Here is a 57,671-nt window from a genome sequence, read left to right as displayed (position 1 = left end):
AGCCGCCATCCCACAACAGATAATGCAATCTGGTTGGATTTCGGTGATTTTTTGAATTACGCGATCGCTAGCTAGTTGCACATCTACAGGTAACTGACGTAAAAAAGTCAAATGATGGGGTAGATTGTCAAGTTTAGCGACTTCTAGTAATAGATCGTCGGAAGAATTTGATAGTTGATCGCTTTGCCAAGTGTCAAAAGAAGTTAATAGAAATCTTTTCTTCATAAGAAATATTATTTAAAATAGAATTAGCCTCCATAATAAATTTACAAGGAGCAGGTCAATGCCAGTGATTGCGGTCGTAGATTATGAGATGGGAAATTTGCATTCAGTTTGCAAAGGCTTGGAAAAAGCTGGAGCTACTCCTAAAATCACTCATTCTTTTAAGGAAATAGAACAAGCAGATGCAGTTGTTTTACCAGGAGTAGGCGCTTTTGATCCAGCTGTCCAACACCTGCGATCGCGCGGTTTAGAACAACCTATTAAAGATACGATCGCATCTGGTAAACCATTTTTGGGTATCTGCTTGGGGTTGCAAATTCTCTTTGAATCGAGTGCAGAAGGTACTCAACCAGGACTAGGAATTGTCAAAGGAAAAGTCAAACGGTTTATTCCCGAACCAGATATTACGATTCCTCACATGGGTTGGAATCAACTAGAAATAACTCAGCCAAAAAGTATTATGTGGGAGCATTTACCATCCCAACCTTGGGTGTATTTTGTTCACTCTTACTATGTGGAACCAACCGATCCGCAAATTCGCGCTGCAATAGTTACCCACGGTACTCAAACAGTGACAGCTGCGATCGCTCGTGATAACCTGATGGCAGTGCAATTTCACCCTGAAAAATCATCGAATATCGGATTGCAAATATTGTCTAATTTTGTTGCTCAAGTTCGAGAAGAAGTTGCCGCATAATATAATTTTATTTAGGTGTCAGTTGTCAGTTGTTAGTTGTCAGTTGTCAGTTGATAATTCTTGCTGCTGACTCAATGACTAATGACCAATTAACCAATGACAAATGACTAATGCAAGATGAGTCTGAGAATTTACGGAAATCGTCAGCTAAAAACATTACCTGGTAAAGATACCAGACCCACGAGTGCGCGGGTACGAGAGGCTGTCTTTAATATTTGGCAGGGAGAGATAGCCGGTTGTAGCTGGTTAGATTTGTGTGCGGGTAGTGGTTCAATGGGTGCAGAGGCTTTGTGTAGAGGAGCCAGCTTAGTCATAGGTATTGAACAATCGAGCCGTGCCTGTAATATTATTCAACAAAATTGGCAGCAGGTAGCGCAGGCTAACCAAGAATGGAAAGTATTGCGCGGAGATGTACTCCAGCAGCTAAAGAATTTATCAGGCAAAAAGTTTGACAGAATATATTTCGATCCACCTTATGCTAGTGGATTGTATCAGTCGGTATTAGAAGCGATCGCAGATTATCAACTTTTAAATTCTGACGGCGAACTCGCAGCCGAACACAGTTCCCAAGATTGGGTGATTCCAGTAATTGCCAATTGGGAAATTTGCCGTCAGAAAGTTTATGGCAATACAGGGTTGACATTTTTTAGAACTTTTGAGTGAGGGGCAGAGGAAGCAGAGGAAGCAGAGGAAGCAGAGGAAGCAGAGGAGAAAACATTAATTATCAATGCCCAATGCCCAATGCCCAATGCCCCATGCCCAATGCCCAATGCCCCATACCCTAATCCTAGCCTCCTAGCTCAGTGGGGCGCTTATATTGCTTATAGGCAGCGTAGAACAGGCCAGAAAGGGTAACCACAATTAAACCAAGGACAATACCTGAGAGCAGGGGTTCAACCACTGTAAATCTCCTCTTTGCAATTATTAAACATTCGTTTCCTGTTTTTGATTTTACCAAATCGGGGTGAATCCGGCTGCCAATAGGATTTTAGACAGGGAATGTCCCCAAAAAAATTGTGCTTTGTGCTTGCAGACAGCATCAAGAACTTTTAAGCTATGTGTAGGAAAAGAAAAACTTTTAGCACACCTCGACTTTAACTACAAACCTTTTGGATAACCAGATTACCAAACCTGAAAATCTAATTCAGCAGATGGCTTTGCTGGCTCTGGCCATACTGCTAACAATCTCATTGTGCATTTTTGGTGTTCAAATGGTTCAAGCTGCCGATCCCTATGTCAAGAGTGTTTTCGCCTTAAATGGCGACCCCGTTCAAGGGAATGCTATTTTTCAAATTAATTGTGCCGGTTGTCATGGTTTGCAAGCAGATGGGCGAGTCGGCCCTAGTTTGCAAGGTGTTCCTAAGCGTAAATCTCGGTATGGATTAATTCATCAAGTAATTAGTGGAGAAACGCCACCAATGCCAAAATTCCAACCTAGCGCCCAAGAAATGGCAGACCTGTTGAGCTACTTAGAGTCTTTATAAAGTATTGATAATTTTACATGACGCCACGTTTCTGTATCGTGGCTTTTTTATTTTCTCCGGTTTTATCGGTAGATAAGGGAGACAAGGAGGACAAGGAGGACAAGGAGGACAAGGAAAATAACAAATGACCATTGACTATTGACTATTGACTATTGACCATTGACCATTGACCATTGACTAACCAAAAAATTCACTGAACTTTTTTGGCTAATTTTCGTCCCCATCTTCCAAATGGGTGAAAAATCGCTTTATGACTGCGAAGCCGAAATTCTTTGTCATGTCGCTGTTAATTTTAATACTAGGAGTTACACCTAGTAATGCAGCATCTCAACCTGTTGATCCGAAGATTTTACATTTAATTAACCGCTTGAGTTTTGGGCCTAGCCCTGGAGATGTGCAACGGGTTAAGTCTATTGGTGTAGAGCGCTACATTCAAGAACAACTCTCGCCGCAGACTATCCCAGAATCAGCCAGTCTCGAAAATCAATTGGCGCAGATGGAAACTCTCAACCTGAAGCCGATGGAATTGTTAGCTTATGGGAAAGTTGGCGAGAAACTCAGCCGCGAAGAGAAAAAAGCAGCTGACCAAAAAGCTAAAGCAATTCTGCAACAAGCAATGCAAGCACGTTTGTTAAGGGCGACACAAAGTCCGAGACAACTGCAAGAGGTGATGGTGGACTTTTGGTATAACCATTTTAATGTATATGCCAATAAAGGACGCGATCGCTTCTGGGTGGGAGCCTACGAACAACAAGCAATTAGACCTCATGCTCTGGGGCGGTTTCGCGATTTGTTAGGCGCAACGGCTCACCATCCGGCGATGTTATTTTATTTAGATAATTGGCAAAGTTCAGCGCCTAGTAGTCCGAATGCTCGGCGGAAAACTCAAGGTTTAAATGAAAATTACGCCCGCGAGTTAATGGAATTGCATACTCTTGGGGTAGATGGTGGTTATACTCAGCAAGATGTGATTGCTCTAGCCAAAATTCTTACAGGTTGGGGAATTCCTAGCGCCAATCAGCCCAATATTAATAGTGATGGATTTTACTTTAACCCCAAGCGCCACGATGGCAGTGACAAAGTTTTTCTCGGAAATACAATTAAAGGCGGTGGTGAAGAGGAAGGAGAACAAGCTTTAGATATTTTAGCCAGGAGTCCGGCAACTGCTCGGCATATTAGCTACAAATTAGCACAGTATTTTGTTAGCGATCGCCCGCCTACAGCTTTAGTTAATCGTCTAGCCCAACGCTATCTAGCTACTGATGGAAATATACGCGCTGTTTTGGAAACGCTATTTAAAAGTTCCGAGTTTTGGGACGCAAATAACTTTAACGTTAAATTTAAAACACCTTATCAATATGTAATTTCCACAGTCCGGGCAACGGGAATGGAAGTTAATAATACAAAACCTCTCGTGAGTTTCCTGCAACAGTCGGGAATGCCGATTTATGGTTGTCAAACTCCCGATGGCTACAAAAACACAGAAGAAGCATGGTTAAACTCCTATGCTATGACTCGTCGCTTGAACTTTGCAACAGCGATCGCTAGTGGTAAATTAGCCCTATCCGGTTCACCAGAGCCGAGAAACCAAGCTAATAATATACCCAAAGGCGATGTATTAGCCGTCAAAGTCAAACCAGCCCCCATTGATAGCGGACAACTCAGCAATACATTAGGTAATTTATTATCTAGCAAAACCCAAAGCGCGATCGCTTCTAGTCCACCACAACTCCATGCAGCTTTAATTTTAGGTAGTCCTGAATTTATGCGTCGTTGAGAGGTTAGGAGCTAGGAGTTAGAGAGGAAAAGGGGCAGGGGGCAGGGTGCAGGGGTGCAGAGGAGGCAGAGGAAACTGAGGAGAAAGAATCTGCTGCTATGAAAATGGGATAATTTATTTTCTGGAAGTTCCTAAGAGGTGATTGAGAAGATAAATAACTCGACAATCCGAGTTAAAAACACCAAACTTCGCCTTCCGAACTCGACAATCCGAGTCAAAAACATCAAACTTCGCCTTCACAACTCGACAATCCGCGTAAAAAACATCAACCTTCGCCTTCCGAACTCGACAATCCGAGTTAAAAACATCAACCTTCGCCTTCCGAACTCGACAATCCGAGTTAAAAACACCAACCTTCGCCTTCCGAACTCGACAATCCGAGTCAAAAACCTCAACCTTCCATCTTTACCATCTGCCAGATCACTGAGCCTGTCAAAGTGCTGCCATCTGCCCTCTGCCTTTCTACAAAAAAACTTCAACTTTCCACCGGATAACTAAATTTATATGCAAAGACGCAACTTTCTTCTCCAAGCAGGTATGTTTTCCGCCTCAGCATTAGTCGCCGTCGGAACTAATGCATGGGTAGCTAGATCTGCTAACAACAACAGCAATGCAAAACGCTTGATTGTCATTTTTCTGCGTGGTGGAGTTGATGGTTTAAATGTGGTAGTTCCCTACTCAGAAACAGCTTATTACCAAGTAAGACCGAATATTGCTATTCCCCAACCGGGTAAACAAGGGGGAGTGCTGGATTTAGATGGACGTTTTGGCTTAAATCCCGCTTTAAGTTCCTTAAAACCTTTATGGGAACAAGGTAGTCTGGCGTTTATTCATGCTTGTGGTTCTCCCGATCCCACTCGTTCTCACTTTGATGCCCAATATTACATGGAAAACGGCATTCCTGGGACAAAAAATACTAAAGATGGGTGGATGAATCGTTTATTAGCGAATATCTCCAACAAAGAACCGATTCAAGCAATTAATGTCGGAGAAACTATTCCCAGAATTTTGTACGGTAAGATGTCTGTAGCTAGTTTACCAACGGGGAAAAGAATCAATAATCCCTTGTCGGTGGATCGTCCCCAAGTAGGTGCAGCATTTGACAAACTTTATGATGGTAATGATACCTTAAGTCAAAGTTACCAAGAAGGGCGGATGGCGCGACAAGCGATCGCCAAAGATTTAGCCGATGAAATGAAAATGGCAAATAATGGCGCACCTTTACCTGACGGTTTTGCCAGAGATGCCCAAAGATTAGCGCGATTAATGGTCAAAGACTCTAAAGTAGAATTAGGGTTTATAGCTTTAGGTGGTTGGGATACCCACATCAATCAAGGCGGTAGTCAAGGACAATTAGCCCAACGCCTAAAAAAATTAGGAGATGGTTTAGCTGTGATGGCGCAAACCTTGGGGCCAATTTACCAAAACACAGCAATTGTCGTCATGTCTGAATTTGGGCGCACAGTCAAAGAAAACGGTAACCGTGGTACAGATCACGGACATGGAAATGTCATCTGGGTATTGGGTGGAAAAGTGCGCGGTGGTAAAGTTTATGGAGAATGGCCGGGATTAGCCACAGAACAACTTTACCAAAAGCGAGATTTAGCGATCGCTACCGATTTTCGCGATGTCATTTCTGCATTGTTAAAAGATCACATGCAGCTTCCTTCAAGCACCATCAATCAAGTTTTGCCCAGTTATACCGCTACACAAAAAATAGCTTTAATTAATTCATGATTATCCCCATGCCCCATGCCCTATGCCCTATGCCCTATGCCCTATGCCCCATACCCACTTGAGTTTGTTGTGATGGACACAAATGCCACATCAAGCGATAAAGTTGTAAAGGCTGGTCTTGACCTTTAACTTGTACTAATGGCATTTTTCCTAAAGGGAAATTTCGCGACTGTATGCGCTCAAATGTAGTTTGAGATATAACTATTTCACCAGCTTGGGCAACATTACATATTCTACTAGTGACATTTGTTGTATCGCCAATAGTCGCGTACTGAATTAATTTTTCTGAACCAATATTACCTGCTGCTACTTTACCTGTATTCAAGCCTATATGAATTTGAATCGGTTGTTTTCCTTGCTGAATCCATTTTTGATTTAGTTTTAACACAGCCCATTGCATATCAATTGCGGCTTGTATTGCCAATTCTGGATCGTTTGGTTTGCGATAAGGCGCACCCCAAATTGCAAATAAAGCATCACCAATATATTTCTCTAACGTGCCTTCATAGCGAAAGACAATTTCCTCCACAATTACCTCAAAATATTCATTGAGCATCGTAATTACTTGACGGGGATGCATTGTGGAAGACATTTTTGTGAAATTACTAATATCAGCAAATAAAGCTGTAACTTCTGTATCAACAATACCTAAAGTGCCTTCTTCCCTGAGCTTTTTTCTCACAGCTTCTGGGAAGAAACGCTCTAATTTATTTCGCATGATAGCTTCGGCTTCAATTTGCTGGTAGAGCTTGGCGTTGTCAATTGCGATCGCCGCTTGGTTGGCTAACGCCGTTACAAACTCGACATCTTCATCCGAGTAAACATCACACATGGATAAATTATCTACATATAATACGCCAATTACCTCTTCCCTGGGTTTGAGCGGAATGCAAATTGAAGCCCGAATAGTTTGCACAAAAATCGACTCGGACTCATTAAATCGATTATCTAGGCAAGCATCAGTAGTTAAAATTGCTGTGCCATTGATGTAAACATAATTCGTAATATTTTTACTATAAAAAAATTGACTGTCTTGAGGTATTCCTGGACGTAGTTTGATGGCTTTATGCTCTAGCTGCTTGCTAGTTTCATTCACCATCAAAATAACTGCTCGGTCTACATTCATAATCTCAAACAGTAGATCGAGAATTTTCTCTAATAGGCGATCGGGTTCCTCTGGAGAAGACAGCTGTTTGCTGACTTCTAAAAGAATTTTTAACTTATCTACCGTCCGTTGATTACTCGCTCTTTGTGATATTCTCAGCAGAGAATCGCTTCTGCCTGGATTATCGAGTAAATCCTGAATTTTAATGCTACTGGGCCCGGTAGAAAATTGTTTAATAATCGTTTCTGCAATAGGTGCTTCCTCTTTGACATCCTCTACTGGTGGTTGTGGGGGATGAGGATCATCGGTAGGGTTGGGTGTAGTATTGACTTTTTGAACAAACTTGAACTCTACATTCCCACAATTAATCAAGTCGCCATTTTTCAGTTCACATTGATCGATTTTTACCTTATTCACGAAAGTGTGGTTAAGGCTTTGTAAATCTTTAATAACTAGCCGCTCATTGGTGACTGTAATTTCTGCGTGAGAACGGGATAGGCTCTCATCTGCGAGGGCGATCGTGTTTTCGGTAGAACGACCAATCGTGTTGACTCCAAACATCAACTGATAGGTTTTTTCTTGCGTAGTGTTAGGAGCATAGATTAAATAGAACATATTCCACCCTCACATTTCCACCTAGCTGGAAAATTGCTTTTATGACTGAAAGAATTAACTCTCATGTCATAGATATAACCTTGCCATAGTATGTGCAATCTCCAGTCAGTATAATCACTGATTATTAGCATTTCTACCTGTCTGAATAAACAATAAGTCTTTCAGCAGATATTGTATAATAAATTACTAATAGCCAACGCAAATTGGATTGCTATCATATAAGATTCACAATCCTAACCATAGATTTCGCAATTTTACCAGTCTGGCTAAAAAATTTGATTTGTGGAAATGATGAGAGTGCGATCGCGGAATTTTCACGATATAAGCTATTTTGCTTTTAAGTTGCACAATCCATTGTGAGGGCTGTTGACTGTTGACTGTTGACTGTTGACTGTTAACAACCCTTATTAGTAGTTATGCAATTTAGATGCGCATTAGCTTGTTTAGAATCAGTTTAAACCTGAATCACATAGTAATTATCCGCATCACTAGTACCTGAGCCATTACTGCGAATAAAGTGTTTTTGGACATATTGCTTCCAATTCCAATTTTGATCCCAGACGTAGAAACCAGCTACCCCATACTCAACGCCATAACCGGCAAAGATTGCTGTGTGCTGGCTACTATAATTTGGTGGCGTGTCATAGGTTTGATTGGGGCCGAGAAAAGTAGCGATCGCTGTACCAATAGCGATATTGCCATTCGCCATCACATTCTCGCCGCATTTCCAGTTATAGGTTGATGTGTTATTACCCGTCGCATAAGCCACCAAATCCCAACATTGAGCGCCATAATAGCCATCCATATCAAAAGATAGACCATTCAACTGTCCATCAACTAGTGTCGTTAGTTTCTGGGAACTAGTCATCAAACCTAGAGGGGCTGTCAAATTAACAGGGCTGAGTTGAATTTTCCAGTCAACGGGAGCATTTCCCGCCCTTGTTGGCGCTGTTACTTGAGCATTGCTATTGACTAACCAAGCATCAATACTTGTGCCATTACGTAACACAATATCAGAGATGCGATCGCCGTTGAAATCGCCTGTGCCTTGAATTTGCCAGTCAACAGGAGCATTTCCTACCCTCGTTGTGGTTGTAATTCGACCATTGCTATTGACTAACCAAGCATCAATACTCGTGCTATTACGCAACAAAATATCGGAGATCCCATCCCCATTGAAATCGCCTGTACCTTGGATTTGCCAGTCAATAGGAGCATTTCCCGCCCTCGTTGGTGCAGCTACTTGAGCATTGCTATTGACCAACCAAACATCAAGACTCATGCCATTACGCAACAAAATATCAGAGATGCCATCACCGTTGAAATCACCTGTACCTTGAATTTGCCAGTCAACAGGAGCATTTCCTAGCCTCGTGGGTGCAGCTACTTGACCATTGCTATTGACTAACCAGACATCAATACTCGTGCCATTGCGCAACAAAATATCAGAGATGCCATCGCCGTTGAAATCACCTGTACCTTGAATTTGCCAGTCAACAGGGGCATTTCCCGCCCTCGTAGGTGCTACGACTTGAGCATTACTATTGACTAACCAAGTATCAATACTCGTGCCATTACGCAACAAAATATCAGAGATGCGATCGCCGTTGAAATCACCTGTACCTTGAATTTGCCAGTCAACAGGGGCATTTCCCGCCCTCGTAGGTGCTACGACTTGAGCATTACTATTGACTAACCAAGTATCAATACTCGTGCTGTTACGCAACAAAATATCGGAGATGCCATCGCCGTTGAAATCATCTTTGTTGACTCGTTGTTCAACTTTCAAGAATTGACCGTTTAAAAAAATCGTTGTAGAGTCATCTTCTGCACGTAGCTGGGTTAACTCATCTACAGTTAGTTGCTGACCAGAAATCAAATCTGTGAGAATTTCCCCTTCATCGCCTGGGGAATCAATATAGCTAGCGTAAGCATCGAGGAAATGTCCTGTTTCTTCCACGAGAATTTTAGCGATCGCAATTGGATTATCTGAACTCTGCGTCAGAAAATCTCTATTAATGTAAATGGTATTTGTACTGTTAGCATATGCACCTAAGGCACCATTCATATTTGCATCAGAGAGAAATTGTAAATCTGGCAGTACACCATAATTTCCCCCCAAAATTTCTGTACCTAATGCTTCTGCTTGATTTACATCAAAAGCATCGCCAAAAGCGATTTGGGCATTAGCAGCAAAATCACTTTTAAAAATACTCCCAGCCGCATAAACTAATGCTTGGCTTGGCTCGCCTTGATTCTGCCATGCTTGAATGAGAGTTTCGCCCGCTAAAGTCAAAAGTTGCTGGGAAGTAAATTCTTGCCAGTCTGCTAGCAAAGAATTAAAGGAAGAAGAATTGATAAAATTGGCAGCACAATTTAATTCCCCCAATAGGGAATCGATGCCAGATTCAGGGTTTTCAAACATAGTTAAACTGGCTCCCACTCTGGGAACTCAACAGAAATTTTTAATTAAAAAATCTAGATTGAATAGAATTTGCGGAATGATGAACCCTGAAATGATCTTAAAAAAATCAGCCAATTAAATTGATAATTTTTTGGTTGTAAAAGTCAGTTTTCGGTTGTTTTGATTCATCCACGTTCCTGGGTACATAAATCAGGACATCCAAAAATTAAAATCACCAAATATTTACGTAAATTCAATTACTTATGCAACTAGACAATATCAGTACATGACTGTAATTTCACCCTCCATAATCAACAGTTTCAGATGAATCGAAGTATGATTGGTTAAGTTGAATATGTAATTCAAGTTACTTGAATATTTGTTAACTACATCATGACAAATGAAGTTGAAATGTGACTATCGTGCGATCGCGTAAATTATGCTGATTCTGCGGAATTTAATTTTTGTGTGTTGCTGGCGAAAAAGCTGCAAACCCAAGATGAGACGGACATTAGCCCCACAAAATTGCCGATCCACAACCTTTTATGGCAACTTTATAGAATCATATTTGACCGAGAATATACTTAAAAATCAGTCAACTTAAGGTGGAAATAGGTAATAGATAAATTTGCTACTGTGCTTCAGGAGATGAAAATTGTTACCACCCCTACTAACTATTGACCATTAACCATTGACCATTGACTCTTGAGTCTTGGTATAATCGCCAGTCGAGCCACTATATAGTTGCAAGAGAATAATCATGGCAGATTGGCAGGAGATTACTGGTGGAATCACAGCACCAAGAGGTTATCGGGCCGCAGGAATTACCGCAGGTTTAAAGCCTTCGGGATTACCCGATTTAGCTTTAATAGTATCTGATGTAGAAGCGATCGCAGCTGGTGTGTTTACTACCAGTCAAGTTAAAGCCGCCTGCGTAGATTATTGTCGTCAACGTTTGCAAGCCAAGCATAATGCCCGTGCTATTCTTTGTAATGCCGGACAAGCAAATGCCGCTACAGGTACTCAAGGTTGGTTTGATGCTCTAGAATCAGCTATGGCAGTAGCGCAAGCTTTAAATATTCCCAGCGAATCGGTGTTATTAGCTTCTACTGGGGTAATTGGCCAGCGGATCAAGATGGATGCACTCAAAGCCGGAATTCCCTCATTAGTAGCGGCGCTTTCGGAAACAGGTTCCGATACAGCCGCCGGCGCAATTATTACTACAGATTTAGTCCCAAAATCAATTGCCCTAGAAACCACTATAGGCGATCGCCCGGTGCGCATTGGCGGAATTGCTAAAGGTTCGGGGATGATTCATCCCAATATGGCAACGATGTTAGCATTTGTTACCTGTGATGCGGCAGTATCGCCTGCTTTATGGCAACAAATGTTAAGTCGCGCTGCCGATAGAAGTTTTAATTCGATTACAGTCGATGGCGATACCAGCACCAATGATAGTTTAATCGCCTTAGCCAATGGTCAATCCCGCACCCCAGCGATTATTGAAATGGGTTCAGAAGCGGAAAAACTAGAAGCCATGTTAACAGCAGTATGTCAGCATTTAGCAAAAGCGATCGCCCGTGATGGTGAAGGTGCTACTTGCTTAATCGAAGTTCAAGTTACTGGCGCACAGGATGAAACCTCCGCTCGTCAAATAGCCAAAACTATTGCCGGTTCATCCCTAGTTAAATCAGCAATTTTTGGTCGCGATCCCAACTGGGGACGCATCGCCGCCGCCGCCGGACGCGCAGGTGTACTATTTGAGCAAGAAAATTTGCAAATCAAATTAGGCGATTTCTTATTATTAGAAAATGGTCAACCTTTAACATTCGATCGTCCAGCCGCCAGCGCTTATTTAAAACAAGCCTCAACAGGTGCTTATCTCAAAGAAGATACAGTATTAATTTCTGTTAACGTTGGCAATGGTCACGGTACAGGTAAAGCTTGGGGTTGTGATTTAAGCTATGACTACGTGAAGATTAACGCCGAATATACAACTTAATAATTTGTAATTCGTAATTCGTAATTAAACTCTACTTTTCATGTCGCCAAGAAATACAGCATATTTCAGGTAAATGAGGTACGCGCTTCGGGGCATGGCAGTGCCAGTGCCCCTACAATTAACGATAATCTGTACCTCACCAAATGGCAATCTGCTGTAAATTCTCAGGCGGTATATTGACTCGGTATGAAAAGTATGTACATTACAATTGAACTGAGAAATCAACCATTTAAAATAGGGAGATTTTCAAAATTTGTGAATCTAAATGACAAATGACAAATGACAAATGACAAATTAAATAAATATGGCTGTTGCTTACTTTCACTTTTATGCCGAACTCAATGATTTTCTCCCCCGCCATAAACGCCAGGTGCAAATCATCCATAATTTTTCAGAAAGAGCCTCAATTAAAGACACCATTGAGTCTTTAGGCGTTCCGCATCCAGAAGTTGATTATATAAAAGTCAACGATAGCTATGTAGATTTTTCTTATATTATCCAGGATGAAGATAACATTTATGTCTATCCGATTTCTGTCATTGATATTCATCCGCCAACAATTTTAGTACGTCCGCAACCTTTAAGCGAGATGCGCTTCGTGCTTGATATTCATTTAGGTAAACTAGCGACATCATTAAGGTTATTAGGTTTTGATACTTTATATCGCAATGACTACGCAGATGAAGAGTTAGCAGAAGTTTCTCATACACAATCAAGAATTTTATTAACTCGTGACAAAGGTTTATTAATGCGGAGTTTAGTAAATTATGGCTATTATGTCAGAAGTACTAATCCTCAACAACAAATAATTGAAGTTCTCCGCCGCTTTGATTTATTTAATATAGTATCGCCTTTTCACAGATGTTTGCGTTGCAATGGATTATTACAACCTATAGCCAAAGCATTAGTCATTGACCAATTACCAGAAAGCGTACAATTACAAAACGATGAATTTCATCGCTGTCAAGAATGCCAACAAATTTATTGGAAGGGCACCCATTACGAACGCTTACAACAATTTATTGATGGCGTACTTCAGCAAAAAGCATGAATTAATAATTCTCATCCTTTTCAATGACGAATTACGCATTACGAATTACGAATTAAAAATTCTATGTCATTAATATTAGCCCTGGATTTTGGGGGAACTAAATTAGCAGCAGCAACGGTAAATATCGGTGCTAGAGAATGGTTGAGTTATGAACGCCGCTTATCTCCCGCGAATGCAGATGCTAACACGGATTTAGAAATTATGCGATCGCTCATTCACTCTGTACTGCAAGATAGCAAACCAACGGCGATAGGTGTCAGCTTTGGCGGCCCTGTAGACGCGACTACCGGATGCGTGCTACTTTCCCATCATGTTGCTGGCTGGGAAAATCTTCCCCTAAAACAATTGTTAGAAGCCGAGTTTGGCGTCCCCGCTTATGTAGATAATGATGCTAATGTGGCAGCTTTAGGGGAACATCATTTTGGAGCAGGTCAAGGATACGATAGTTTGTTTTACATCACCATCAGCACTGGTGTAGGTGGTGGTTGGATACTCAATCATCAACCTTGGCGCGGTTCTGGGGGAATGGCTGGAGAAATCGGCCATATAGTTGTAGATCCCAATGGCCCTGTATGTTTGTGTGGAAAGCGGGGATGTGTGGAACGTTTAGCCTCAGGCCCCTATATGGCGCAAAATGCCAGGGAATTATTAGCAAGCGATCGCACTAGGGGTAAAATCTTGCAGAATTTAGTTGAGGATAATTTAGAATTACTCACAGGACAGTTAATCAGTCAAGCCGCCGCCGCAGGTGATGATTTAGCACAGGAAATTATCCAAAAATCTGCTTGGGCTTTAGGTGTAGGCATAGGTAATGTCGCCAATTTAGTCAACCCGCAATTATTTATTTTAGGCGGAAGTGTCACCAAAGCCGGTAATCGCTGGTGGGAAATTGTCCGTCAACTAGCGCGAGAAACAGCATTACCAGAAGTTGAATTTCAAATTCTCCCCGCAGCTTTAGGAGATGACGCGCCATTGTGGGGTGCTGTTGCACTTACTCAGGTCAATGGTCAATAGTCAATAGTCAATAGTCAATAGTTATAACAATTCGGGTTGTGATACGTAATTAAAATTTTCGTAGGGGCGGGGTTTCCCCGCCCTTGTGTGTGTTGTTAATACCTGATACCTAAAATATTAAACCAAATTAATTGCAGTTTATCGTTATCCACAACCCAAAATTATTAGTAAATAATCGATAAATGCTGATTAAAATTGTCATGAATTATGTATATTTACAAATTACAAAGCGCAAAGTCTGAGCAGAGGTTTCCTCCGTTCAGAACTTTGTAAGAATTACAAATCACAAATGACCAATGACCAATGACCAATGACCATTGACCATTGACAAAATTCACCTATCTTACACCGCTCTCAACCTTTAGATAGCAGCAGTTATCCCAAATTATTAGTAAAAGCCAAATATATCCCAGAAAATCACATAATTTGAGGTATATTTTAATTATTAATAAAACGACAGCGATAACTCTATGATCTGCTGCCTCAACCCCGACTGTCCAAATCCTCTAAATGCTGACGGTGCAAACTTTTGTCTCACCTGTGGAACCGGTTTAGTATCGCTGCTGAGAAATCGTTACCGCATTATCCAACCAATCGGTAGAGGTGGGTTTGCGCGTACTTATCTTGCAGAAGATGTAGACAAGCTAAACGAACCATGTGTAGTTAAACAGCTAGTGCGCGGTCAATTTTATAGTGGGGGTGGTAGTGAAGCTCAAAAAAAAGCAACTGAGTTGTTTGAACGAGAAGCAAAACGCTTACAAGAACTAGGAAAATACGATCAAATTCCGACTCTGTATGCTTATTTTAAAGAAAATGATTACTTATATTTAGTCCAAGAATTAATTGTCGGACAAAATTTATTACAGGAGTTAAAGCAGCAGGGAGCATTTAATGAAACAAAAATTCGCCAACTATTAAACGATTTGTTACCTGTGCTGGAATTAATACATCAGCAACAGGTAATTCACCGAGATATTAAGCCAGAAAATGTTATTCGCCGTCAAAGTGATGGAAAGTTGGTGCTGATTGATTTTGGTGTATCGAAACAAAAAACCGATTTGATTAACACTTCGCCTGGTACTATTATTGGTTCTTTAGGATATGCACCAATGGAACAAATCCAGCTTGGTCAAGCTTATCCTGCTAGCGATTTATACAGTTTAGGAATAGCTTGTTTTCACCTGTTAGCTGATTTTCCGCCATCTCAACTATGGTTAAAACAAGGTTTTAGCTGGACTAATAGTTGGCGCAATCAAATTAATCAGCCAATAAGCGATGGATTAGAGCATATTCTCGATAAGTTATTGCAAGAAACCCCCGAACAACGCTATCAATCAGCTAGGGAAGTTTTACAAGACTTAAATAACCAAACAGCTGCGCCTTGGAATGTACCCCACACCATACTTTCGCCGCAGCCATTCTCAACGCCGCAACCTCAGCCGCAGCCATTCTCAACGCCACAACCACAACCGCAACCACAACCGCAATCAAAACAACATACTTATCTGTCCCAATTATCGGTGAGTCAACTACTACCTGGAATTGTCATTACTAGTATAGGGGGTGCAGTTTTAGCTATTATTTTATTGAGCTATTTAGGCAGTAGTATCATGAGTTGGGGATTATGGTTACTCATCTTAGGAGGTGTCATCTTAATTCAATCTCGGTCTTTATTTGAAAAGATTTATTTATTAGCGATCGCGATCGTCACAAATTTCTTCATTTTTTCTGTATTTCACTCTTTGAACCTGAAAAATCTGTGGCAATCAGGAACAAATGGTTTGATTGTTGTATTCTTATTAATCGTACTGGCCGGTTTATTGGCATTTATGCTGATGGTAACATCCCTGCTTGTGGACAAGTTAATTGCTAAATATTTTTGAATTTGTTAATTATTTGTAAATAAATTTAAACTTTTACAAAGCTTTTTCAATAAATTTTATTTAATTAGTAGGGGTAATCATCTATGGCAGCTAAGGACGAAAACGTTCGCTTACTAATCTCTCTAGGAATTGCTGGAGTGATGGTAGCAGGGATTTTATGGTTGGTGAGTAATTTTTCTGCCAAAACAGCTAATCAACCAAAAACACCTTTAAGAATTTCACCGGAATTGAATATTCCATCTTCTCCTGAATGGATGAGTAAAGGTGAAAAAATTTTAGTAACCGCAGATAAAACAGCAGAAAAAGAAGCCGGAATTAACGCTTTTAAATCTAGTGATTATGGGACAGCGATTATTAACTTTCAAGCATCCCTACAAAAGCAGCGCAACGATCCAGAATCATTAATTTATTTGAATAATGCCAAAATAGGCAACTCTAAAGCTTTAAAGGTAGCTGTAATTGCACCGATTGGCACTAGTTTAAATGAAGCGCAAGAGACTTTACGCGGGATAGCGCAAGCTCAAGAAGAAGTTAATATTAGTGGTGGAATTAATGGCGTACCTTTACAAGTTGAAATTGCTAGTTTAAATAATGTTGGACAGATAGAAAAAATAGATACTGAATTAGTCAAAGATAGCAGTCTTTTAGCAGTAGTTGGATTTGGTCGCAACGAAGAGCTTTATAGAAAAAATAGTTTGGTGAGAATTTCCCCAAATAGCGGTAGAAGAAGTCAAGACGGACAAAATCAGACACAGATGTTAGGGGATAGTAAATATGTGTTTAATATCAGCCCTAATCGCAATATATTTACTCAAGCTTTAGCAGAATATATTGTCAAAAAACAACGGCGGACAAATATCGTCATTTGTCGAGATTCTTCATCGAGTAATAATCAACAAACATCTAACACAGAAAGACCAAATCAAGAAGTTGTCAAAGAATATAGCGATTTAATTGCTCAATTTGGAGGTAAAGTTACTAGTACAGAATGCGATTTAGGTGCTGGGAATTTTAGCGCGAGTAATTTTATTTCTAGAGCTACTAGTGATGGTGCAGAAGCTGTACTACTGATTCCCAGATTTACTAATATTAATCCAGTGATTGATATTGCTAAAGAAAATCGCGGCAGATTGGCACTATTTGGTTCGCAACAACTCTACAGTGCTAGGGTGTTAAAATTTGGACAAGGTGATGTCAAAGGAATGGTGGTGGCTGTACCTTGGCATCGGGATGCTAACCGGAATATGAGTCCGGGTAATTCCTTTGCGGAAAAAGCCGCTAAACTCTGGGGTGGTGAAGTAAGTCCGCGCACTGCTACAGCTTATGATGCAATGCAAGTCATTATTGCAGGCTTAAAAGAAGATAGTACCCGCCAAGGTTTACAAAAGGTATTGTCTAATGAGAATTTTTCCGCAATGGGTGCTACAGGTAAGATTCAGTTTACGCGATCGGGCGATCGCGAAGGTGGTGTCTTTTTAGTCAAAATTGAACCTTGCGATCCCGCAAAGCCTTGTCCCTCTGGTACTGGCTACGATTTTGTCTTAGTTCAGTGAATTTTGTTTTTGTCGATGCCAAAAAATACTAACTGGAAAATAGCGTTGACTGTTGACTGTTGACTGTTGACTGTTGACTGTTGACTGTTGACTACTGACTACTGACTACTGACTCTTCAAAGAAATTTTCATGTTTGGTTATGGGTGTCTTGATAGACACCTTTTTTTATCGAAAAAATCTACTTATAGATAATTATATGTCTATTGGAAGATGCAAAAATTTATATATTTGCATAAATACAGCTACTTGCTGCATATATGAGAATTACCAAGTTTAACAATATACATCTGCTCAATTAAGCACTAAGATAGTGAAGTGCCTACAATGATACTTCGTATACAGTGTAGGCTTCCTGTCTCATCTGCCGTTGCTCTGTTGGGGACATTGCTAGACAATGTGCGTTACCAAAAACGCTCCAAGACTTACACAGCATCTCTGGACTTGCGTCCTTTATCTCTTTAAGGAGAGAACCCAGGCAGCCGCCCGCCTCCCGCAGGCAGTAAACTCTTTTATTTAGGAACTTTTGCGTAGAGACTACAGTATTCGCCTCTAGTTCCAGTGTGGTGTCTAGCCTTTTTAGCTCCCCTTTGAGCGGTTCGCCCACCACGGCTACTCCTCTCTCCCAACTAGGGGTTTGGGATGAATTTAGTATATCATAATGGGTACACAATGTATATCCGTTATGAAAGATTCTAGATTAAGCGTCAGGATGTCAACACGTAGATTAAACAAGCTGAGGCAGTATGCAGCAGGCAAGGATAAAACAGTGACACAACTAATAGAGGATTGGATCGATAGGTTGCCAAACCCTAAAACTGGTGATTCCGACGCTCGCGGACTCGCTCTAAGCGAAGCTATGCCGTTGGCGAAGCCTCTCGAAGAGAAGGCTTTACGCTGCGTATCATCGACCCCCTGCCCTGTCAATCCTACGGATTGAATTGGTGAGTCCAGCACTGAAGACGGGTTTCCCGTCGCAGGTGACTGGCGAACCCAAAGGGTTGTGGGTCAATTCGTCATCACCCAAAAATTCATCTCATCACTCGTCCTTCGGACTGAGTGAGAGGCTTCTTTTTGATTCAGCTAAATACACAATCAGTAGCAATTGGGTGCATCAGATATCTCAGGAAAAACAAAAAGTCTCAAGGGTGTAAATTCAGCAAGCTCAGGTTTTGTGAGTAATTTGTTAGCAGATTACAAAAATCTTGTAAGCCTGAGTAATCAGCTAAATAAGCTGAGATACAAAAGTCTAATACGTAATCATCAGGAAAATTTGGACTTTTTGAACTCTACCTTTGACTAAGCCGCAGTCATACTTAAGTGCACTACCCTACCAACTTAGTTGATGAAATGAATGTGGCGAAGAATGTTTTTGATAACAGAAATTCTGTAGCACCATCTGACTATAATTTATGACTCAGTCTTCTCGTGGAAAGCAAGCAGGTAACGATAAAAATCAGTTACAGGGTAGTCAGCCAACTGTGGGGAAATCAACTATAGATCATGCAAAACTGCCGACAATCATTCAAGTTCCTTATCGTCAACTCGGAGTGAGCAATTGGAGTTTGAAGGCTAAAACTACAGTTTGGTCTTGCGCCATTAGTATGCTTCCCTTGTTGGCAATTGGGACTGCAACTTATTACATGGGTAATCAGCTAATTAAAGAGCAAATTCCCGATACCAAACCAGCTGGCAATGAAAATTTAACTCTCAGTAAAGAAGAACTGCAAAAACAGCTAGCAATGTTGTTACTGGGAACAGGGGTAACAACTGTATTAGCAGGTGCGATCGCGGCAATTTTAGCTAATCGTGCCATTCGTCCACTGTTAAATGCAGCTGCGCTGTCTAATAATATTGTGCAAAGGCTAATATCAGAAAATGTAGGGATTCGCAGTGCCGAAACCAGCAAAAATGAACTGCTAACCTTAGAGAAAAATATCAGCTTAATCACAAAACAGCTACCAGATTTACTGTGGAAGCAAGAAGCGGAAGCAGAACAAATCCACATTGTGATGGACATTACTCACCGCATTCAAGAATGCTTGAATGAAGAAGATGTCCTGAAAACTACTGTTGAACAAGTCCGCACAGTTTTAAGTTGCGATCGCGTCACCATTTTCCGCCTCAATCCTCATGGTGAAGGTACTTTTATTGCTGAATCTGTAGCATTTGGTTTGCCAAAAACCTTATGGACTACTGTCAAAGACCCTTGTTTTCAAGGGGATTGTGTGGAAAAATACCGCGATGGCTATATTTTTGCCATAGATGATATCTACCAAGCAGGTTTAACTGATTGTCATATCAACTTGTTAGAAAGATTTGGGGTGAAAGCGAATTTAGTTGCACCCATTATCAAAAAAGGGCAACTATTCGGTCTATTAATTGCTCATCAATGTTCTCAACCCCGCTTTTGGCAGAAGTTTGAGATTGATTTGTTCTCTCAAGTAGCTAGCCAAGTAGGATTTACGCTCAACTACACCCAGCTACTCGCAGAAGTAGATACAAAAGCCAATCAAACTCAGCTATTTGTCGAGATTACCCGCCGCATCCGCGAATCCCTGAATGAAGATGATGTCCTCAAAACTACGGTGGAAGAAGTCCGCAAAACAATTAGTGCAGATCGAGTTATAGTTTATGGCTTCGATCCCGAATGGTATGGTACTGTAATTGCCGAATCAGTTTTACCAGGCTTTCCTAAAGCTTTGTGGGCGAAAATTAAAGATCCTTGTTTTGCGGAAGGCTATGTAGAAAAGTACCAAGCAGGAAGAATTCAAGCTGTTAGTAATATTTATGAAGCTGGTTTGAGTGACTGTCATATTAATCAACTTGCACCCTTTGATGTTAAAGCTAATTTAGTCGCACCAATTCTCAAAGATGACAAGTTATATGGCTTATTAATTGCCCATCAATGTACTAGTTCCCGTGATTGGCGACAAGGTGAGATTGATTTATTCGCCCAAATCGCCATGCAAGTAGGATTTGCGCTGGATCATGCAAGACTGCTGCAACGAATTGACGCTGAAGGCGCGCGCACTCAGTTGTTAGCAGAGTTAACGCGCCGGATTCACGAGTCCCTGAATGAGGATGATGTCCTGAAAACCACGGTGGAAGAAGTTCGTAAAGCCATTAGTGCGGATAGAGTCATGGTTTATGGCTTCGATCCCGATTGGTATGGTACTGTGATTGCCGAATCGGTGCTACCTGGTTTTCCTAAAGCTTTGTGGGCGAGAATTAAAGATCCCTGTTTTACTGAAGGTTATGTAGAAAAGTATCAAGCCGGCAGAGTCCAAGCTATTAGTAATATCCATGAAGCTGGTTTGAGTGAGTGTCATCTTCAGCAGCTTGCACCCTTTGATGTTATAGCTAATTTAGTTGCGCCAATTCTCAACGATGGTCAGTTATATGGCTTATTAATTGCCCATCAATGTTCTAGTTCTCGCGATTGGCAACAACATGAAATTGATTTGTTGGCGCAAGTCGCTATGCAAGTAGGCTTTGCTCTCGATCGTGCCAGATTTCTCAACCAAATAGATCGCGCCTACCAATCTGCCTCGGCAACTTCTGTGCAGGAACGACAAAAACAAGAACAGCTGCAATCGCAAGTTGTCAAACTGCTCAAGAATAGCAATCAAGTGGTGCATAATTTATCTACAGAAATTGTACCGCAGCAGATGCAATCGATTAATTCTATTTGCCATCAAATGCAAATATTAGGGGATTCTGCTACAGAATTAATTGTTTCTGCCCAAAAAATGGAACTTCAAGAACAAAATCTTAATCAATGGGTAGAAGATGAAAATCAATCGATTAACGAATTATTAAATAATATTTGTACTATCCAAAAAACAATTGTAGAAGCTGGCGAAAACGCTAACCGGATAGAACAACCTGCACAAAAACTCGGTGAGACTGTCAATTTGATGAGTAATGTTGTTTCACAAATGAAACTCCAAGCTATGCAGACAGCATTAGAAGCTTCTCGTGCTGGAGAAGTCGGGCAACAATTTGCAGCGATCGCGCAAAAGGTACTGTCTTTAATTCAAGAGTTAGACTCAGATATTGCCGCAGTGCAACCACTGGTGGCGGAAATTCAGACAGAAACTCACCAAATCATTGCGGCGATTGAAACCAAAGCCGAACAAGTCGCCAGCGATACAACATTTATCGAAAAAACTCAACAGCAACTTCATCAGGCGATCGCAATCAGTCAAGAAATGAAAACCCTGGCTGCTGAAATTAATCAAATCGCTACTCTCCAAGCCCAAACTTCATATTCCGCAAATCAACAAGTTTTGGAAGTCGCTAATATTACTAATCAAGCCTCCGAGCAAGCCTTAGAATTAGCAGAGTCTTTAAGCAATATAGACATATTTACACAAGACATATAGAGTATTTTATCTTACTAAATAAATATAGGAGGGCAAGGAAGATAATTGATAAATGACTGTTGACTGTTGACTGTTGACTGTTGACTCTTAAGAGATATTTTCTCGCGATCGCCTGAGTTGCAAAATTTATATCTCCCTTGTCTCCCTTCCCTTGTCCCCCTTCTCTTTCATATATGTGATGAAAATTTTTTCATCGAGATTGCCTGTTAAATAATTTACTAAATTCTGCCATTTTACATAAATACAGGAACATAGCTATGGTTCTTGACTTGGGTATAAAAAGTAATATTAATCCAGAATTTGTGCAAGAAGCTTTAGGGCTGCTACAGCAAATTCACAATGGATTGTTAGAACTACCAAATAACTATTCTCCAGGCAAAATGCGGACTCTGGTACGAGTTGCGCAGCTAATCAAAGATGTCAGCGCTCAAGTTGATTTGGCGGATATCCAAAATTTAGCTTATCGTCTTGAGAAGATTTTTCGGCTTTTATCCTTAGAAAATCAGATAATTGACGCAAATATTACAGCTTTACTCATAGAAGCTAATGAAAATCTCGGTTTATTATTAATTGCCCAAATTCAAGGTAAAACTGATGACGCAGTTAATCTCTTAGCAAAAACAGATTCTGTGTTTGCTAATTTAGAGACGAGAAATTATCAGCAACCAATAGCAGCTAATTCACTTCCTAAATTGAATGTAGAACCAGGGTTATCTCATTTGGTTGATACAGCAGAGGTGACTCAAGCATTAAACAACTTGGAAATGATTCTGGCTCAATCGGAGGCTGATAATTTAGTCGAGAAACTGAAATTAGCCGCCAATGTATTTTTAAGCTTTGGCGATCGCTTAAAGATAACTGAATTTGTGGCGATCGCGCAAGTAGCGATTGCTAGCCTAGAAAATAGCCCTAAAGCTGCACCAACTATCGGACGTATCGCCTTAGCCGGTTGGCGCACAGCCTATGAGGGCATATCAAAACCAGTTATTTCTTCTAATGGTAAGTCAATTAATAGCGCAATTGCTATTGTTAAGCCAAATAGCGATCGCTCTAACCAACCAAAAACCCTAAAAACTTCGCAGTTATTTGTCTGGACTGCGAGTGGTAATATTTTTACCATTAATTCCAACAATGTTAAAGAAATTTTAGTTGCTCAAGCCGATCAACTTATTTATTCTCAACAACAGTGGTTTTTACATTGGCAAGGTAAAATTATCCCTACCTATGGAGTTTCGCAACTGCTGAATGCCGAAAATTTACCACCAGAAAAAACTCAACCAGAACCAATATTTATTATTAGCTTAGGGCAGCAAATTATCGCTTTACAACCACAGATTCAGTCTTTAATTGCTGAATTAGAGTTACCCATTCAACCTGTACCAGCCTCAGTCAAACTGCCTAGTTATGTGTATGGTTTGACGACTTGGAAAGATAAACCACTGCAAGTCATCGATCTAGCTGCATTGTTAAGCGAAACCGTTGCTCAAAATCCCGATATTTCGGCAAATGCTAACTTATTCAATCCAACCGACACTGCCACAGCTAACAGAGAATCTACCGTGCTGATCGTTGATGATTCTAATAGCGTGCGACATTTGATATCGATGACTTTGCAAAAAGTCGGTTATAAAATTTTACATGCCCAAGATGGACAAGAAGCGATCGCTCAATTGCAGCAAAATTCCCAGGTGCAATTAGTGATTTGTGATGTAGAAATGCCAAATATGAATGGCTTTGAGTTTCTTAGCTATCGTCTCAAAGAGCAGTTTTTATCGACAATTCCTGTGGTGATGCTAAGTAGTTGCACCACCAATAATCACCGCTTATTAGCAATGCAATTAGGTGCTACTACTTACTTTACAAAACCCTACATTGAGCAAGAATTCTTAGCAGCAATTAAGTTGATTATCGAACACAAAGGTTAGTGATAGGGCATGGGCATGGGGTATGGGGCATAGTATCAACTTAATGTGAAACCCTTTTGGTGGACAAGGTTTTGTCCTCACTCCTAACCCCTCGCTTACCCGATAAACCGCCGTCACCCTTGAAGGGTGCGGCTAATTGAACAAAGCCCACCTGCGTGGGCTAAATTTTCTTAGCCCACGCAGGTAAGCTCATGTAGCGTGAGCCAGTGCCTTACAGCCTGCGGGCGGTACGTCGGGTAAGCCAGAGAACTTATACCAATTCAAATAATGTTGGCGACACATTTATATATTCTATAGGTCACGGCAGTGCCATGACCCTACAATCTGTCACATTCTTTTTTCAAATTGGTATTAAGTTGACACCAATGCCCAATGCCCAATGCCCAATGCCCAATGCCCCATATCTTAAGTCAAAACTAAGTTATCACGATGAACTACAGTTTCTGCACCGCCATAGCCTAAAATTTGGGGAATTTCGCGGGAATGACAGCCACGAATCTTTTGCAGTTCTTCGCTGTTGTAATTCACTAATCCTCTAGCAATTTCGTTACCTTCACGATCGCATAGTTGCACGGCTTCTTGAGTATCAAATTCACCTTCTACGGCTTTAATACCCGCCGCTAATAATGATTTTCCACTTTGGGAAATCGCCGCGATCGCGCCTGCATCTAAATATAATTTTCCCATTGGTACAAGGCCGTAAGCAATCCAGCGTTTGCGGGCTGAGGTGGGTTCTGGTTGGGGTTCAAAATGCGTACCGATGGCTTCCCCGGCGATGATTTTTTCAATATTGCGGGGATATCGCCCTTGGGTAATGACAGTACGCACACCAGCCGCGATCGCAATTCTGGCGGCGGAAATTTTCGTTACCATCCCCCCAGTACCCCATTGGGAACCTTGCGCACCTGTTTGTATCTGTAATTCGGCTAATTCTTTAATACTGCTTACCAAGGCGATGGGTTGGGCATCGGGTACGGAACGGGGATCGGCGGAGTACAATCGATCCACATCTGTCAGCAAAAATAGCCAGTCTGCTTCCACTAAACTGGCAACTAAGGCTGAAAGGGTGTCATTATCGCCAAATTTTAGCTCATCTACCGCCACCGTATCGTTCTCATTAACTACCGGAATCACTCCCAATCCCAGCAATTCCCGAAAGGTATTGTAGATGTTGAGATAGCGACTGCGCTGTACTAAATCGCTACGGGTTAATAGAACTTGGGCGATAGGTTGTTGCAGGGTAGTAAATAAATCATCATACACCCGCATTAACCGCCCTTGTCCCACAGCTGCTACTGCTTGTTTAAGTGCGATCGCTTTTGGGCGTTCCGTTAAACCCAACCGCGCACAACCCACCCCCACCGCACCAGAAGACACCAAAATCACCTGATGTCCTTGGCGTCTTAAATCAGACAGGGTTTCTGCCAAGGTAGCAATTGTAGACAGTGCTAATTGTCCAGTTTCCGGTTGAGTCAGGCTAGAAGTACCGATTTTAACAACAATAGTTTTAGTCAAGGGTCAATAGTCAATGGTCAATGGTCAATGGTTAATAGTCAATGGTCAAGGGTTAAGGGTCAATACTCATCAGACTTTTGACTGTGGACTCTGGACTTTTGACTATTGACTAAATTGTAAAGCGCCAGGTCTTCTATAAGTGAAGTCTGACGCTTTACGGTTTTAAATTTATTTATTATCGGCTTGGGTCTTTTTTGGCTGACCCGATGTTATTGATACTTATATTCTCAGATTTTTTTCATTGCGAAAGATTCCTTAATTATTTTTTTAGATTTACTTTTCTGTCTTATTATCAATGTTTGCGAATTTTTGTATACTTAGGGCTGATGGAGGCTCCTAAGGCTTCTGATACCCAGACTTCAAAGTTTCTCACGGGGTGAGTACGCAGTAGTTCTACATCTGGATGAATCATCGGTTCGACTAGGATGGTGAACATACCTAAGCGATTACCCGCTAAGACATCGGTAAATAAGCGATCGCCTACCATCCCTACTTGATGTACTGGTAAATTCATCGCTCTGAGTGCGGCTCTAATTTTGCGTCGTGAAGGTTTAACTGCACCCAGGTAGTAAGGTAAGTTTAAAGAACGCGCAATTCCGCCAATCCGCATTTCGCTTAAGTTATTACTCACCAACCATAAGACGGTATGGGCGCGGATTTGTTCTACCCATTCGCGTAATTCTGGCGAAACTGCGCCAACTTTCATCGGTACTAAAGTTTCATCTACATCCAGCACCAATCCCTTCAATCCATATTGCTGGATAATGTCTGGTGTTAAGGTTAAAATTGAACCCGCCAAAATCAAGTCAGGCTGCAAAAGGTTATTCCAAGCCATATTTTCGAGTTAAGGATGTGATAATTTACTAAAGAATAAGTAAATACTGTTTTACTTTGTAAATTTCTACAACAAATAATTTATATTTTGTCATAAATAACAAAGCACACTTGTGCTATGATAACTTTTCACAAAATACAAATACCTAGTTTTTTTAGAATATAGCTTGCCTGGTAACCTTGCCAAGCAGTAATTTATTCTCTGATTTTAAATAAATGCGATCGCTTCAGGAATAAGGTGATGGGAATAAAAAAAGCGATCGCAAATGTTAGGGCTGGGATAATCCCAAACCTATGACTGATGCGATGGTTAAATTTGCCTAACCAGCCAACATATATTCCTTAATTATTGCCAAAAAAGTTTTTTTCGCAATTTATATAGCTGTAGCCAGATAGATTAAGACATCAAGCTAAGATAAAACCTTGACAATAAAAGGCTTTTAAACCAGTCAACAGTCAACAGTCAACAGTCAACAGCTATCATTCAGGAATTTAATTATTTTTTGCTATCTATCATTCAACTTCATTAAACAAATGTTCTTCTAGCAATGGTTGTACCTTGCGGAATTCCTCTGGAGAAAGGAGGTGCGGCTGTCCATTTTTAGCGATTCGGGCAAAAAATAACAGGGGATCGAGGGGGGTGTAAATGGCGTATTCCTGCTCTTCATCGTAGAATCTAGCTAGAAGTTGTAACTGCTCTGGTTCTAAATCTGCTTCATCATCCTCAATTTCTAAAGTGAAGAGTTCAGATTCTTCTACAGGGGGTAAATCACCAGAGACGGTGAGAGCATAAGCAGTATTTTTTAAGATTAAATTCTGCTCGGATAAGACAGCTTGGGCTGTAGGAAAAATCTTATCAATTGTGAGATCGTCTTCTACCAGAACAGCTTCTTCTTCCTCATCTTCACCTTGCCAAGCAAAAATTTCTACAGGTGAATCGACGGGTAGTAGTAAAACATATTCTTGCCCATCTACTTCCAGGGAATGCTCAATATAACAATCGAGATTGCGCCCTTTTTCGTCAGTTAAACTGATGGAGCCAGTGCGATCGTTATCGTTGTCGTCGGAAAATGGAGAAGAAAACATAGCCGAGGTGTGGAAACTTTTTTTATAACTACCAGCAAATGTGAAATTTGCATTTGCTCAACTATTTAATGAAATATATCTCAATAAACAGGTTGAGTTTTATATACAACTGCCGGGTAACAGTTTTCAGAATATCATGTTAAAAGGTATCAATACTCAACAGCTACCGCCGAACTGCGAGATTGAGCGCGGCGAGTATCCAGCCATTGTTGCAAAATTAAGGCGGCGGCTTTTCTGTCAATTAAGGCTTTGTGGCGTGATGGCGAGCGATTTTCCGCTTTGAGCAATTCCTCTGCTTGATATGAGGTTAATCGCTCATCCACATATTCCATCGGTAAATTGAGCGCTTTCGCCAGCCTATTAGCTAACTTTTGCACGTGACGGGCTTGAAAGCCTAAGGAGCCATCCATCGAATAAGGTAACCCAATTACTAGCACCTGCACTTGGCGCTCCTCAACGATTTGTTTGAGTTGCTCCACATCTTGGGCAAAAGATGCGCGTTCAATGGTGGCGATCCCCGTAGCGATTAAGCCGGTACCATCACAACCTGCTACGCCAATGCGCTTGCGCCCTAAATCTAATCCTAATGCTGAAATCAATGGCTATGGTTGCTCCTAAGGTATGACTTACTGCTGTTGCTGTGTATCTGCTGATTCTGGCGGGGAAGATGCTTCGATATTCGCGGGTTTATTACCAAAAGCGGGAGGTTCAGATTTTGTGGGTAATGAGATATCATGCGATCGCTGTTGGAGTTGTTGCGTCCATGACATACCCCCTGGGATCGGTTTACGTGCAGGTTGTAAGCCTTGCAATACTTCCGGCCATTGAATTCCCTCTAAAGAGACAAATTTCGACTCCCTTAGTTTATGCCAAACCGAGCGCGACATGATTAGAGTATGTTCTATTCGTTTAGCACCAATACGTTCTAAATACTCTTCTCGCTCTGGTTGATAATCAGAAGAAGCCAGTTGCAAGCCTTGCTGGGGAAAATCTTGGACAATCCGCGCTAATTGCGACAGCAACTCAGGATATAGCCAAGTATAGGCGGGGTGAACTGTCAGCGTGGCGATGTGGGGGGTAATTCCCTGGCGATCTAGTTGCACCTGAAAATGTCCAATCGCGGCTTTGCGTTGGGGTTCAAATACGTAACCACTGACTACTTCGGTTTTTGTCACCCATTGCTTCACAGCATCGCTTAAGGCTCCAAACAAACTTGTTTTGAAGTCGCGGGTATTGCGATCGAACACCTGACGCACCAAAGGCGGCATAGATGCTGTATCTAGTTGATAGAGCAATTGGGCATCCGCATTACTAATTGGCAGCAAATTCGGTAAATCTGGTTCAGCGTGAGCCAATTCGGTTAATAATTGGGGTTCAATTTCCCAATAAGTCATTTCCGCTAGACGCTGAAATCCATTTTGCCGATATAGTGCTAGCGCCTCTAAATCGTTGACATTAACTTCCAGTACCCAAGTACGCGCCTCAACAATCGACTCAAAGCAATGGCGTAAAAGCTGGGAACCAGTTACTTGCTTGTCAGTAGCTCGGTCAAGGATTACCTTATCAACCCGCCAAGTACTGCGCGTGCGGTTAAACGGCGATACTTGAATCATCCCTAAGAGCGATCGCCCTTGCTCTGCCACATAGGAACAAAACAGGTATTGTAACGGGTTAGGGAACCAACTTAAAAATTTCAAAAAGCCATACCAGCGTCGCAGCCATTGCATTTGGCGCGTGGCAGAACCTGCTCCTTTAGGGGTTTGGGCTGCGAATGACTCTTGAGTTAGGCGTTCGATCCCGTCCAGATCCCGGTATTGGACTGGTCGAATGATAACGCTGAGATTTCGAGGAAGTAATGAAGTCATTTTAGTTTCGAGCCGCCATTAAGCCTTAATTAACTGCTCTTGCTGAGTAAGTGCTGTAATAATAATATTAGCGGCTTTCCGCCATTTGCTAGCTATCCAAAAGAGCGATCTTCTTAAAGAAATACGTAAATTAAATAAAAAAAGCAGATTTGATGATAACACTCATAGCATTAATCAACAATATCTGCTTTAATTCTACGTAAATTTTAATTTAAGATTTAGATAATTTACAAACCTTGGCGAGAAGCCAACTTTTCAAAGTGTGCTTGGGTTTGATGCAGTAATTGATCTCGGCTATCTTCAAGATTTTGCTTCAGGGGTGGAACCAGATTGCGAGCTTGTAAAGTCATGTGTAGCTGGAGGTGGGCTACATACTCGCTAAAATCTTCATTGACTACACTTGTGTCTGTTAAGAGATTTGATTCCATTGCCACTGGTATTCTCCTTTAATTAGTCGGGTGCAGTGTTTTCCATAAAACAAAACCTATCACGTTGTTTTGCCCTACTTTTTATTTTGCAATGAAGTGTAATGGTTCTTTGGAATAGGGGCTAGGGGTTAGGGGCTAGGGGCTAGGGAGAGCAGAGGGGCAGGGGGCAGGGAGCAGGGGGGAGCAATAGCAAATGACAATTGACAATTGACTCTTGACTCTTGACTCTTGACTCTTGACTCTTGACTCTTGCCCAATGCCCAATGCCCTATTTATTATGCCTCGTCTAAAGCAGCGATACCGGGTAGTACTTTGCCTTCGAGTAACTCCAAGCTAGCGCCGCCGCCGGTGGAGATGTGGCTCATTTGCTCGGCTAAACCGACTTTTTCTACAGCCGCTACAGAGTCGCCGCCGCCGATGATGGTGGTAGCGCCTGTTTTGCCAATTTCTGCTAAAGTATGAGCGATCGCTTCTGTACCCTTAGCAAATTGATCAAACTCAAATACACCCATAGGGCCGTTCCAAACCACTGATTTGCAATCTGCAAGAGCTTCTTGGAACACTTTAACTGAGTCTGGGCCAATATCTAAACCCATACCACCATCGGGGATATTTTCGATGCTGACGGTTTCCGCATTAGCATCAGGCGCAAACTTATCGGCTACGACTACATCTGTAGGTAACAGGAAAGTAACACCGCGTTCTTTGGCTTTAGCTTCTAAAGATTTTGCTAGTTCTAGCTTGTCTTCTTCAACCAGAGACTTACCAACACTCAAACCACGGGCTTTGTAGAATGTGAAAATCATCCCACCGCCGATGATGAGCTTGTCGCATTTCTCTAGCAGGGTTTCAATAACGCCAATTTTGCTAGAAACTTTAGAACCACCGATAATTGCTGCCAAAGGACGTTGGGGACTTTCAATCGCGCTTTGCAGATATTGCAATTCCTTTTCCACCAAATATCCAGCCACAGAAGGGCTGAGGAATTTAGTTACACCTTCAGTAGAAGCGTGGGCGCGGTGTGCAGTACCAAACGCATCATTGACATAAAAATCGGCATTAGCTGCCAGTTTTTGCGCAAATTCTGGGTCGTTCTTTTCTTCTTCCTTGTAGAAGCGGACGTTTTCTAACAACAGCACTTGGCCATTTTCTAAAGCCGCAACTTTAGCAGCTACTTCATCACCGATAGAATCATCAGTTTTTACCACTTCTTGTCCCAGTAATTCCGACAGACGTTTAGCTACTGGAGTCAAACGCAATTTGTCATCCACACCTTTAGGACGACCAAAATGGCTTGCTAGAATTACCTTAGCGCCCTTCTGCGTTAAATCTTGGATGGTTGGCAAAGCTGCCCGAATCCGAGTGTCGTCTGTGATGTTACCGTTATCATCAACAGGCACGTTAAAGTCCACCCGTACTAAGGCACGTTTACCAGATATCTCAGCCGCAGATAAATTTGCTAAAGTTTTTTTGGACACAGCCAGACCCTCCCGATCGCCTTTTTGTTATTGTTTTGAAAGTATAACCATCCAGATTTTACCGGAGACTGGGGTACGCAGGTGAGAGATATGTTCAAGACAGTTTTATTTCCCATCGATCAAAGTCGCGAAGCCAGGGAAGCAGCTGATGTGGTTACCAACGTTGTCCAAAAATATGGTAGTCGTTTGGTAATACTATCCGTGGTGGAAGAACCAACTGCAGAAGCGCCCAGCGCCGATCCTATGGTGTCACCGGAGGTAGTTGCAAAATTACTCGAAAGTGCCCGCGCCTTATTTGAGCAACAAGGAATTCCCGCCGAAGTTCTGGAGAAGCAAGGAAAACCAGCTTTTACCATTTGTGATGTGGCTGACGAAATTGGGGCAGATTTAATTATTATGGGTTGTCGCGGTTTAGGTTTAACTGAAGAAGGTGCAACAGATAGTGTCACTACCCGCGTGATTAATCTTTCACCTTGTCCAGTTTTGATTGTGCCGTAATGGGGCATTGGGCATTGGGCATGGGGCATTGGGCATTGGGCATGGGGCATTGGGCAAGAGTCAATTGTCAATTGTCATTTGCTATTGCTCCCCCTGCTTCCTGCCCCTCTGCTCCCTGCTCCCTGCTCCCTGCCCCCCTGCTCCCTGCTTATCTGGATGATTAATCATGTGTCAAACCGGGCGCATCCTGTTAATTGTTGATGATTCCCCAGAAGACCGGGAACTTTATCGGCGCTATTTACGGCGCGATCGCGAATATGCTTACAATATTTTCGAGGCGGAACTGGGGCGACAAGGGTTAGAGCTATGGCAGCAGCACCAAATCGATGTGGTGTTACTTGACTATCGATTACCCGATTTAGATGGGCTGGAATTTCTCAATCGCTTACAATCTTTGACACAAAAGCCTTGCTTACCAGTAATTATGGTAACTGGGCAGGGTAATGAGGCGATCGCAGTCCAGGCGATGAAAGCCGGCGCACAAGATTATCTGGTGAAGGAGCAAATTACCCCAGAAGGGTTACAACTGGCGGTAAATGGCGCAATTGAAGCTGTGCAGTTACGCACGCAATTGCAACAGCGTATTGAACGAGAGCGTTTAGTCTGGCAAATTACTCAAAAACTCCATCAATCCCTCGATTTAGCAGAAATTTGGCAAACAACTGTGTCCCAGGTGCGGCAGTTTCTCCAGACTGACCGGGTTTTGATTTTCCGCTTGCAGTCCGATGGCTGGGGTACAGTAGTGACGGAATCTGTTGGTGCAGGTTGGATTTCCCTGCTTTCTACTTCACTACATGATCCTTGTCTCAATGAAGACTATGTGGAATATTTCCGTCAGGGACAAGTGACACAGAAAGCAGATATTTACGATGGTAGTATTGATATCTGTCACGTTGAACTGTTAAAAAAGTTACAAGTTAGGGCGAACCTAGTAGTCCCAATTTTACAAAATGGTAAATTGTGGGGGATGTTAATCGCCCATCATTGCCAAGCTCCCCGACAATGGCAAGCCTTAGAAGTTGAGTTACTCACAGAATTAGCTACTCAAGTAGGTATTGCTATCCAACAAGCGGAACTTTATCAACAGGCGCAGAATGAACTAGCGGAACGCAGACGAACTGAAGTAGCTTTGCGCCAAAGTGAAGAACGCTTCCGCCAGCTAGCAGAAAATATTCAGGCGGTATTTTGGGTAACTGAACTCCCAGACCGCCGAATTAGCTACGTTAGCCCAGCTTATAACCGCCTTTGGGGATTGGACGCCCAAGAGTTATATGATAATCAACAAAACTGGGTGAATTTCTTACATCCAGAAGACCGTGAAGCCACAGAGAGAGCATTTGAAGCGAAAGCGGCTGCGGGGCGATTTGACGAAGAGTATCGGATTGTTTTACCTAATGGTAGGGTGTGCTGGGTACGCGATCGCTGTTTTCCCATTCGCGATGATTCAGGTAAAGTATATCGGCTTACAGGTATTGCTGAGGATATTACTGAACGCAAACGCCAAGAACTTAACGAGCGATTTATCAATGAGCTAGAAGGGCGGCTGCGACAACTCACAGATGCTCAAGCAATGGTGTGGGAAACTCTCAGCAGTCTCGGTACATATTTCCAAGTGAATCGCTGTACCTGGATCGAGATTGATTGGCAACAGGGTCTAATTAATATCGAGGGAGATTGGTGCCCAAATGGCCCTAGTATGGCTGGTGCTTATTCCTTGTCGGATTATATCACCCCAGAATTTCAAGCCACCTTTGCTGCTGGTAAGTTTGCCGCGATTGAAGACATAACTCAAGACCCCCGCACCGCCGCTTTTGCTAGCAATTATGAGCCATATCACGTGAGAGCCTTTGCCAGCGTTCCTGGTATTTATCAGGGGCAGTGGGTAGCAAGTTTGACGCTTTATTCGGAAATACCACGAGTGTGGCGCGATGATGAAATAGCACTGTTGCAAGCAACTTGGGCGCGCGTCTGGGCGTTAATTGAACAAACCCGCGCGGTTCAAGCATTACGCGCCAGTGAAACCCGCTTTCGCACCTCGGTGGAAACGATGTTAGACTGCTTTGGGATTTACCAGGCTGTACGCAACAACCAAGGCGAAATTGTTGATTTTCGGGTAGATTATGTCAATAATGCCGCCTGCATCCACAATGAGATGACTTGCGAGGAGTTATTGCCCGGATATAATGACCGCAGCTTATTTCATGAATATTGTCAGGTAGTAGAGACTGGGCGATCGCTCATTAAAGATGATTTGGTTTATGCAGAAGAATCCGGACAAAAGCGCTTAATCAGAGCATTTGATATCCGCGTTGCAAAATTTGCTGATGGTTTTATTGCTACTTGGCGCAATATTAGCGATCGCAAACTCTCAGAGCAAGCCCTAGAAGAAAGCCGAGAACGTTTTCGCTTGGTAACTAACGCTGTCAATGGTTTGGTATTTGACTGGAACTTAAAAACCAACGAAGTCTATCGTTCCGAAAAACTCTTCGATTTGGTGGGTTTTCACCCGGAAGATGTCCCCGCTAGCGCTAGTTGGTGGCAAGAATTAGTCGATCCCGCAGATGTTGCCCGTTTACAACCACTAGTACCCAAATTATTTGGCAGTTCCCAACATCTTTATGAAGGTGAATATCGCGTGCGCCACAAAAATGGGCATTGGGTAAATGTGTGGGAACGGGGTTGTTTAATTCGCGACGAGCAAGGACAGGTAATTCGGGTAGTCGGCTCTACGGTGGATATTAGCGATCGCAAACAAGCAGAAGCAGCATTACGCCAAAGCGAAGAACGCTATCGTTGTTTAGCAGAACTAATTCCCCAATTAGTTTGGACAGCTAACGCTCAAGGAGCCTTACTTGATGTCAATAAACGTTGGTTGGAGTTTACAGGATTAACCATAGAACAAGCCCGCACCGTTGGCTGGAAAGAAGTTGTGCATCCCGAAGATGTACCTGTGATGGCGCAAAAGTGGTTAGAGTCTGTAAAAAAGAATACTCCCTATCAAGCCCAAGGTCGGATGCGGCGAGCAGATGGGGTATATCGCTGGCACTTACACCAAGCAGTTGGGCAAAAGAATGAGCAAGGTGAAATTATCAAATGGTTTGGGACGGCAACAGATATTGAAGCTCAAAAACAACTAGAAATTGAACGCGATCGCTTATTACAATTAGAGCAAACAGCTAGAGTAGAAGCCGAACGCGCCAACCGCATTAAAGATGAATTTTTAGCAATTTTATCTCACGAATTGCGATCGCCCCTGAACCCAATTTTAGGTTGGGCAACGCTCTTACAAACACGCAAATTAGACGAAACCAAAACCCAACAAGCCCTAGCCAGTATTGAACGCAACGCCAAGCTGCAAACCCAACTAATTGATGATTTGCTAGATATAGCCAAAATTTTGCGCGGTAAACTCAGTATGAATGCCACTCCCGTCAATCTCGCATTTGTAATTGAAGCCGCGATTGACACCATGCGCACCGCAGCCGTTGCCAAATCCATTTTGTTATATCCCGTATTATCACCAGTAGGGAGAGTATCGGGTGATGCTGCTAGAATTCAGCAAATTGTATGGAATCTGTTATCTAACGCCATCAAATTTACCCCCAACAACGGACGGGTAGACATTCGCCTAGAAAAAGTTGACAACTTTGCCCAAATTACAGTCAGCGATACAGGTAAAGGCATCAACCCCGAATTTCTCCCCCATATCTTTGAGTCTTTCCGTCAAGAAGATGCTTCCACTACGCGCCAGTATGGAGGATTGGGTTTAGGATTAGCGATCGTTCGTTCTCTAGTAGAAGCGCATGGGGGAACGATTTGGGCAGAAAGCCAAGGTGAGGGAAAGGGCGCAAAATTTACAGTCCAATTACCCTTACTAGATATTGATCTGCAAAAAAGCCAGCCTTGTCAATCAACCAAGCAACCAGCAGATATTACCGGGGTTCGCATCTTATTGGTTGATGACGAACCAGATACCCGTGAATTATGCAGCACCCTGCTGACTCAATACGGTGCCGAAGTTCTCACCGTCACCTCTGCTACCGAAGTTTTAGCCGCCCTGGAATCCTTTCAACCAAATGTGTTAGTCAGCGATATTGGTATGCCTGAAGTTGATGGTTATACCCTCATCCAAAAGATTCGTTCTTTACCAAATGAAAAAGGCGGGCAAATTCCCGCGATCGCGCTCACAGCCTACGCCAGAATAGAAGATCGGCAACGTTCTCTACTCGCCGGCTTTCAACAGCATATTTCTAAACCCATTGATGTTGAAGAATTGTTACAAGTCATATTTGACATTATGTGTAATGGGGTTGACTGTTGACGGTTGACTGTTAACTGTTGACTGTTGACTGTTGACTGTTGACCATTGACTATTGACATTACCCAAAACCTTCTTTCCTAAAGCTAAACAAATCGCATCGTTTTGTGGGGTATGAATGCGGCTGCAAAGTACATCACGGTAATGTCTTTCTAAGGGGTTATGGCGCGATAAACCAGGATTGCCGATTAATGATAATCCTGTTTCTACAGCCCGAATCGCATTAGATGTAGTGATATATTTAACAGTCTGCGCCTGTAAACCTACGCTGCTGTCATAATTTCCGCCATCCATATCATTGGCTAAACCGTAAATTAGGCGATCGCTTGCATACAATAACGCTTCAATTTCCCCCATCGCTGTTTGAAAGCGGGGTAAAGTGGCTAAACTCGTGCCTAAATTACTAGGCGATCGCTCGTTTAAATAACCTACTAGCCAATCTCGCGCTGCTTTGGCTACGCCTTGATATAATGCACTCAACCATAGACTATTAAGCGCTAATTGCAAGGGATCGGCAGATGACCAAGCCGATAATGGACGCACATCCAAAGCATAATCTCTAGGAATTAAGACATTTTCTAAAATTAGGTCGTGGCTACCAGTCGCCCGCATTCCCAAATGATCCCAAGTGTCTTGAATGCAGACACCAGCAAGATTACGGGGTACGAGAAAATTACCTACACGGGGTTCTGCTTCTGTAGTGCGTGCCCAAACTACAAAGTAACTTAAAATTGGGCTACCTGTAGTGTATATTTTATGACCATTTAATAGCCAACCATCAGCAGTATATTCCGCAGTCGTTGCTGGTAATCCGCCCCTTGCTGGCGTACCTAATTCCGGTTCCACACGCGCCGCATTTAATAAAGCGATACCTGCTACCGATTCCGCACACAACCGTTGATAAATCGCTTCCGGCCAGCGTCGATTACGTCCAGCATTAGCATGTTGTAAATAATGCATCGTTAATACTAATGCCGTAGCTGCATCCCCAGATGCGATCGCTTCAATTACCCGACAAACAGTAGCAAATCCCACACCTTGTCCGCCAAACTCTTGGGGAATCGTCAAATTCAAGAGTTGTGCTTGCTGAAGGGCGGCGAAATTTTCAAAAGGAAAAGAACCTTCGCGATCGTGAATTGCGACGCGAGTCGCAAAATCAGCAGCCAAAGCAGCGACACGCAAAAATAAATCACTGCTAGATATGACTGGAGATGTATTAACTGTGACCATATTTACTTCTGTTGTGTCAGCAAAGGATGGTTGAGCAGATATCTTTATGTAATATATCTGTTATTGTTTCGTTAGATTTAGGACTTATGCAATAACTCTCTTAAACTCTTATTCTCTTGAAATTGTACAGACGCGATTCATCGCGTCTCTAACAAATGACAAATAACAATTGTACAGAAGCGATTCATGGCGTCTCTAATAATTATGAAAAAACTAATTAACAACCCAGAAGACTTTGTCCGAGAAAGCTTACAAGGTATGGCTGCGGCTCATAGCGATTTAATTCAAGTGAGTTACGATCCTACTTTTGTTTATCGAGCCGATGCACCAGTACAGGGAAAAGTAGCCATTATTTCTGGTGGTGGTAGCGGACACGAGCCGATGCACGGGGGTTTTGTGGGACGGGGAATGTTAGATGCAGCTTGTCCGGGAGAGGTTTTCACTTCACCCACGCCCGATCAAATGTTAGCAGCAGCCCAGCAAGTAAATGGCGGGGCTGGTATCCTTTATATCGTCAAAAATTATAGCGGCGATGTGATGAACTTTGAAATGGCGACGGAATTAGCCCGCAGTGAGGGTATCCGGGTGCTGAATATTTTGATTGATGATGATGTGGCGGTGAAGGATAGCCTTTATACTCAGGGCAGGCGGGGTGTAGGCACAACAGTATTAGCAGAAAAAATTTGCGGTGCAGCAGCAGAACAGGGTTACGATTTGCCGCAAATTGCCGATTTATGCCGTCGGGTAAACTTGCATGGACGGAGTATGGGAATTGCCTTGAGTTCTTGTACAGTACCCGCTAAAGGTTCACCAACATTTACATTAAGCGATCGCGAATTAGAAATTGGTATCGGCATACATGGCGAACCCGGTAGAGAACGCATTCTCTTACAATCCGCAGATGAGATTACCGAAATTTTGACGCGATCGCTCATTGAAGATACAGGCTATCACCGTACAGTCAGGGAATGGGATGAAAATCAAGGCGAATGGGTAGATGTAGAATTAACAGATCCACCATTGCAAACAGGCGATCGCATTTTAGCATTCGTCAATGGTATGGGTGGTACTCCCCTTTCTGAACTATATCTGGTCTATCGCCAACTAGCACAAATCTGCGCCCAGCAGGGATTGCAAATCGTCCGCAATCTTATCGGCTCTTATATGACATCTTTAGAAATGCAAGGATGCTCAATTACCCTATTAAAATTAGATGATGAAATGCTCCGGCTATGGGATGCACCAGTTAAAACACCAAGCTTACGCTGGGGAATTTAGGGGACAGCGATCGCGCTAACGATTTTTTGATAAAGTGATGCTTTGTCAACGCTCTTCACCTCTATGTCGTCCCAGGTATCGCTCCCCCAATCGCTTCAGAAAGACCTACCGCTCACCGCTCTTGCGCCTATGCAGGATGTGACAAATCTCTGGTTTATGAAGGTGATTGCCCACTATGGTAGTCCTGACTACTTCTTTACTGAGTATTTCCGCGTCAATGATACCTCACGGCTCAATCGTCACATTTTGGCAGCAATCACCGAAAACGACACCGATCGCCCGGTTTTTGCGCAAATGATTGGCGAAAGCATTCCCGACTTAGTCAGAACAGCAAAGGAACTCTGCGGCTATAATATCGCGGGAGTTGACTTGAATATGGGCTGTCCAGCACCGCGAATCTATCGCAAAAATGTTGGGGGTGGATTGCTGCGAGAACCAGAAAAAGTGGAGCGGATTTTGGGAGAACTGCGACAAGCAGTCAACGATCGCCCTTTAACTGTCAAAATGCGCGTAGGCTTTGAAAATACAGATAACTTTGACAAAATCCTAGATATCATCAATCGCCACAGCATTGATTTGCTCTCTTTGCATGGTCGCACGGTGAAAGATATGTACCACGGGGTAGTGAAATATGATTTGATTGCCGAAGCGGTGAGAAGAGTTGATTGTCCAGTGCTGGCTAATGGCAATATTAACTCGGCGACAACAGCTATGGAAGTGCTGTCTCAAACAGGGGCTGCGGGTGTAATGGTGGGACGCTGGGCCATCGGGAATCCTTGGATTTTTCATCAAATTCGCCAGGTTTTGCGAGGAGAAGCGATCGCGCCCGTTCCTTTAGTAGAGGTACGCAACTATATTGATCGTTTATGGCAAACGCCCACAGCGTCAACTATGCCAATGCGATCGCGCGTAGGCTACTTGAAAATGTTCCTTAACTATATTGCCCTGAGTGTTGACGCTGAAGGTCATTTCCTGCGGCTGATGCGACAAACCCAAACCGAGGTAGAACTGTTTAACCTGTGCGATCGCTTTCTCCTGACTGATATTACGAAAACTTTAGCTTTAGCACCCTACGCAGGCGTTCCCTAAAAGCAAAACTAGGTGGAACAGTGTACTAGGGTCGCTTATCGAAGCCGCTATACAGCACCAAAGCACGCCCGTTTGCAGTCATTCTGCTAGGAATATCGTTTCTTTTGAGGATTTTGGTATTACTACCCCTTGTTTCTTCAACCCAAATTTCATAAGTGTCTTTATCAAAATATGCTTCGCCTACTCCAGCAAAACTAGCACTAGCATTATTGATTCTGAACAGGGGAACTTTTGGATCTTCTTTAGAAGTGGCATAAATCAATGCACCTAAAAGTTCAGTCAAGCCGCCATTGGCAGTTTCAATTTTTGTTTGAGCTTTCTCGGTTTTCATGCCCAAAATCCACAGTTTAGCGCCATTATTCACCACATTAGTTGCTGAACCACCTTCAGGATTAATCTGGCGTGCCCAAATGCTTTGCTTGGGGTTGAGAAATCTCAGTTGTCCCATACTTGCATCATCAATGAACAGATCCCCAGTACCTTGACTTTCTAAATCAAGGTGCATCATACTGCGGAAAACTACAGTGCGATTAGCAATACTTTTCCACTTGAGCTTGGATTTATATCCTACAAAAAAGTTTTCGACAATCAACGTTGGTTGGTTACCATTATCTGCAACTATCTCCCCATCACCCTCAATGATTCCGCCAGTACTGAGAAATCTTTGTACTTTTCCTCTGAGTTTTAGGGAACCGTCGATTGTAAACCTACCCTTATTTGGCACAAAGACAGTAGTTGCACCAGAATCGATGGCGGCTTGAAAAGCTGCTGTATCATCCTTTTTATCTTTGGGATTTGCGCCAAATTTCTCCACACTTGCCCAATTTTTGCGATCGTCCCATTCCAGCTTAGGAAATTGCTTAATTGGTAGTTGTAAAGAACGCTCTGGTGAAGGAAAGTTAGAGAGGATAGGACGGGAAGTAAATTCATCTACAGCCGCATTTTTGAGATTTTTTTCGGCTTTACGGGCATTGCTGGTGAAAATGTTTCTATAGCCTGAAGATGTTACATTTCTGGCATAGACAAACCCCGCCGAAGAAATTGCCACAGTCTTGTTTGCTTTACCACGACCAATGAGTTTGGCATTCACCAGAGTTAATATACTACCTGGCTCGTTACCTTTATGAGGATTTTTGCCATTAATAATTGCAGGTACAGAATTAAAACTACTGAAACCCTCAAGACTCATTACCTGTCCGCCATTGTAAATACCTGCGCGTTTTTGGTCGCGGACTGTAATATTTTGCAATGTCACGCTATTAATCCCGTTATTTGTCAGGATTCCGTTGTCAAATCCAACAATTTCCACATCTTCTATTAACAGCGGCCCAATTTCGCCATGAGTTAATGCTAAACCTGTTGTTCCCTGTCCGTCAGGAGAGATAATTTTTACACTGCGAACTGCGCCTTGATTATTAGCAGCAAAATTGAGTCCTTCTGCTCCCGGATTTTTATTCCCGATATTAATAGTCAGATTTCTGACTGAATTACTAAAGCGTTGCGCTATCTTACTGGCTCGGAAATCTTCAGATTTAGGATTTTCATCGGGATCAAAACCTGTAGATACTACTGGCCTTGGTTTTTGGGGATTTTGAAAATTAGGAGAGTTATCTTGGAGTTGAATAATTACCCCTTCTGTGCTTTGTCCTTGGAGTATAGTTCGCTTGTAATCAGAGCGGAAACGCTTACCTTTAGGCCAGTAGAGGGAATTTGAGATGTTATAAACCCCATTGGGTAAATAAATTACTCTGCTACCAGCAGGATACCGACTCAGCGCTTTTTGAATAGCTGCGGTATCATCTTGACTATCGTTGGGTATGGCTCCATATTCTGGTGCAGTTACATCAACGACAGTTGCATTTTCTGGATAAACAATATTTTCTTTAACTGATGTGACTGCTGCACCTAAAGCAACAATCTTACTTTCACTAGTTTGGCTGGACTGAGCGCAAGTAGTAGTTAAAAAAGCGATTAAAAATAATAAAGGGAGTAGTTTTAAGAATAATGCCCGAGGACGAATCATAAAATGCATACTCTCTTGGCTAATTGCTACTTCCTACTCTTACACGAACTTCATCAACATAGCCGTACAAATTCGGATATATTGCGGCGTTACCTTATTTAATATTACCAAACTCAACAGAGGCGATAAATGGTCAGTCAAGAGCAGATTTTGCAATGGTTACAGCTATTTGCTAGGGAAATAGAGCAAAATAAAGCATATCTAACCGAATTAGACGCGGCGATTGGGGATGCTGACCATGGTATTAATATGGATCGTGGGTTTAAAAAAGCGATCGCTCAATTACCAACCGTTGCTGACAAAGACATCGGTAGCATTTTCAAAGCCGTGAGCATGACCTTAATTTCTACTATTGGCGGTGCTAGCGGCCCCCTTTATGGTACTTGGTTTCTCCGTGCAAGTACAGAGGTTGCAGGTAAGCAAGAACTAAACGAGCAAGATTTACTGCAATTACTGCAATCTGGTTTAAATGGCGTACTTAGCCGTGGTAAAGCTCAATTAGGAGACAAGACCATGATAGATGTCTTATCTCCTGCCGTAGTAGCTTTTGCACAAGTTGTCAATGCAGGTGGAGATACAGTCACAGCTTTGCAACAAGCAGTAACCGCCGCCGAACAGGGAATGAAAAATACTACACCGATGTTAGCCAAAAAAGGACGCGCCAGTTACTTAGGAGAACGCAGTATTGGACACCAAGATCCCGGCGCTACTTCTGCTTATTTGCTGTTGAAATGTTTGTTAGTGGTGGTCAATGGTCAATAGAGACGCGATTCATCGCGTCTGTACAATTTTCTGCCTTGTCCTCCTTGTCCCCCTTGTCCCCTGTTATTCAACTAAAATATCCGGTGTTGCAACGAAGGCATTTGCCGACGGACTTGTTCTAGACGAGTGGGTTTGATTTCCGCGATCGCAATTCCTGGTTGTTCGCCAGCATCAGCTAAAATTACCCCCCAAGGATCGATAATCGTGGCATGTCCGTGGGTTTGGCGTCTGGCGTAATGGGTACCAGTTTGCGCGGGAGCAATCACGTAACAGGTGTTTTCAATTGCTCTGGCTTGGAGTAATGTTTGCCAATGATCTTTCCCCGTGAAGGCAGTAAAAGCCGCAGGTACAAAAATTACATCTGCGCCTTTATCTGCGAGATGGCGATACAATTCAGGAAAGCGAACATCGTAACAAATAGACAATCCTAAATTACCTAACTTTTCGGAAAAATATACAGGTGGCAGTTGCTTCCCAGACATGACTGTACTAGATTCTTGATAGGTATTACCATCAGGTACATTGACATCAAATAAATGTACTTTATGATATCTAGCAACTTCTTGTCCGTTAGGGTCAACGAGTATAGTGGTGTTGTAAAATTTGCCTGTATTTTCTACAAGCACGGGAAAGCTACCGCCCAGAATAGTCACTTGAAAACGCTGGGCCATTTTTTTGAGAAATATTTCGCTTTCACGGGCGATCGCCTCTGCTTGGGCAAGTTTGTCTTTTTCCTCTCCCATAAAAGAAAAGTTTTCCGGCAAACCTACTAATTCAGCACCTCGACGCACGGCAAGATCAATTAATTCTTCTGCTTGTGCCAAATTTTTTTGTAAATTGGGCACGCTAGTTAACTGGATAGCAGCTGCTAAATAAGGCTTCATAGCTTCGACAACAAACAATGAATTGTGCGAGGTAGATTCCAACTATATCGTTACTTAAAGAACTGGGGAACTCCGTTAGACCAACAATAGGGTTGTTTTTCTTTAAGCAGCTGATGATACTTATCGCCTCAGATCAATCTTGCTATGGGATCTGGGAATTTGAACAGGTTTCAAGCTAGGTTGTTATCAAATGTTGATAAATGCGATCTCCTGTGGATACCTCTGCTCTCGTTCATACTTTTATTGCTGTATTTGTCTTAGCGGATGCGATCGGTAATATACCGATAGTGCTGATTTTAACTAAAGGGATGACACCGGAGGAAAGAAACAAAGTCATAGATAAAGCGATGGTGGTAGCGATCGCAGTTTTATTACTGTTTGCTTTTGCTGGGCAACTAATTTTGGATTATTTAGAAATCAGCATGGCATCTTTGCGCGTAGCTGGAGGACTATTATTACTGTTAATTTCTTTGCAAATGTTACGCGGCGAATTAGATACACCGATTACCGAAGAAGGACGGGATGTAGCAATTACTCCCCTAGCTTTGCCCTTATTAGCCGGGCCTGGTACCTTAACAACAGTCATGTTATTTATGTCAAAATCTCCCAGTTCGCCTATCAGTGTATTGTTAGGTATGGTTGCCGCAATGTTCATTAGTTGGGTAATTTTGCGTCTAGGAACCTACATTGACAAATGGATTGGTGCTGAAGGTGCAGTAATAGTGACTCAGCTTTTCGGATTTCTCTTAGCCGCGCTGGCGATAGAAATTGGTAGTACGGGAATTCGCGAGTTGTTCTTTCCGTAATCAACTCAGCGAACTGCAAACAATAAATTATTTTGCTGCATCTTCATTGTTACTTCTCAAGCAACAATGATTTTGCAATGACGCCCTCAATCCTTTTCCCTAGACCCTATTTTGTCCAATTGCGTAAAATCATCCGGTAACTATGGCAATATTACTGCAATTCGTCAGAGTGAGGAGGAAAATTCTAGGATGAATCCAGCGCTAGTAGGTTGGGTTGAACGAAGTGAAACCCAACAAATCGCCGAAAATGTTGGGTTTCGTTCCTCAACCCAACCTACACGGTTTAAGGTTTTTGATGCTAACTGAACGGTATTGCCTAATAAATTATTTTGCTGCATCTTCATTGTTACTTCTCAAGCAACAATGATTTTGCAATGACGCCCTCAATCCTTTTCCCTAGAACCTATTTTGTCCAATTGCGTAAAATTATCCGGTAACTATGGCAATATTACTGCAATTCGTCAGAGTGAGGAGGAAAATTACAGGATGAATCCAGTGCGATCGCTACTACAAGTATTTGGTAGCCGTAAAATGGCGGCTTTATTATTTCTCGGCTTTGCATCGGGGTTACCGTTACTTTTAATCGGTAACACTTTAAAGGCATGGATGACTGTAGAACAGGTAGATTTGGCGGCTATTGGCTGGTTTAGCCTCGCTAGTTTACCTTATTCATTAAAGTTTCTTTGGTCACCATTTCTTGACAGATTTACTGTCCCCTGGTTAGGGCGGCGACGGGGTTGGTTAATTTTGACTCAGTTGGCGTTAATAGTTGCGATCGCAATTATGGCTTTCCAGCAACCGAAACAAGCTTTACAGCTGCTAGCTATTAACGCCATAGTAATTGCTTTTTTAAGTGCAACTCAAGATATTGCCGCAGATGCTTACCGCACCGACGTTTTAGAAAAATTAGAAATGGGTGCAGGTGCAGCAGTATTTATTTTGGGTTATCGCATCGCCTTGTTAGTCGCAGGTGCTTTAGCCTTAATCCTTGCCGATCGCATTCCCTGGTCATCGGTTTATTTATTGATGGCAGGTACAATGGCATTGGGGATTTTAGCCACCTTGTTTGCACCAGAACCGACAGAAACTAGCCCTCCCGCTTCATTATCAGAAGCCGTAATTTTACCTTTTGGTGAATTTTTCCAACGCCAGGGAGTCCTTCAAGGGTTTTTGATGCTGGTATTTATTACCCTGTACAAATTGGGTGATGCTTTACTGAGTAACATGACCACGCCGTTTTTGCTACAAGTTGGTTTTACTAAAACCGACATCGGCGCGATTCAAGTAGGTATGGGATTAATTGCTACCATAGTTGGGGCGTTGGCTGGGGGAGCAATTTTAAGTAGAATCGGTATCAATCGGTCGCTCTGGGTGTTTGGAATTCTACAGGCTGTAAGTAATTTCGCTTACTTAGCTGTAGCTTATACAGGTAAAAGTTATCAAGCTATGGTGCTGGCTATTAATATAGAACAGTTCTGTGGGGGTTTAGGCACAGCAGCTTTTGTGGCATTCTTAATGAGTCTGTGTAACCAGAAATTTTCTGCCACCCAATATGCTTTACTTTCTAGTTTAATGGCTGTTAGTCGTGATATTCTGGCTTCTCCCGGTGGAGCGATCGCCCAAAACACAGGTTGGCCATTATTTTTTATCATTACCATTGTGGCAGCTGTTCCCGGACTGTTGCTATTACCAATATTTGCCCCCTGGAACCCAAAACCAGCAACAATGACAAGACCAGGACTTGAGGAAGAAGAGGATTTATGGGAAACCAAGTAGTAATTATTGTCGGCACGTTTATCCTCTTACTGACTGGCCTATTACTAGGCTACGTTCTCTCCCAATTAGTATTAGGATTTTTAGGCTTTAACCTCCTAACTTTTTTGGGCACACTCAGTCTGATTCTGATTTTTGGCACCCTGTATTACGTTCTATTTTGGCAGCTGCGCCGAGAACAAATGCAATCACAAGCATTCAATCCCGCACTATCCAACCAAACCGAGGCATTTTCCTACGAAAACGACCTCAAAAATAGATTAATTGCTCGCTTAGATGGTGACATCAACACTGCTGAACAGTTAATAGAGCAAGCTAGGCAAAATAATCCAGGGATGTCTGAAGATTGGTATATCCAGAAAGCAATTGATGATTTTGATAGCGATCGCGAATAACTTCTGTTGGTAAATCCCAGAACATCGCTAAAATAAATCAAGCAAACGTTACAAATCTACAACTATTAAATTGTTCGCTGTTGATGGTTCACAGTCAACAGTCAACAGTCAACAGTCAACCGTCAACATCCCTAGCTCCTTCTCACCCCAATTATGGCTATTTTTCGTCAATACATTGCCCCTTTGCTGGTAGTGCTAGTATTTATCCTGGCTTTAGTAGCCGTTAGCGCCCGCATCTTTTTACCTTCAGATATGGCAGCGCCAGCACCCATTGAAGAAGTTGGAGTAATTTTTACCCAACATCACTCATTCAGCTAAATATAAAGTCAGTCAATCAAGTCTTGCCCAATGCCCAATGCCCAATGCCCAATGCCCCAAAATGCCTGAACAACTGCTACCAGGGTATAGTATTCGCCTTGGCTCCGTCTTAAATCGGGCGTTACTAGTCAAATTCATGCAACGGAGCTACCAAGATATCTTTCCCTCTGAAGATTTTTCTCACCTAGCGCAAACCGTCGAGCAATATTTCTCTAGTAAAACCCCCTTGTGGTGGGTAGATGAAGAAAAAGGAGCAGAGGTGGACTTCGACTCCGCTCAGTCCCCAGGGAGCAGAGGAGAATTTTCTCCCTTGTCTCCCTTGTCCCCCTTGTCTCCCTTGTCTTCCCCCTCCCCCGTCGCTTGTCTTTGGGTAGGAAACGCCATCGATCAAATTAGTGGTAGCCGCCATGCGCATATTTTTCTGTTGTACGTTGTTCCCGAACATCGGCGACGGGGTATTGGTACAGCTTTGATGAAATATTTAGAAAACTGGGCAACTCAAAGAGGCGATCGCCAAATTGGGTTACAAGTATTTCAATCTAACCAAGCCGCTTTGAATCTTTACGATCAACTTGGCTATCATACCCAATCCCTGTGGATGGTAAAATCACTCAATATAGAAAAATAAACTAGTGCAGCATGGCATGAATACTTAGGCAGTTAAAATGTGACTAAAAAGTAGCTTTTATAGACATACAGTCTTCTGCTTGCTGCCTCACTTCGACTTGCTACCCTGCGGTTTCTCCAAAAGAGTACGGTTGCTCTCAACAACTCATACTCAGTTGTCACCCAGGGTATTCGAGGTATTACCATCTGCCTACTGCCTTCTTGCACTATTATGTATGACGAAGAAGACCTAAGCCTACTCGATCTCGATGTCGAGCTAGAAAGTCCCCTAGATCGCATGGAGCCACTAACTGCTGAAGCAGAAGTGGTAAAACCCGATCCAGAGGTGATGCTAGCTCTGTTAGAAAATCCCCAACCGCAGCAACGAATGCTAGCGGCGCGTGCTTTTTGTGACCTAGAAGACAAACGCGCTATTCCCCATCTCATCGGGCTGTTAACCGATACATGTCCTTTAGTGCGGGTAAGTGCAGCCTACGCCATAGGACGCAACCCCAGTCAGGATGCGGTAGAGCCGTTAATTACTCAACTCAACCGCGACTGGAACGGCTATGTGCGTAAAGGTATAGTATGGGCTTTAGGAAATTGCCGCGATCGCCGTTCATTAGCACCCCTAGCTGACGCTTTAAGAACCGATATTTCCGCCGTGCGATTATGGGCTGCTAGTGCTTTAGCACAAATGGCAGAAGTCAATTATGAATCAGTTGTAGGAGCCATACCACCACTAATTGAAGCTTTAGTCAAAGATCCTATAGCTGCTGTACGTAGTAACAGCGCTTGGGCTATTGGGCAATTATGCCGCGAACTACCATCTAATGTAATTTATGCCTCAGCAATTGATGCTTTAATTGAAGCCTTTGCTGAAGATCAAGACTTAGGTGTCAGAGAAGACGCTAAAGCCTCCTTATTAGGTGTAGGCGATCCTCGCGGTTTGCAGTTGATCGAAACCTTAGAACAAGAAGGATTATTCTAGTTATCAGAAAAATGGGTCTAAAACCCCGTCCTTGTAGGACGGCTTTGTGAGATAATTTTAATAGGTTGTTGACCGTGAGAACGATGAGGAAACAGGTTAAACGTCCTACTCCGTGATCTCAAAATTCCTAGCAGTCAATGGTATTCAAGTAAATCCAAACTGTAAGGACGAAAAAAAGAAATAAACTACCGTAGGGCATACGGAAAGTTACGCTTGTGGGATTGACTCGTTAAGAGGCTTGCCCCTAAAGGGTGTAGTCGAGTCAGACATGATCGTGTAAGACCAAGATCAACATTGTTGGTGGAGGCAGTGATCAGCCCAAGAATCACCGCCCTAAAAGTGCGGTGAGTTGTCAATGCTTGGACTAATTTTAATCAGCACGTACTCAGTACGGAAGTGTTGCCAAATTTAAGATAAACTCTTGAACCACATCTTAGCCTTGCACTATCTCGGTGCAAGGCTATTAGTTTATCGGCAAAAATGAGTATTTATTCATAGAATAGTTAATTATTAAAAAATAATTAAAAAAACTGCATATTGCTTCTTTTAAGTGCTGATAGATAAATGCTTCAGTAAAAGCATTGGCACAGTCATCAACTGACTACTCAGCTACAACAGGATTACAGTATGCTTCAATACACAGAAAAGCCCTGCTTTGTTTGCAAGAAGATGATTCGTTACCGCATGGAAGTAGAGATAACAGCAAATGGTACCAGTAAAATTTATTGGCAACCAATTGATGTCACCCCAGATCAACCAGATATCAATAAATGTCCCATATGTCGTCGCCAAGTTTCTAGAATCTTCGGTTATTCGATCAAAGCTTGTTTAGGGCTGAGTTAAATGCGCAAATAACAATTTTATCGTAAATAAAAGGGTTTAAGACCCCTGCGTCTATACGTAGTATCATTTTCAGTCGGGGTTTAAATCCCCGACTGAAAATGTCTTTAATTTTGAATTTTGAATTGTTAATCAGTGGGTACTGTCAACAAAGGCTGATACAGTAGACCTTTGCGGTATAAGGCAATACCCACTTTTAGACAAAACTCGATCCTTTGTGGATAAAGTTTTGTCTGAAAGTTCTTAACCTTCCTTAACTTGCAAGCCCGCCTGAACTAAGTCAAAATTGTCGGGAAAATGGGTATTGCGATCGCAATCTGCTTTGTCAAACTTTGCTCCTGTTATATCCGCAGAGCGCAGATTCGCCGAAAATAATAACGCTCCTCGTAAATCAGTATCTTGGAGATTCGCCTGACTCAAATCGGCAAAGCTCAAGTCAGAACCTCTCAGGTTCGCACCACTCAAGTTAGCTTGGCTCAAGTCAGCATAGCTTAAGTCAGAACCTTTGAGGTCAGCACCTTGTAAATTAGCATCACTCAATTCTGCCCTACTAAAGCTACGGTGTCCTAATGCGTAGCCTTCTAAGATACCAGCTACAGTATTAATGGGTTGTTGCGTATTTTTTTCAGTCATTTCCTCACGAGTTCCTCAAATTTATTTCCTAGTTTTAAAAATATAGCGAGCGGTACAGTTGCATAAAAAATTTTTAGGAGGGTTAACTCATACTACGAAGATGATATCCCATAGCACATAAAATTATGCATAGAAAATATTTCTATAACTTATACACGCTCAACAAATTCTTGGCGTCCTTGGCATCCTGGTGCTTAGATAAATTAAGCTTTTTGCTAATTTATGCTTAAGTTATAATTTTATGCTTATACCCAACTGTCACATTTTTTCTAATTTTGATTAACTTCTAGCTTCATTCAGTTACGCAGAGGTTAACCCTAATAAAAAATACCCCAGTAAGAAATATTTGATGGCTCTGATAGCTAACAAGAAAGAGCCATAACTTCCCATTAGCTTTTATAGCAGATTAAAACTTTGTAGGTTTGGTATTACCCATCGAAATAATTAATATTTATTAAATAAGTAAATCGGTGTGAATAAACCAAACTATATAGATTTTCGTACCTAAACCCCAACCCGATCAATCTATCTATCAAATTTTCTGCCTAAAGAACAACCCCACAGTTATGTGAGGTTGCTGGATACATTCAAGTTCAGTTTTTGTAAGTAAAGGCCGGAGCTAGGACTTTTTCTAACCTTCTTGTATCTTATAGTACCGTAATAGTTATTACCTTAGACCTTGCAATCAGCCAGTTTGTAATGTGTCCAATAGGGTGAGTGTATTTGCTGAACTAGGAAGAAGCAGTTGAGCTTTTAATGGCGTAATTTTCTACAGGGACTGTGGCAATTTCCGGTTCAACGACTGTTAAATGTTGCTCTAAAATTTCTAAATTACGAATATTAGATTTATAGAAAGCGTCAAACAAATCACCTACCAAAGGCACAGTACCAACAACCGCCTCTAAACCTACATTAAATATCATTTTCGCTAAATCTCGGTGTGGTAGACCAAAGCGTGTGGCTAAAAATATGATGTAAGCTGAAAACCCTGTACTAATTAAATCACCTGCACCAGGAATCAACCCAATAATCGGGTCTATTCCTATACGAAAACCTATACCAGGAATGCGTATAGATGTATCCATCAGGCGACTGAGTTTGCGGATGCGGTTGAGAGTAGCAAGGCGTTTAGCTGCGTCCATAATTTACGATATTTCTACTACTCTTAGATTGCCCTAATTGAGTCTGACTTGTCCTGTATCACGAGAAATAACTGTTGACTGATGAATGTTGACTGATGACAACTGTACGGGCGGGTTCACAAATATCCTCACTGAGCAACGATTATTCTCAATAAACCCGCCCCTACTGACTGTTGACTGTTGACTGTTGACTATTTCAATTGCCAATTCTATGTTGTTGGCTATTTGTTACTACCTGTGATTTCGTCGTACTTGGCACGTACAGCTTGTATATCTTGCCACATGAGCCATTTTGGACTATTTACTTCTCTGGAAGGGTTACGCAGTAGATAGGAAGGGTGGAAAATTGGCATACACAAACGCCCTTGCCACTCGATCCACTGCCCGCGAATTTTCGTAATCCCGCGTTTATCACCAGTTAAACCTTTAACAGCAGTGGCACCAGTTAACAGAATAATTTTTGGATCTACCAGGCGAATTTGTTCTAATAAATAAGGCAAACAAGCTGTCATTTCTTCAGTAGTCGGAACCCGATTCTCTGGTGGGCGGCATTTGTTGATGTTACAAATGTATACATCATGCTCTGTACTGAGATGAACAGATGCTAAAATTTTCTCTAATAACTGCCCAGATTTGCCGACAAAGGGTAAACCTGTTTCGTCTTCATTTTGACCTGGTGCTTCCCCAACAACCATAATCTGTGCTTTGAGGTTTCCACGCCCTACGACTGCATGAGTACGGTTGTCTCCTAATCCACAACGGCGGCACTGATTGCAGTGTTGTGCCAACTCAGTCATGTCGGAATATGTATTAGAAGGTATGGGAATTTTGGCGTCTGTAGGAATTAGGTTTTTTTGGTTAAAGCTGGATTCGTCAAATAGACTGAGTTGGGTTTCGTTGCTCATGACAATCTGAACTTGGGGGTAAGTCGCGCCTGTGAAATTTGCGGGCAATATTTACCAAACCTTTATTGTATCAGTTGTCTGTGTTGAAAATAGGGGCTAGGGGCTAGGGGAGAGAGATGTGAGATTGTTTGGAGAGCCAGAATTATTCTGGTTCCATTGTTTGATATTGCATGGCTTTGGCATAATCGCCTAAGGCGTAACAAGCAAGTTTGAGACTAGCGAGTGCTTGTTCTTGACTGCGAATGTCTTTTAGGGCTTTGGCTAAATATAAACGTTGTTCGTGATAGGCGATCGCTTTGTTATAATCGCCTAAAGCCTCACAAGCTACTCCTAAACTTCCTAAAGACTGTTCTTCACTGCGCTTGTCTTGAAGTTCTCTGGCTACTTGCAATCGTTCTTCGTAATAAATCATGGCTTTGGCATAATCGCTTAAAGCATAGCAAGCATTACCTAGATTTTTCAGGACATGTACAGCACTACGCAGATTTTTCAAAGAACGGCATAAGACTACACACTTTTCATAATATGCGATCGCTTTTGTGTAATCATCTAATGCATACCATGCATTACCTAAATTTTTGAGTACTTGTTCCTCACCCCAACGATCTTGCAGTTCTTGAACAATTGTTAAACTCTGTTCTTGATAATTAATCGCCTGTTCCAAGTTACCTAAGGCTTTATACAATAAACCCAGATTATTTAAAGCTGCGACTTGACTACGCTTGTCTGACTGTTGCTGAGTAATTTGCAAACTTTCTTCTAAAAACTTAATAGCTTGTTCATAATTGTTGATGTGACGGTAAGAATTTCCTAAATGGGAAAGCACTTGTATCCGCAAGGATATATCTGATTCTTCTCCCATCAAGGATAAACATTGTTGACAATAGGAAATAGTTTTTTGGTAGTCTCCTACTGTATAAGCTATTAATGCTAATAAAGATAATACCTGTTCTTGTCTAGGAGAATGGCCTGCGGCTTGAAATAGCACAAAAGATGCTTCTAAAGTCTTAATTGCTGCGGTTAAATCACCAGCTTTTTGCTGTTTTACTCCTTGTCGCAGTAGTTGAGATGCTTCTGATAACTGATGGTTACTTTCTTCGTAAAGAGTAATATCTTCTGGCGAAGCTTGGTCAAAATCATGGGTAATGGTGTTTTGCTGCTTTAATTTCCCGGATTTTTTGGGAATATTTAAAGGATCTTTTTTCTGAAAGTCAGGATTCCATCCGCCTGTAGACATCGACCAAGTCCTATTAAGTTCGCTGATATGTCTAGTATGCCCAAAATAGTCAGTAAATCTTCACTCAGTCTAATTTTCTACGAATTCGTCCGTAAAATTACATTTTCACCCCTAAATTGTTGTAACTAAACGAAGTTTTTCTCTCACCTCCATTAAAATTATTCCCAACATATTTTTACCACTACCATCAGCACCACAACCCCAGTAAAAATCTATCGGGGAGTTTTCAATAATTTCTTCATTACCTGTAGAAAGTAAAATTTCTCTAATATCTGTATGGGTAGTAAATTTTTGCAGTACAGCTTTTCTCATCACATCATCTTTAACTTGTTCCCAATCCTTTCTGAGAGGACGACTGCGTTCGCGACCCATTTTTGCTGCTTCTTTAGGGCTTTTAACTAACCGGATTTGTTCTACATGGTCAGTACCAATAAATTTTTGTGCTTGAAAATAATGCTCGCTAGTAAACCAATACAAGCCATCTAATTCAAAACCGTGGCGTGAAAAGTTGGAAAAACAACCATATTCTTCGCCAACAGTATAAAAATAAATTGTCATATTTTTTAATAGTAGTAATAAACTGAAAGGACAGTATTATATTTATATTTGAGCCAATGTTATTGATCGCCTATTAGAGACTTCCAAATAAAAAAATATTCTAATCATTAACTTACCACATCCGCAACTCGTAGGGGCGGGGTTACCCCGCCCCTACAATTTGGCATAATTTATTTTTTGGAGTTCCCTTAATTGTTGATAAAAAAATATTAATAACTGCTAATATTTGGTTATTTAATAACAAAAATTGACGAAATTTAGAGTCAGTTTGACACATTTTTGGGAGAGTGCATAGCCTGAAATCAATAGGGTAAAGCTGATTTTTACGTTCTCTGTTCGCTCCCAGCTAATTCTTTTGGTTCGTAGTGACGACATCCCTGACAAGGCCCATCGGGGTTGACAGCGCAACGGATATAGCCGGATCTAGCATTGAATTTGCAGCTGATGTCACCAACTAAGTAACCAACCCCTTCTAAATAATAGCGTTCCCCAGAGAGGCTGCCGCCAGTATCGCCTTCAATAGACCTGATATTTTGTCTAACCCGCATCCCTGAGACATTCATGGCTGCTTGTCTCATTCTTAAACGTGTCCGCAAATGAGTTTTGCGGATTACCCACAGGGAGAACAGGGAAGGTAAGAAACCAATGGCGATTACCAAAAGAGTCCTTAACATTTTTTCCTTGACTGTTTGATTTGCTGATTTATTACCCCTGATATTGCACTAGGATTGTTTTTCTAAGTGCAGCTATTAGGTAGTTTCGCCTTTGTGCTTTGACAGTAAATTTGCCAACTACAAAGGCTCGTGGTGCTAGAGACTTTAAACAAGAATTATCTATTACCACTGTAAAACAGCATAACTTTTACAGTTTATCGGTTGGGCGATAGTTATGATTTCGGATCTTTAAGATTTGTCAATGGTCAATGGTCAGTGGTAATGTTAGTGCGATCGCTCTTCTTTAATTTTGCTATGCTGACGTAGTTGCTGTGCTAGCTGTGCTGCTTGTCTTTCGGCTTTAAAGATATCTACTTTTTGCATTGTAAAGATAAATGACCGATCTTGCTTCTGGATTACCCAAGGAACGCTAATTGGTAAATACTCGCAAATGCTTTTGTATGGCTTACCTTTTTCTTGGAGTTTGCTAGCGGTTGTCTTGAACTCTAAAATCATTGCTTCTAACTGTGCAGCCATTTGATTGATGCGTTGTGCTTGCACTAGTAAAGCATCGGTCTCATTATCTTGATTATCCTCTGGCAGTTGCAATGGCGCGATCGCTCTTGTGGCTAACGCAGTTGATATAGTTTTTGTCTGTAATAGCGCAATTTCGTGCAAATCAGCTTTGGTGTTGTTGTCTGCGTAAGGTTTCATGGTGTTGCTGATGATGGGTAACTGGCGTTGAAGGTATTTTAGCAGCATTTAGTACATTTGTACTAAATGCGTGCGGATTCGTGATGGCTTTTGAGAAAACCGAGGGGAAATCTAATTTCCTAGATAAAAAAATGTAATAAATTTTACATAAGTATATTTATTGAAAAACTAAGTTTAGGAGCAGGTAATACCAATTCAAAATTCAAAATTCAAAATTCAAAATTCAAAATTAAGAAAGCCATATGTAGCAAGGGTTTTTGAGATTGGATCTGTTGCTGCATTTTGGAGAATTGGTATAAGGTATGAGGAATTACTAATTACAGGTAGTTTTAGGAGAAATTGCTCTAGGTAAAAAATTTAGTTAAATTTCTATATTGAGATTAATAAAAATATTAACGAATGATTCGCAGCTAGTTGTACCAGAAATAGCAATTAATTTTGAATAATTAATCGCGAATTATTTGATAATTTCTGCGCCATTTCTCTAAATTTTCAATAGTGACTGATTTAGTGACTACGTTGACGCCATTACCCCGCCAATCTACTTCTGGATCTGTGGTAAATACGCCACATTCTAATTGCTCATTTCTAATATGCCAATATTCACTAAATCGGCTTTTTAAAGTAATAACTTGTTCAAAAACTTTATTTCTATGCTTGTTCCTGCGTTTTCTTTCTGTTGCTCCTGTTGCTTCTGTGTCTATAAATTTAGTTTCAATCAAAAGTATATTACCCCGATTTGTTAGGTAAACGAAATCACATTTACCCAAATCTGTATAATCTGCAATTGGCGATTTTTCAAATAGCAGTAATTCAGTACATGAAGGAAATAAGGTTTTGATATTTAAAAATAAATAGGCTTGCAATAGCAGTTCCTTGTCATAGGGAAAGACAATCACTCCTTCAAAAAATTTTTTGATATCCTCATACGTTTGGGGTTGAACTCTTTTACAATATGAGACAAATTTATGTAGATCATTGACGATCATCAAATCCTAGCTCCTTCCCCTGACTATTGCCTAAATGGCATAGCATCAAAAGATACCACTTAATTAGGGAAGTATCATCCGCATAAGTAAGGAAAAAACCAACTACAGGGGCTTTTGTCTCCGGCTATATACTGTTGACGTTGTAGTAAATGTTATGTCAAGCTCGTTCAGCAAATATAAGTAATGACAAGTCAACGGTCAACGGTCAACAGTCAACAGTCAACAGTCAACAGTCAACAGTCCTGACAATGGATTGTGTAATTTAAAAGGAGAATAGCTGACTTTAACTACCTGTTAGCGGTTTAATATGTGCTGGGAATCTAGCATTTTGCAGAGCGATCACGGTACTGAGAGAATCTTGTACCCAAAATTGACGACCAAATCGGACAAGTTGTCGAGAATTTCCATCTTTAACTACGCCAATTACAGGGATTTTCGCTTTATCTTTGTCTCCTGATTGTTCTTTTAAAACGCTTCTTAAACGATCGCGTTCTTCAATATTGACTGCTTGAGAAGGAGTGAGTTCTACCATCACCATTTTGACAGTATCAACTACTTCCGCATCTTCCACAATCAATTGTGTTTGGTCTTCGCGGCGATCTACTTTTCCCCAAATAATTAATCTCGCATCAACTACGAGTAGAGAACTAATCCGTTCGTAGGTTTTGGGAAAAACTACTGCTTCTGATTGAGTAGTTAAATCTTCGATTTGTAAAATAGCCATTGGATCGCCTTTTTTGGTCATCACTTTTTTCACATTATTGAGCATGACAACCGCACAAAGCAGTGTATCTTCCCTTTGTTCGCCAAGCTGAGAAAGATTAATTGGCGCGAGTACTGAAGATGGTTGTTTAAGAGCTTTCAGGGGATGATCTGACACATAAAACCCCAAAAGTTCTTTTTCCATTTGTAATTTTTTCTGTGGTGGAAAATCTTCCACAGCTTGAGCTTTCGGTGCAATTTCAAAAGCATTATTCGCTTTTTTCTCACTACCAGCAGAAAACCCGCCTAACAAGTCAAAAATACTACCTTGACCGCTAGATCTGTCTTTAGCGCGAGATTGTGCCCAATCATACACTAGTGGTAAGTCTTGAGTTAGCTGGTGACGGTTAGATTGGATTTTGTCGAAAGCACCGCAAGATATCAGGGATTCCAAAGTCCGCTTGTTAACAGCACGTAAATCAATGCGATCGCAAAAATCACCTAAAGATTTAAACTCACCACCTTCCTCTCTGGCTTCTAAAATAGAAGCGATCGCATTTTGTCCCACATTGCGCACCGCCGAAAAACCGAATAATATTTTGTTGCCTGCTGGTGTAAAATCTACCCCAGAGCGATTAATATCTGGCGGCTCAATTTGAATGTTCATACTGATACAAGTAGCGATATATTTTTGCACCTTGTCAGTATCGCCACTATTAGCCGTCAACAAAGCGGCCATATATTCTAAAGGATAATTAGCTTTTAAATATGCTGTTTGATAAGTTACATAACCGTAAGCAGTAGAGTGAGATTTATTAAAACAATTAGAAGCAATAAAACCATTTTCAATCGCAAAATTATGGTCTTGCTCTACGCCAATATCGTAAACATTTTGTACGCCTAAAGATTTACGTGTAACTATTTTGACCATAAAATTAATATCTTCAGTAAATTTATGAGATGGAGTAAACAGCGATCGCGCTTATTAGCTAGGTAATGACAATAATATAAAATCTATTGCACAGTTTAGGGGCTAGGAGCTAGATAGAGCAGGGGGGCAGGGAGCAGGGAGCAGGGGAGACAAGGGAAGGGGGACAAGGAGGACAAATGACTGTTGACTATTGACTATTGACTATTGACTATTGACCAATGTCCAATGCCCCATGCCCAATGCCCCATGCCCAATGCCCAATTCCCAATCATAATGTACTAAAATCAATGACTTGAGACACAAAGGAAGCAATCATGGCATTCATCCGCGAGTTG

The 57,671-nt window shown here is 41.8% G+C and carries 48 protein-coding genes (2 of these 48 running past the window's edge); 25 read left to right on the top strand and 23 right to left on the bottom strand.

Features of this window, described 5'->3' with window-relative positions:
- Positions 1–225: the 5' end (the start) of a pyroglutamyl-peptidase I family protein gene (locus tag H6G08_RS05845; RefSeq protein ID WP_190539557.1), read on the bottom strand. It extends 288 nt beyond the left edge of the window; 225 of the gene's 513 nt are visible here — the first part of the coding sequence; the start codon lies at positions 223–225; the stop codon falls past the left edge of the window.
- Between the two features lie 58 nt (positions 226–283).
- Here H6G08_RS05845 and hisH point away from each other — a divergent pair, with 58 nt between their 5' ends.
- Together hisH and rsmD are read left to right on the top strand one after the other, a co-directional pair.
- Entirely contained in the window at positions 284–919 is a 636-nt protein-coding gene (hisH, locus tag H6G08_RS05840) for an imidazole glycerol phosphate synthase subunit HisH (RefSeq protein WP_190539554.1), read from the top strand.
- A 117-nt stretch (positions 920–1,036) separates the two neighbouring features.
- Positions 1,037–1,582: a 16S rRNA (guanine(966)-N(2))-methyltransferase RsmD gene (gene rsmD, locus H6G08_RS05835; protein WP_190539552.1), complete on the top strand. Its 546-nt coding sequence runs from the start codon at positions 1,037–1,039 to the stop codon at positions 1,580–1,582.
- 124 nt (positions 1,583–1,706) lie between these two features.
- Here the strand turns inward: rsmD and petG are convergent, their stop codons facing one another.
- Positions 1,707–1,820 (bottom strand): cytochrome b6-f complex subunit V, encoded by a 114-nt coding sequence (petG, locus tag H6G08_RS37370; RefSeq protein ID WP_071989488.1) that lies wholly within the window; start codon positions 1,818–1,820, stop codon positions 1,707–1,709.
- 208 nt (positions 1,821–2,028) lie between these two features.
- Between petG and H6G08_RS05825 the strand changes: the two genes are divergently transcribed.
- The 3 genes from H6G08_RS05825 (at position 2,029) to H6G08_RS05815 (ending at position 5,917) form a co-directional block, all read left to right on the top strand.
- Positions 2,029–2,403: a c-type cytochrome gene (locus tag H6G08_RS05825; protein WP_190539550.1), complete on the top strand. Its 375-nt coding sequence runs from the start codon at positions 2,029–2,031 to the stop codon at positions 2,401–2,403.
- 250 nt (positions 2,404–2,653) lie between these two features.
- The gene (locus tag H6G08_RS05820; protein WP_190539547.1) at positions 2,654–4,180 is read left to right on the top strand and encodes a DUF1800 domain-containing protein; all 1,527 of its coding nucleotides are present in this window, start codon (positions 2,654–2,656) and stop codon (positions 4,178–4,180) included.
- A gap of 504 nt (positions 4,181–4,684) precedes the next feature.
- Positions 4,685–5,917 (top strand): DUF1501 domain-containing protein, encoded by a 1,233-nt coding sequence (locus tag H6G08_RS05815; RefSeq protein WP_190539545.1) that lies wholly within the window; start codon positions 4,685–4,687, stop codon positions 5,915–5,917.
- Between the two features lie 34 nt (positions 5,918–5,951).
- On the opposite strand, the gene H6G08_RS05810 is transcribed toward H6G08_RS05815, so the two are convergent.
- On the bottom strand, positions 5,952–7,637 hold the full coding sequence (locus H6G08_RS05810; protein WP_199322383.1) for an adenylate/guanylate cyclase domain-containing protein: 1,686 nt from the start codon (positions 7,635–7,637) through the stop codon (positions 5,952–5,954).
- A 454-nt stretch (positions 7,638–8,091) separates the two neighbouring features.
- Complete coding sequence (locus tag H6G08_RS05805) at positions 8,092–10,062, bottom strand: BPSL0067 family protein (RefSeq protein WP_190539543.1); 1,971 nt, start codon at positions 10,060–10,062, stop codon at positions 8,092–8,094.
- Between the two features lie 739 nt (positions 10,063–10,801).
- On the opposite strand from H6G08_RS05805, the gene argJ reads away from it, so the two are divergent.
- The 7 genes from argJ to H6G08_RS05770 all read left to right on the top strand — a co-directional run bounded on the left by argJ (position 10,802) and on the right by H6G08_RS05770 (position 23,855).
- Entirely contained in the window at positions 10,802–12,043 is a 1,242-nt protein-coding gene (gene argJ, locus H6G08_RS05800) for a bifunctional ornithine acetyltransferase/N-acetylglutamate synthase (protein WP_190539542.1), read from the top strand.
- Positions 12,044–12,347: 304 nt separating this feature from the next.
- Positions 12,348–13,094, top strand: coding sequence for a Mut7-C RNAse domain-containing protein (locus tag H6G08_RS05795; protein ID WP_190539541.1), 747 nt, complete (start codon positions 12,348–12,350; stop codon positions 13,092–13,094).
- A 63-nt stretch (positions 13,095–13,157) separates the two neighbouring features.
- The gene (locus tag H6G08_RS05790; protein ID WP_190539539.1) at positions 13,158–14,108 is read left to right on the top strand and encodes an ROK family protein; all 951 of its coding nucleotides are present in this window, start codon (positions 13,158–13,160) and stop codon (positions 14,106–14,108) included.
- A gap of 470 nt (positions 14,109–14,578) precedes the next feature.
- Positions 14,579–15,991, top strand: a complete 1,413-nt coding sequence (locus H6G08_RS05785; RefSeq protein WP_190539537.1) for a serine/threonine-protein kinase — start codon at positions 14,579–14,581, stop codon at positions 15,989–15,991.
- Positions 15,992–16,074: 83 nt separating this feature from the next.
- Positions 16,075–17,544, top strand: a complete 1,470-nt coding sequence (locus H6G08_RS05780; RefSeq protein WP_190539535.1) for an ABC transporter substrate-binding protein — start codon at positions 16,075–16,077, stop codon at positions 17,542–17,544.
- A 1,410-nt stretch (positions 17,545–18,954) separates the two neighbouring features.
- Positions 18,955–21,930: a GAF domain-containing protein gene (locus H6G08_RS05775; RefSeq protein WP_190539533.1), complete on the top strand. Its 2,976-nt coding sequence runs from the start codon at positions 18,955–18,957 to the stop codon at positions 21,928–21,930.
- A gap of 257 nt (positions 21,931–22,187) precedes the next feature.
- On the top strand, positions 22,188–23,855 hold the full coding sequence (locus tag H6G08_RS05770; protein ID WP_190539531.1) for a response regulator: 1,668 nt from the start codon (positions 22,188–22,190) through the stop codon (positions 23,853–23,855).
- A gap of 405 nt (positions 23,856–24,260) precedes the next feature.
- Here H6G08_RS05770 and proB read toward each other — a convergent pair whose 3' ends face one another.
- From proB to H6G08_RS05735, 7 genes are all read right to left on the bottom strand, one after another.
- Complete coding sequence (gene proB / locus H6G08_RS05765; RefSeq protein ID WP_190539529.1) at positions 24,261–25,370, bottom strand: glutamate 5-kinase; 1,110 nt, start codon at positions 25,368–25,370, stop codon at positions 24,261–24,263.
- 292 nt (positions 25,371–25,662) lie between these two features.
- Positions 25,663–26,205 (bottom strand): YqeG family HAD IIIA-type phosphatase, encoded by a 543-nt coding sequence (locus tag H6G08_RS05760; protein WP_190539527.1) that lies wholly within the window; start codon positions 26,203–26,205, stop codon positions 25,663–25,665.
- A gap of 512 nt (positions 26,206–26,717) precedes the next feature.
- Complete coding sequence (locus H6G08_RS05755) at positions 26,718–27,290, bottom strand: DUF3727 domain-containing protein (RefSeq protein ID WP_190539525.1); 573 nt, start codon at positions 27,288–27,290, stop codon at positions 26,718–26,720.
- Positions 27,291–27,439: 149 nt separating this feature from the next.
- Positions 27,440–27,889, bottom strand: a complete 450-nt coding sequence (gene ruvX / locus H6G08_RS05750) for a Holliday junction resolvase RuvX (RefSeq protein WP_190539523.1) — start codon at positions 27,887–27,889, stop codon at positions 27,440–27,442.
- A 27-nt stretch (positions 27,890–27,916) separates the two neighbouring features.
- Entirely contained in the window at positions 27,917–29,155 is a 1,239-nt protein-coding gene (locus H6G08_RS05745) for a GNAT family N-acetyltransferase (protein ID WP_190539521.1), read from the bottom strand.
- 227 nt (positions 29,156–29,382) lie between these two features.
- Positions 29,383–29,583, bottom strand: coding sequence for a hypothetical protein (locus tag H6G08_RS05740; protein WP_190539582.1), 201 nt, complete (start codon positions 29,581–29,583; stop codon positions 29,383–29,385).
- 275 nt (positions 29,584–29,858) lie between these two features.
- Positions 29,859–31,061 carry a phosphoglycerate kinase gene (locus H6G08_RS05735; protein WP_190539520.1) on the bottom strand — a complete coding sequence of 401 codons (1,203 nt, stop codon included), beginning with the start codon at positions 31,059–31,061 and terminating at the stop codon, positions 29,859–29,861.
- A 90-nt stretch (positions 31,062–31,151) separates the two neighbouring features.
- On the opposite strand from H6G08_RS05735, the gene H6G08_RS05730 reads away from it, so the two are divergent.
- Together H6G08_RS05730 and H6G08_RS37365 are read left to right on the top strand one after the other, a co-directional pair.
- Complete coding sequence (locus tag H6G08_RS05730; protein ID WP_190539518.1) at positions 31,152–31,559, top strand: universal stress protein; 408 nt, start codon at positions 31,152–31,154, stop codon at positions 31,557–31,559.
- Positions 31,560–31,725: 166 nt separating this feature from the next.
- Complete coding sequence (locus tag H6G08_RS37365; RefSeq protein WP_242046080.1) at positions 31,726–35,880, top strand: PAS domain-containing protein; 4,155 nt, start codon at positions 31,726–31,728, stop codon at positions 35,878–35,880.
- Here the strand turns inward: H6G08_RS37365 and H6G08_RS05710 are convergent.
- Positions 35,836–37,107 carry an acyl-CoA dehydrogenase family protein gene (locus H6G08_RS05710; RefSeq protein WP_190539516.1) on the bottom strand — a complete coding sequence of 424 codons (1,272 nt, stop codon included), beginning with the start codon at positions 37,105–37,107 and terminating at the stop codon, positions 35,836–35,838. The two genes, H6G08_RS37365 and H6G08_RS05710, sit on opposite strands and share 45 nt — an antisense overlap.
- Before the next feature lie 204 nt (positions 37,108–37,311).
- Here H6G08_RS05710 and dhaK point away from each other — a divergent pair, with 204 nt between their 5' ends.
- A complete protein-coding gene (gene dhaK / locus H6G08_RS05705; RefSeq protein WP_190539514.1) occupies positions 37,312–38,385 on the top strand; it encodes a dihydroxyacetone kinase subunit DhaK in 1,074 nt (357 codons plus the stop codon).
- 63 nt (positions 38,386–38,448) lie between these two features.
- On the top strand, positions 38,449–39,474 hold the full coding sequence (locus H6G08_RS05700) for a tRNA-dihydrouridine synthase family protein (protein ID WP_190539512.1): 1,026 nt from the start codon (positions 38,449–38,451) through the stop codon (positions 39,472–39,474).
- A gap of 25 nt (positions 39,475–39,499) precedes the next feature.
- Here H6G08_RS05700 and H6G08_RS05695 read toward each other — a convergent pair whose 3' ends face one another.
- A complete protein-coding gene (locus H6G08_RS05695) occupies positions 39,500–41,497 on the bottom strand; it encodes a glycosyl hydrolase family 28-related protein (RefSeq protein ID WP_190539509.1) in 1,998 nt (665 codons plus the stop codon).
- Positions 41,498–41,626: 129 nt separating this feature from the next.
- On the opposite strand from H6G08_RS05695, the gene dhaL reads away from it, so the two are divergent.
- Entirely contained in the window at positions 41,627–42,259 is a 633-nt protein-coding gene (dhaL, locus tag H6G08_RS05690; protein WP_190539507.1) for a dihydroxyacetone kinase subunit DhaL, read from the top strand.
- A gap of 71 nt (positions 42,260–42,330) precedes the next feature.
- On the opposite strand, the gene H6G08_RS05685 is transcribed toward dhaL, so the two are convergent.
- Positions 42,331–43,143 carry a carbon-nitrogen hydrolase family protein gene (locus tag H6G08_RS05685; protein ID WP_190539505.1) on the bottom strand — a complete coding sequence of 271 codons (813 nt, stop codon included), beginning with the start codon at positions 43,141–43,143 and terminating at the stop codon, positions 42,331–42,333.
- A gap of 212 nt (positions 43,144–43,355) precedes the next feature.
- Between H6G08_RS05685 and H6G08_RS05680 the strand changes: the two genes are divergently transcribed.
- The 7 genes from H6G08_RS05680 (at position 43,356) to H6G08_RS05645 (ending at position 48,875) form a co-directional block, all read left to right on the top strand.
- Entirely contained in the window at positions 43,356–43,949 is a 594-nt protein-coding gene (locus tag H6G08_RS05680) for a MarC family protein (protein ID WP_190539578.1), read from the top strand.
- A gap of 486 nt (positions 43,950–44,435) precedes the next feature.
- The gene (locus H6G08_RS05670; protein ID WP_190539576.1) at positions 44,436–45,725 is read left to right on the top strand and encodes an AmpG family muropeptide MFS transporter; all 1,290 of its coding nucleotides are present in this window, start codon (positions 44,436–44,438) and stop codon (positions 45,723–45,725) included.
- The gene (locus H6G08_RS05665; protein ID WP_190539501.1) at positions 45,710–46,117 is read left to right on the top strand and encodes an ABC transporter permease; all 408 of its coding nucleotides are present in this window, start codon (positions 45,710–45,712) and stop codon (positions 46,115–46,117) included. The genes H6G08_RS05670 and H6G08_RS05665 overlap by 16 nt, the downstream gene beginning before the upstream one ends.
- Positions 46,118–46,270: 153 nt before the next feature.
- Entirely contained in the window at positions 46,271–46,435 is a 165-nt protein-coding gene (locus H6G08_RS05660) for a DUF8624 family small hydrophobic protein (protein WP_190539499.1), read from the top strand.
- Positions 46,436–46,472: 37 nt separating this feature from the next.
- The gene (locus tag H6G08_RS05655; RefSeq protein ID WP_242046079.1) at positions 46,473–47,063 is read left to right on the top strand and encodes a GNAT family N-acetyltransferase; all 591 of its coding nucleotides are present in this window, start codon (positions 46,473–46,475) and stop codon (positions 47,061–47,063) included.
- 210 nt (positions 47,064–47,273) lie between these two features.
- The gene (locus H6G08_RS05650) at positions 47,274–48,032 is read left to right on the top strand and encodes a HEAT repeat domain-containing protein (RefSeq protein WP_190539497.1); all 759 of its coding nucleotides are present in this window, start codon (positions 47,274–47,276) and stop codon (positions 48,030–48,032) included.
- Positions 48,033–48,659: 627 nt separating this feature from the next.
- On the top strand, positions 48,660–48,875 hold the full coding sequence (locus H6G08_RS05645; RefSeq protein ID WP_190539496.1) for a hypothetical protein: 216 nt from the start codon (positions 48,660–48,662) through the stop codon (positions 48,873–48,875).
- 240 nt (positions 48,876–49,115) lie between these two features.
- On the opposite strand, the gene H6G08_RS05640 is transcribed toward H6G08_RS05645, so the two are convergent.
- The 9 genes from H6G08_RS05640 to H6G08_RS05600 all read right to left on the bottom strand — a co-directional run bounded on the left by H6G08_RS05640 (position 49,116) and on the right by H6G08_RS05600 (position 57,336).
- The gene (locus H6G08_RS05640; RefSeq protein ID WP_190539494.1) at positions 49,116–49,505 is read right to left on the bottom strand and encodes an Alr5209 family pentapeptide repeat protein; all 390 of its coding nucleotides are present in this window, start codon (positions 49,503–49,505) and stop codon (positions 49,116–49,118) included.
- A 731-nt stretch (positions 49,506–50,236) separates the two neighbouring features.
- Positions 50,237–50,647, bottom strand: a complete 411-nt coding sequence (locus H6G08_RS05635) for a DUF4112 domain-containing protein (protein WP_190539492.1) — start codon at positions 50,645–50,647, stop codon at positions 50,237–50,239.
- Positions 50,648–50,868: 221 nt separating this feature from the next.
- The gene (locus H6G08_RS05630; protein ID WP_190539490.1) at positions 50,869–51,552 is read right to left on the bottom strand and encodes a uracil-DNA glycosylase; all 684 of its coding nucleotides are present in this window, start codon (positions 51,550–51,552) and stop codon (positions 50,869–50,871) included.
- Between the two features lie 142 nt (positions 51,553–51,694).
- The gene (locus H6G08_RS05625) at positions 51,695–52,789 is read right to left on the bottom strand and encodes a tetratricopeptide repeat protein (RefSeq protein ID WP_190539489.1); all 1,095 of its coding nucleotides are present in this window, start codon (positions 52,787–52,789) and stop codon (positions 51,695–51,697) included.
- Between the two features lie 111 nt (positions 52,790–52,900).
- Positions 52,901–53,347, bottom strand: coding sequence for a riboflavin biosynthesis intermediates N-glycosidase (gene ybiA, locus H6G08_RS05620; protein ID WP_190539487.1), 447 nt, complete (start codon positions 53,345–53,347; stop codon positions 52,901–52,903).
- A gap of 323 nt (positions 53,348–53,670) precedes the next feature.
- Entirely contained in the window at positions 53,671–54,021 is a 351-nt protein-coding gene (locus tag H6G08_RS05615; protein WP_190539485.1) for a DUF6464 family protein, read from the bottom strand.
- A gap of 264 nt (positions 54,022–54,285) precedes the next feature.
- Entirely contained in the window at positions 54,286–54,714 is a 429-nt protein-coding gene (locus H6G08_RS05610) for a hypothetical protein (protein WP_190539483.1), read from the bottom strand.
- Positions 54,715–55,160: 446 nt separating this feature from the next.
- The gene (locus tag H6G08_RS05605) at positions 55,161–55,703 is read right to left on the bottom strand and encodes a hypothetical protein (protein WP_190539572.1); all 543 of its coding nucleotides are present in this window, start codon (positions 55,701–55,703) and stop codon (positions 55,161–55,163) included.
- A 283-nt stretch (positions 55,704–55,986) separates the two neighbouring features.
- A complete protein-coding gene (locus H6G08_RS05600) occupies positions 55,987–57,336 on the bottom strand; it encodes a helix-hairpin-helix domain-containing protein (protein ID WP_190539480.1) in 1,350 nt (449 codons plus the stop codon).
- 314 nt (positions 57,337–57,650) lie between these two features.
- Between H6G08_RS05600 and gatA the strand changes: the two genes are divergently transcribed.
- Positions 57,651–57,671 carry the beginning of an Asp-tRNA(Asn)/Glu-tRNA(Gln) amidotransferase subunit GatA gene (gene gatA / locus H6G08_RS05595; RefSeq protein WP_190539478.1) on the top strand. 1,440 nt of this gene lie beyond the right edge of the window, so only the first 21 of its 1,461 coding nucleotides appear in the window; it begins with the start codon at positions 57,651–57,653; its stop codon lies beyond the right edge, outside the window.

This window comes from Calothrix anomala FACHB-343 (assembly GCF_014696435.1).
Lineage (GTDB): Bacteria > Cyanobacteriota > Cyanobacteriia > Cyanobacteriales > Nostocaceae > Aulosira > Aulosira anomala_A.
The sequence above is the reverse complement of the archived record's forward strand: the minus strand, read 5'-3'. Positions and strand labels throughout refer to the sequence as shown.

What these genes read in the sequence shown, in the direction of transcription:
- H6G08_RS37365 (WP_242046080.1), top strand. Translation starts at nt 31,726, where the DNA reads ATGTGTCAAACCGGGCGCATCCTGTTAATTGTTGATGATTCCCCAGAA.
- H6G08_RS05795 (WP_190539541.1), top strand. Translation starts at nt 12,348, where the DNA reads ATGGCTGTTGCTTACTTTCACTTTTATGCCGAACTCAATGATTTTCTC.
- H6G08_RS05700 (WP_190539512.1), top strand. Translation starts at nt 38,449, where the DNA reads ATGTCGTCCCAGGTATCGCTCCCCCAATCGCTTCAGAAAGACCTACCG.
- H6G08_RS05610 (WP_190539483.1), bottom strand. Translation starts at nt 54,714, where the DNA reads ATGAAACCTTACGCAGACAACAACACCAAAGCTGATTTGCACGAAATT.
- H6G08_RS05730 (WP_190539518.1), top strand. Translation starts at nt 31,152, where the DNA reads ATGTTCAAGACAGTTTTATTTCCCATCGATCAAAGTCGCGAAGCCAGG.
- H6G08_RS05630 (WP_190539490.1), bottom strand. Translation starts at nt 51,552, where the DNA reads ATGAGCAACGAAACCCAACTCAGTCTATTTGACGAATCCAGCTTTAAC.
- H6G08_RS05805 (WP_190539543.1), bottom strand. Translation starts at nt 10,062, where the DNA reads ATGTTTGAAAACCCTGAATCTGGCATCGATTCCCTATTGGGGGAATTA.
- H6G08_RS05740 (WP_190539582.1), bottom strand. Translation starts at nt 29,583, where the DNA reads ATGGAATCAAATCTCTTAACAGACACAAGTGTAGTCAATGAAGATTTT.
- H6G08_RS05645 (WP_190539496.1), top strand. Translation starts at nt 48,660, where the DNA reads ATGCTTCAATACACAGAAAAGCCCTGCTTTGTTTGCAAGAAGATGATT.
- H6G08_RS05640 (WP_190539494.1), bottom strand. Translation starts at nt 49,505, where the DNA reads ATGACTGAAAAAAATACGCAACAACCCATTAATACTGTAGCTGGTATC.
- ybiA (WP_190539487.1), bottom strand. Translation starts at nt 53,347, where the DNA reads ATGACAATTTATTTTTATACTGTTGGCGAAGAATATGGTTGTTTTTCC.
- H6G08_RS05695 (WP_190539509.1), bottom strand. Translation starts at nt 41,497, where the DNA reads ATGATTCGTCCTCGGGCATTATTCTTAAAACTACTCCCTTTATTATTT.
- H6G08_RS05625 (WP_190539489.1), bottom strand. Translation starts at nt 52,789, where the DNA reads ATGTCTACAGGCGGATGGAATCCTGACTTTCAGAAAAAAGATCCTTTA.
- argJ (WP_190539542.1), top strand. Translation starts at nt 10,802, where the DNA reads ATGGCAGATTGGCAGGAGATTACTGGTGGAATCACAGCACCAAGAGGT.
- H6G08_RS05770 (WP_190539531.1), top strand. Translation starts at nt 22,188, where the DNA reads ATGGTTCTTGACTTGGGTATAAAAAGTAATATTAATCCAGAATTTGTG.
- hisH (WP_190539554.1), top strand. Translation starts at nt 284, where the DNA reads ATGCCAGTGATTGCGGTCGTAGATTATGAGATGGGAAATTTGCATTCA.
- H6G08_RS05650 (WP_190539497.1), top strand. Translation starts at nt 47,274, where the DNA reads ATGTATGACGAAGAAGACCTAAGCCTACTCGATCTCGATGTCGAGCTA.
- H6G08_RS05775 (WP_190539533.1), top strand. Translation starts at nt 18,955, where the DNA reads ATGACTCAGTCTTCTCGTGGAAAGCAAGCAGGTAACGATAAAAATCAG.
- H6G08_RS05755 (WP_190539525.1), bottom strand. Translation starts at nt 27,290, where the DNA reads ATGTTTTCTTCTCCATTTTCCGACGACAACGATAACGATCGCACTGGC.
- rsmD (WP_190539552.1), top strand. Translation starts at nt 1,037, where the DNA reads ATGAGTCTGAGAATTTACGGAAATCGTCAGCTAAAAACATTACCTGGT.
- H6G08_RS05790 (WP_190539539.1), top strand. Translation starts at nt 13,158, where the DNA reads ATGTCATTAATATTAGCCCTGGATTTTGGGGGAACTAAATTAGCAGCA.
- H6G08_RS05710 (WP_190539516.1), bottom strand. Translation starts at nt 37,107, where the DNA reads ATGGTCACAGTTAATACATCTCCAGTCATATCTAGCAGTGATTTATTT.
- dhaL (WP_190539507.1), top strand. Translation starts at nt 41,627, where the DNA reads ATGGTCAGTCAAGAGCAGATTTTGCAATGGTTACAGCTATTTGCTAGG.
- H6G08_RS05665 (WP_190539501.1), top strand. Translation starts at nt 45,710, where the DNA reads ATGGGAAACCAAGTAGTAATTATTGTCGGCACGTTTATCCTCTTACTG.
- dhaK (WP_190539514.1), top strand. Translation starts at nt 37,312, where the DNA reads ATGAAAAAACTAATTAACAACCCAGAAGACTTTGTCCGAGAAAGCTTA.
- H6G08_RS05635 (WP_190539492.1), bottom strand. Translation starts at nt 50,647, where the DNA reads ATGGACGCAGCTAAACGCCTTGCTACTCTCAACCGCATCCGCAAACTC.
- H6G08_RS05745 (WP_190539521.1), bottom strand. Translation starts at nt 29,155, where the DNA reads ATGACTTCATTACTTCCTCGAAATCTCAGCGTTATCATTCGACCAGTC.
- H6G08_RS05605 (WP_190539572.1), bottom strand. Translation starts at nt 55,703, where the DNA reads ATGATCGTCAATGATCTACATAAATTTGTCTCATATTGTAAAAGAGTT.
- H6G08_RS05685 (WP_190539505.1), bottom strand. Translation starts at nt 43,143, where the DNA reads ATGAAGCCTTATTTAGCAGCTGCTATCCAGTTAACTAGCGTGCCCAAT.
- H6G08_RS05670 (WP_190539576.1), top strand. Translation starts at nt 44,436, where the DNA reads ATGAATCCAGTGCGATCGCTACTACAAGTATTTGGTAGCCGTAAAATG.
- H6G08_RS05820 (WP_190539547.1), top strand. Translation starts at nt 2,654, where the DNA reads ATGACTGCGAAGCCGAAATTCTTTGTCATGTCGCTGTTAATTTTAATA.
- H6G08_RS05815 (WP_190539545.1), top strand. Translation starts at nt 4,685, where the DNA reads ATGCAAAGACGCAACTTTCTTCTCCAAGCAGGTATGTTTTCCGCCTCA.
- H6G08_RS05760 (WP_190539527.1), bottom strand. Translation starts at nt 26,205, where the DNA reads ATGGCTTGGAATAACCTTTTGCAGCCTGACTTGATTTTGGCGGGTTCA.
- H6G08_RS05785 (WP_190539537.1), top strand. Translation starts at nt 14,579, where the DNA reads ATGATCTGCTGCCTCAACCCCGACTGTCCAAATCCTCTAAATGCTGAC.
- H6G08_RS05810 (WP_199322383.1), bottom strand. Translation starts at nt 7,637, where the DNA reads ATGTTCTATTTAATCTATGCTCCTAACACTACGCAAGAAAAAACCTAT.
- H6G08_RS05655 (WP_242046079.1), top strand. Translation starts at nt 46,473, where the DNA reads ATGCCCAATGCCCAATGCCCCAAAATGCCTGAACAACTGCTACCAGGG.
- H6G08_RS05615 (WP_190539485.1), bottom strand. Translation starts at nt 54,021, where the DNA reads ATGTTAAGGACTCTTTTGGTAATCGCCATTGGTTTCTTACCTTCCCTG.
- H6G08_RS05660 (WP_190539499.1), top strand. Translation starts at nt 46,271, where the DNA reads ATGGCTATTTTTCGTCAATACATTGCCCCTTTGCTGGTAGTGCTAGTA.
- H6G08_RS05780 (WP_190539535.1), top strand. Translation starts at nt 16,075, where the DNA reads ATGGCAGCTAAGGACGAAAACGTTCGCTTACTAATCTCTCTAGGAATT.
- H6G08_RS05600 (WP_190539480.1), bottom strand. Translation starts at nt 57,336, where the DNA reads ATGGTCAAAATAGTTACACGTAAATCTTTAGGCGTACAAAATGTTTAC.